Origin of the sequence: Amycolatopsis sp. NPDC051371, assembly GCF_040682155.1 — a bacterium.
In the GTDB taxonomy this organism is placed as follows: domain Bacteria; phylum Actinomycetota; class Actinomycetes; order Mycobacteriales; family Pseudonocardiaceae; genus Amycolatopsis.
Genome location: NZ_JBFBAG010000037.1, coordinates 57,672 through 113,554, shown reverse-complemented (window position 1 = coordinate 113,554; position 55,883 = coordinate 57,672). Strand labels below are relative to the sequence as shown.

At 71.1% G+C, this 55,883-nt stretch carries 54 protein-coding genes and 1 pseudogene (1 of these 55 only partly in view); 28 read left to right on the top strand and 27 right to left on the bottom strand.

Annotated elements, in window-relative coordinates; translation table 11 throughout:
• The first annotated feature begins 134 nt into the window (after positions 1-134).
• Both AB0M59_RS36980 and AB0M59_RS36975 read left to right on the top strand, forming a co-directional pair.
• Positions 135-4,448, top strand: a complete 4,314-nt coding sequence (locus AB0M59_RS36980) for a GH92 family glycosyl hydrolase (RefSeq protein ID WP_364624734.1) — start codon at positions 135-137, stop codon at positions 4,446-4,448.
• A gap of 69 nt (positions 4,449-4,517) precedes the next feature.
• On the top strand, positions 4,518-5,054 hold the full coding sequence (locus AB0M59_RS36975; protein WP_364624732.1) for a YciI family protein: 537 nt from the start codon (positions 4,518-4,520) through the stop codon (positions 5,052-5,054).
• Between the two features lie 111 nt (positions 5,055-5,165).
• Here AB0M59_RS36975 and AB0M59_RS36970 read toward each other — a convergent pair whose 3' ends face one another.
• Complete coding sequence (locus AB0M59_RS36970; protein WP_364624730.1) at positions 5,166-5,921, bottom strand: alpha/beta fold hydrolase; 756 nt, start codon at positions 5,919-5,921, stop codon at positions 5,166-5,168.
• A gap of 59 nt (positions 5,922-5,980) precedes the next feature.
• On the opposite strand from AB0M59_RS36970, the gene AB0M59_RS36965 reads away from it, so the two are divergent.
• Entirely contained in the window at positions 5,981-9,106 is a 3,126-nt protein-coding gene (locus tag AB0M59_RS36965) for a GH92 family glycosyl hydrolase (protein WP_364624728.1), read from the top strand.
• The gene (locus tag AB0M59_RS36960; RefSeq protein ID WP_364624748.1) at positions 9,103-11,187 is read left to right on the top strand and encodes an FUSC family protein; all 2,085 of its coding nucleotides are present in this window, start codon (positions 9,103-9,105) and stop codon (positions 11,185-11,187) included. Before AB0M59_RS36965 ends, AB0M59_RS36960 begins: the two co-directional genes overlap by 4 nt.
• A gap of 54 nt (positions 11,188-11,241) precedes the next feature.
• Here AB0M59_RS36960 and AB0M59_RS36955 read toward each other — a convergent pair whose 3' ends face one another.
• The 4 genes from AB0M59_RS36955 to AB0M59_RS36940 all read right to left on the bottom strand — a co-directional run bounded on the left by AB0M59_RS36955 (position 11,242) and on the right by AB0M59_RS36940 (position 13,768).
• A complete protein-coding gene (locus tag AB0M59_RS36955; protein WP_364624726.1) occupies positions 11,242-11,871 on the bottom strand; it encodes a DUF4360 domain-containing protein in 630 nt (209 codons plus the stop codon).
• Positions 11,872-12,147: 276 nt separating this feature from the next.
• On the bottom strand, positions 12,148-12,999 hold the full coding sequence (locus AB0M59_RS36950) for a TIGR03560 family F420-dependent LLM class oxidoreductase (protein ID WP_364624724.1): 852 nt from the start codon (positions 12,997-12,999) through the stop codon (positions 12,148-12,150).
• A 2-nt stretch (positions 13,000-13,001) separates the two neighbouring features.
• The gene (locus tag AB0M59_RS36945) at positions 13,002-13,367 is read right to left on the bottom strand and encodes a VOC family protein (protein ID WP_364624722.1); all 366 of its coding nucleotides are present in this window, start codon (positions 13,365-13,367) and stop codon (positions 13,002-13,004) included.
• Complete coding sequence (locus AB0M59_RS36940; RefSeq protein WP_364624720.1) at positions 13,364-13,768, bottom strand: nuclear transport factor 2 family protein; 405 nt, start codon at positions 13,766-13,768, stop codon at positions 13,364-13,366. Before AB0M59_RS36940 ends, AB0M59_RS36945 begins: the two co-directional genes overlap by 4 nt.
• A gap of 99 nt (positions 13,769-13,867) precedes the next feature.
• On the opposite strand from AB0M59_RS36940, the gene AB0M59_RS36935 reads away from it, so the two are divergent.
• Together AB0M59_RS36935 and AB0M59_RS36930 are read left to right on the top strand one after the other, a co-directional pair.
• Complete coding sequence (locus AB0M59_RS36935) at positions 13,868-14,299, top strand: MarR family winged helix-turn-helix transcriptional regulator (RefSeq protein WP_364624718.1); 432 nt, start codon at positions 13,868-13,870, stop codon at positions 14,297-14,299.
• 99 nt (positions 14,300-14,398) lie between these two features.
• On the top strand, positions 14,399-15,379 hold the full coding sequence (locus tag AB0M59_RS36930) for a malate dehydrogenase (protein WP_364624716.1): 981 nt from the start codon (positions 14,399-14,401) through the stop codon (positions 15,377-15,379).
• Between the two features lie 52 nt (positions 15,380-15,431).
• On the opposite strand, the gene AB0M59_RS36925 is transcribed toward AB0M59_RS36930, so the two are convergent.
• The 3 genes from AB0M59_RS36925 to AB0M59_RS36915 are packed head-to-tail and all read right to left on the bottom strand — an operon-like array spanning position 15,432 to position 16,825.
• Entirely contained in the window at positions 15,432-16,013 is a 582-nt protein-coding gene (locus tag AB0M59_RS36925; RefSeq protein ID WP_364624714.1) for a dihydrofolate reductase family protein, read from the bottom strand.
• Positions 16,010-16,480, bottom strand: coding sequence for an SRPBCC domain-containing protein (locus AB0M59_RS36920; protein ID WP_364624713.1), 471 nt, complete (start codon positions 16,478-16,480; stop codon positions 16,010-16,012). Before AB0M59_RS36920 ends, AB0M59_RS36925 begins: the two co-directional genes overlap by 4 nt.
• Before the next feature lie 3 nt (positions 16,481-16,483).
• Positions 16,484-16,825 carry a helix-turn-helix domain-containing protein gene (locus AB0M59_RS36915; protein ID WP_364624711.1) on the bottom strand — a complete coding sequence of 114 codons (342 nt, stop codon included), beginning with the start codon at positions 16,823-16,825 and terminating at the stop codon, positions 16,484-16,486.
• Between the two features lie 125 nt (positions 16,826-16,950).
• Here AB0M59_RS36915 and AB0M59_RS36910 point away from each other — a divergent pair, with 125 nt between their 5' ends.
• Positions 16,951-17,541, top strand: coding sequence for an ATP-dependent Clp protease proteolytic subunit (locus AB0M59_RS36910; protein ID WP_364624709.1), 591 nt, complete (start codon positions 16,951-16,953; stop codon positions 17,539-17,541).
• Positions 17,542-17,621: 80 nt separating this feature from the next.
• The gene (locus tag AB0M59_RS36905; protein WP_364624707.1) at positions 17,622-18,302 is read left to right on the top strand and encodes an SGNH/GDSL hydrolase family protein; all 681 of its coding nucleotides are present in this window, start codon (positions 17,622-17,624) and stop codon (positions 18,300-18,302) included.
• 88 nt (positions 18,303-18,390) lie between these two features.
• On the opposite strand, the gene AB0M59_RS36900 is transcribed toward AB0M59_RS36905, so the two are convergent.
• From AB0M59_RS36900 to AB0M59_RS36885, 4 genes are all read right to left on the bottom strand, one after another.
• A complete protein-coding gene (locus AB0M59_RS36900) occupies positions 18,391-20,445 on the bottom strand; it encodes a M3 family metallopeptidase (protein WP_364624705.1) in 2,055 nt (684 codons plus the stop codon).
• Between the two features lie 94 nt (positions 20,446-20,539).
• Positions 20,540-21,247 carry a histidine phosphatase family protein gene (locus tag AB0M59_RS36895; protein WP_364624703.1) on the bottom strand — a complete coding sequence of 236 codons (708 nt, stop codon included), beginning with the start codon at positions 21,245-21,247 and terminating at the stop codon, positions 20,540-20,542.
• Positions 21,248-21,296: 49 nt separating this feature from the next.
• A complete protein-coding gene (locus AB0M59_RS36890) occupies positions 21,297-22,139 on the bottom strand; it encodes an undecaprenyl-diphosphate phosphatase (RefSeq protein ID WP_364624701.1) in 843 nt (280 codons plus the stop codon).
• 1 nt (position 22,140) lies between these two features.
• Positions 22,141-23,178 (bottom strand): LLM class F420-dependent oxidoreductase, encoded by a 1,038-nt coding sequence (locus AB0M59_RS36885; RefSeq protein WP_364624699.1) that lies wholly within the window; start codon positions 23,176-23,178, stop codon positions 22,141-22,143.
• Between the two features lie 87 nt (positions 23,179-23,265).
• On the opposite strand from AB0M59_RS36885, the gene AB0M59_RS36880 reads away from it, so the two are divergent.
• The 3 genes from AB0M59_RS36880 (at position 23,266) to AB0M59_RS36870 (ending at position 25,560) form a co-directional block, all read left to right on the top strand.
• On the top strand, positions 23,266-24,234 hold the full coding sequence (locus AB0M59_RS36880; protein ID WP_364624697.1) for an aldo/keto reductase: 969 nt from the start codon (positions 23,266-23,268) through the stop codon (positions 24,232-24,234).
• Between the two features lie 91 nt (positions 24,235-24,325).
• On the top strand, positions 24,326-25,339 hold the full coding sequence (locus tag AB0M59_RS36875; RefSeq protein ID WP_364624695.1) for a hypothetical protein: 1,014 nt from the start codon (positions 24,326-24,328) through the stop codon (positions 25,337-25,339).
• Positions 25,336-25,560 carry a DUF5703 family protein gene (locus tag AB0M59_RS36870; RefSeq protein ID WP_086863416.1) on the top strand — a complete coding sequence of 75 codons (225 nt, stop codon included), beginning with the start codon at positions 25,336-25,338 and terminating at the stop codon, positions 25,558-25,560. The genes AB0M59_RS36875 and AB0M59_RS36870 overlap by 4 nt, the downstream gene beginning before the upstream one ends.
• A gap of 6 nt (positions 25,561-25,566) precedes the next feature.
• On the opposite strand, the gene AB0M59_RS36865 is transcribed toward AB0M59_RS36870, so the two are convergent.
• From AB0M59_RS36865 to AB0M59_RS36845, 5 genes are read right to left on the bottom strand one after another with little or no spacing between them, the layout of a single operon-like run.
• The gene (locus AB0M59_RS36865) at positions 25,567-26,313 is read right to left on the bottom strand and encodes an SRPBCC domain-containing protein (protein ID WP_364624693.1); all 747 of its coding nucleotides are present in this window, start codon (positions 26,311-26,313) and stop codon (positions 25,567-25,569) included.
• A complete protein-coding gene (locus AB0M59_RS36860) occupies positions 26,303-26,899 on the bottom strand; it encodes a helix-turn-helix domain-containing protein (protein ID WP_364624691.1) in 597 nt (198 codons plus the stop codon). Before AB0M59_RS36860 ends, AB0M59_RS36865 begins: the two co-directional genes overlap by 11 nt.
• 40 nt (positions 26,900-26,939) lie before the next feature.
• Positions 26,940-27,824 carry an alpha/beta hydrolase gene (locus AB0M59_RS36855; RefSeq protein ID WP_364624689.1) on the bottom strand — a complete coding sequence of 295 codons (885 nt, stop codon included), beginning with the start codon at positions 27,822-27,824 and terminating at the stop codon, positions 26,940-26,942.
• A complete protein-coding gene (locus AB0M59_RS36850) occupies positions 27,824-29,146 on the bottom strand; it encodes a M20/M25/M40 family metallo-hydrolase (RefSeq protein WP_364624687.1) in 1,323 nt (440 codons plus the stop codon). The genes AB0M59_RS36855 and AB0M59_RS36850 overlap by 1 nt, the downstream gene beginning before the upstream one ends.
• Before the next feature lie 55 nt (positions 29,147-29,201).
• Positions 29,202-29,855: a GntR family transcriptional regulator gene (locus AB0M59_RS36845; RefSeq protein ID WP_364624685.1), complete on the bottom strand. Its 654-nt coding sequence runs from the start codon at positions 29,853-29,855 to the stop codon at positions 29,202-29,204.
• 114 nt (positions 29,856-29,969) lie between these two features.
• Here AB0M59_RS36845 and AB0M59_RS36840 point away from each other — a divergent pair, with 114 nt between their 5' ends.
• The 12 genes from AB0M59_RS36840 to AB0M59_RS36785 all read left to right on the top strand — a co-directional run bounded on the left by AB0M59_RS36840 (position 29,970) and on the right by AB0M59_RS36785 (position 42,060).
• On the top strand, positions 29,970-30,737 hold the full coding sequence (locus tag AB0M59_RS36840; RefSeq protein WP_364624683.1) for an aldolase/citrate lyase family protein: 768 nt from the start codon (positions 29,970-29,972) through the stop codon (positions 30,735-30,737).
• A complete protein-coding gene (locus AB0M59_RS36835) occupies positions 30,734-32,056 on the top strand; it encodes an MFS transporter (RefSeq protein ID WP_364624681.1) in 1,323 nt (440 codons plus the stop codon). The genes AB0M59_RS36840 and AB0M59_RS36835 overlap by 4 nt, the downstream gene beginning before the upstream one ends.
• Entirely contained in the window at positions 32,053-32,847 is a 795-nt protein-coding gene (locus AB0M59_RS36830) for a carbon-nitrogen hydrolase family protein (protein WP_364624679.1), read from the top strand. The genes AB0M59_RS36835 and AB0M59_RS36830 overlap by 4 nt, the downstream gene beginning before the upstream one ends.
• Positions 32,848-32,950: 103 nt before the next feature.
• Positions 32,951-33,817 carry a TetR/AcrR family transcriptional regulator gene (locus AB0M59_RS36825; RefSeq protein WP_364624677.1) on the top strand — a complete coding sequence of 289 codons (867 nt, stop codon included), beginning with the start codon at positions 32,951-32,953 and terminating at the stop codon, positions 33,815-33,817.
• Positions 33,814-34,707 (top strand): 3-keto-5-aminohexanoate cleavage protein, encoded by an 894-nt coding sequence (locus AB0M59_RS36820; protein WP_364624675.1) that lies wholly within the window; start codon positions 33,814-33,816, stop codon positions 34,705-34,707. The genes AB0M59_RS36825 and AB0M59_RS36820 overlap by 4 nt, the downstream gene beginning before the upstream one ends.
• Positions 34,700-35,629 (top strand): 3-hydroxyacyl-CoA dehydrogenase NAD-binding domain-containing protein, encoded by a 930-nt coding sequence (locus AB0M59_RS36815; RefSeq protein ID WP_364624673.1) that lies wholly within the window; start codon positions 34,700-34,702, stop codon positions 35,627-35,629. The genes AB0M59_RS36820 and AB0M59_RS36815 overlap by 8 nt, the downstream gene beginning before the upstream one ends.
• The gene (locus AB0M59_RS36810) at positions 35,622-36,044 is read left to right on the top strand and encodes a thioesterase family protein (protein WP_364624671.1); all 423 of its coding nucleotides are present in this window, start codon (positions 35,622-35,624) and stop codon (positions 36,042-36,044) included. The genes AB0M59_RS36815 and AB0M59_RS36810 overlap by 8 nt, the downstream gene beginning before the upstream one ends.
• Before the next feature lie 33 nt (positions 36,045-36,077).
• Positions 36,078-37,637: an ABC transporter substrate-binding protein gene (locus tag AB0M59_RS36805; RefSeq protein WP_364624669.1), complete on the top strand. Its 1,560-nt coding sequence runs from the start codon at positions 36,078-36,080 to the stop codon at positions 37,635-37,637.
• Between the two features lies 1 nt (position 37,638).
• Positions 37,639-38,595, top strand: coding sequence for an ABC transporter permease (locus AB0M59_RS36800; RefSeq protein WP_364624667.1), 957 nt, complete (start codon positions 37,639-37,641; stop codon positions 38,593-38,595).
• Positions 38,592-39,485: an ABC transporter permease gene (locus tag AB0M59_RS36795; RefSeq protein WP_364624666.1), complete on the top strand. Its 894-nt coding sequence runs from the start codon at positions 38,592-38,594 to the stop codon at positions 39,483-39,485. The genes AB0M59_RS36800 and AB0M59_RS36795 overlap by 4 nt, the downstream gene beginning before the upstream one ends.
• Complete coding sequence (locus AB0M59_RS36790; RefSeq protein WP_364624664.1) at positions 39,482-41,029, top strand: ABC transporter ATP-binding protein; 1,548 nt, start codon at positions 39,482-39,484, stop codon at positions 41,027-41,029. Before AB0M59_RS36795 ends, AB0M59_RS36790 begins: the two co-directional genes overlap by 4 nt.
• A gap of 8 nt (positions 41,030-41,037) precedes the next feature.
• A complete protein-coding gene (locus AB0M59_RS36785) occupies positions 41,038-42,060 on the top strand; it encodes a serine hydrolase domain-containing protein (RefSeq protein ID WP_364624662.1) in 1,023 nt (340 codons plus the stop codon).
• A 122-nt stretch (positions 42,061-42,182) separates the two neighbouring features.
• On the opposite strand, the gene AB0M59_RS36780 is transcribed toward AB0M59_RS36785, so the two are convergent.
• The gene (locus AB0M59_RS36780) at positions 42,183-43,190 is read right to left on the bottom strand and encodes a LacI family DNA-binding transcriptional regulator (protein WP_364624660.1); all 1,008 of its coding nucleotides are present in this window, start codon (positions 43,188-43,190) and stop codon (positions 42,183-42,185) included.
• Positions 43,191-43,370: 180 nt separating this feature from the next.
• Between AB0M59_RS36780 and AB0M59_RS36775 the strand changes: the two genes are divergently transcribed.
• Together AB0M59_RS36775 and AB0M59_RS36770 are read left to right on the top strand one after the other, a co-directional pair.
• Positions 43,371-44,351, top strand: coding sequence for a hypothetical protein (locus tag AB0M59_RS36775; protein ID WP_364624658.1), 981 nt, complete (start codon positions 43,371-43,373; stop codon positions 44,349-44,351).
• Positions 44,352-44,372: 21 nt separating this feature from the next.
• Positions 44,373-45,548, top strand: a complete 1,176-nt coding sequence (locus AB0M59_RS36770; RefSeq protein WP_364624656.1) for a CaiB/BaiF CoA-transferase family protein — start codon at positions 44,373-44,375, stop codon at positions 45,546-45,548.
• Here AB0M59_RS36770 and AB0M59_RS36765 read toward each other — a convergent pair.
• Together AB0M59_RS36765 and AB0M59_RS36760 are read right to left on the bottom strand one after the other, a co-directional pair.
• On the bottom strand, positions 45,533-45,991 hold the full coding sequence (locus AB0M59_RS36765) for a GNAT family N-acetyltransferase (RefSeq protein WP_364624654.1): 459 nt from the start codon (positions 45,989-45,991) through the stop codon (positions 45,533-45,535). The genes AB0M59_RS36770 and AB0M59_RS36765 overlap by 16 nt on opposite strands.
• 2 nt (positions 45,992-45,993) lie before the next feature.
• Positions 45,994-46,749: a CoA ester lyase gene (locus AB0M59_RS36760; RefSeq protein ID WP_364624652.1), complete on the bottom strand. Its 756-nt coding sequence runs from the start codon at positions 46,747-46,749 to the stop codon at positions 45,994-45,996.
• Positions 46,750-46,863: 114 nt separating this feature from the next.
• Here AB0M59_RS36760 and AB0M59_RS36755 point away from each other — a divergent pair, with 114 nt between their 5' ends.
• Entirely contained in the window at positions 46,864-47,691 is an 828-nt protein-coding gene (locus tag AB0M59_RS36755) for an NAD-dependent epimerase/dehydratase family protein (protein ID WP_364624650.1), read from the top strand.
• 97 nt (positions 47,692-47,788) lie between these two features.
• Positions 47,789-47,974 carry a hypothetical protein gene (locus AB0M59_RS36750; RefSeq protein ID WP_364624648.1) on the top strand — a complete coding sequence of 62 codons (186 nt, stop codon included), beginning with the start codon at positions 47,789-47,791 and terminating at the stop codon, positions 47,972-47,974.
• A gap of 321 nt (positions 47,975-48,295) precedes the next feature.
• On the opposite strand, the gene AB0M59_RS36745 is transcribed toward AB0M59_RS36750, so the two are convergent.
• The 7 genes and pseudogenes from AB0M59_RS36745 to AB0M59_RS36715 all read right to left on the bottom strand — a co-directional run bounded on the left by AB0M59_RS36745 (position 48,296) and on the right by AB0M59_RS36715 (position 54,904).
• Positions 48,296-48,928, bottom strand: a complete 633-nt coding sequence (locus AB0M59_RS36745) for a GntR family transcriptional regulator (protein ID WP_364624646.1) — start codon at positions 48,926-48,928, stop codon at positions 48,296-48,298.
• Entirely contained in the window at positions 48,928-49,590 is a 663-nt protein-coding gene (locus tag AB0M59_RS36740) for an HAD family hydrolase (protein WP_364624644.1), read from the bottom strand. The genes AB0M59_RS36745 and AB0M59_RS36740 overlap by 1 nt, the downstream gene beginning before the upstream one ends.
• 20 nt (positions 49,591-49,610) lie before the next feature.
• Positions 49,611-50,462 carry a LysR substrate-binding domain-containing protein gene (locus AB0M59_RS36735; protein WP_364624642.1) on the bottom strand — a complete coding sequence of 284 codons (852 nt, stop codon included), beginning with the start codon at positions 50,460-50,462 and terminating at the stop codon, positions 49,611-49,613.
• Between the two features lie 27 nt (positions 50,463-50,489).
• Positions 50,490-51,245 (bottom strand): alpha/beta hydrolase, encoded by a 756-nt coding sequence (locus tag AB0M59_RS36730; RefSeq protein WP_364624640.1) that lies wholly within the window; start codon positions 51,243-51,245, stop codon positions 50,490-50,492.
• Positions 51,246-51,264: 19 nt separating this feature from the next.
• Positions 51,265-51,633 (bottom strand): DoxX family protein, encoded by a 369-nt coding sequence (locus AB0M59_RS36725; protein ID WP_364624638.1) that lies wholly within the window; start codon positions 51,631-51,633, stop codon positions 51,265-51,267.
• Positions 51,634-51,693: 60 nt separating this feature from the next.
• Positions 51,694-54,009 (bottom strand): glycoside hydrolase N-terminal domain-containing protein, encoded by a 2,316-nt coding sequence (locus AB0M59_RS36720; RefSeq protein WP_364624637.1) that lies wholly within the window; start codon positions 54,007-54,009, stop codon positions 51,694-51,696.
• Positions 54,010-54,122: 113 nt separating this feature from the next.
• A pseudogene (locus tag AB0M59_RS36715) lies at positions 54,123-54,904 on the bottom strand (lipase family protein).
• Between the two features lie 539 nt (positions 54,905-55,443).
• Here AB0M59_RS36715 and AB0M59_RS36710 point away from each other — a divergent pair.
• A protein-coding gene (locus tag AB0M59_RS36710) for a TetR family transcriptional regulator (RefSeq protein ID WP_364624636.1) crosses the window boundary here: on the top strand, positions 55,444-55,883 show its 5' portion. It continues 157 nt past the right edge of the window; the window shows 440 of its 597 coding nt (coding positions 1-440); its start codon is at positions 55,444-55,446; its stop codon lies beyond the right edge, outside the window.

Sequence of the window (55,883 nt, the reverse complement as noted above, 5' to 3'; positions counted from 1 at the left end):
CCCTCGGTTGTCCAGTTCTGGCCAGGTTTGCCGACCGGTCTTGACATCGATGTCACCCGCGCGTTTCGCTCTCTGGGCGCCGCCGGTCCCCCGTCCGTCGGTCCCCAGTTCACCCTCCAGAGCTTGGAGCAACGATGCCCCGAAGCGCCAGACCACCGGTCGCTTTCCTGGTGACCGCCGCCGTGGTCGCCGCCGGCCTGGTCGCCGCCCTCCCCGCGACGGCGTCCGCGGCCGAAGAAGCCTTGCCGGCCGACTTCTCGTCCTCCTTCGAGGCCGGTGACGTCCAGCCCACGTGGACCGACACCGTCGACACCGACGCGGCGGGCAAGCCGTGGGCGTTCGGCATCAACGGCGCCAACGGCACCGCGATCCCCGGCGACATCCGCGGCAAGGTCACCGAGAGCAGCGGCAGCAGCGAAAACACCGACGGCGGCGAAGTCGTCTCGAACCTCTTCGACGGCACCACGGACACGAAGTGGCTGTCCTGGGACCCGACGGCGTCGGCGCAGGTCACGCTGTCCGAGGCCACCTCGATCACGCACTACGCGATCTCCTCGGCCAACGACTTCGACGAGCGCGACCCGAAGGACTGGACGCTGCAGGGCTCCAACGACGCGAGCGCGTGGACCGACCTGGACAAGCAGTCCGGCCAGGCGTTCACCGCGCGGTTCCAGCAGAAGGACTACAAGCTGGCCGCGCCGACCGCGGCGTACAAGTACTACCGGCTGGACATCACGGCCAACAACGGCGGCCCGATCCTGCAGCTCTCGGAGCTGCTGCTGGCCAACGACGACCCGGCACCGCCGCCGCTGCCGAACATGCGCAGCTTCACCGACTCCGGCCCGACCAGCGGCTACACGAACAAGAACCGCGTCGGCTACACCGGCCTCAAGGCGTTCCGCTACTCCGGCAGCCAGACCGTCGCCGGCCACGGCTGGTCGTACAACAAGGTCTTCGACGTCGACGTGCCGGTGGTCGCCTCCACCGAGCTCTCCTACAAGGTCCAGCCGCAGTTCATCACCGGCGACCTGAAGTACCAGAGCACGAACGTCGCGATCGACCTGGCCTTCACCGACGGCACCTACCTGCGCAACCTCGGCGCGACCGACCAGTACGGCTTCCCGCTGACGCCGGACGGCCAGGGCAAGAGCAAGGTCCTCTACACCAACCAGTGGAACCTGGTGCGCTCGGCGATCGGCACGGTCGCCAAGGGCAAGACGATCGACCGGATCCTCGTCGGCTACGACAACCCGGACGGCCCCGGCTCGCTGCAAGGCTGGCTGGACGACGTGAAGATCTCGGCCACGCCGACACCGCCGTCGAGCACCCGCCCGAGCGACAACGTGCTCACCACGCGCGGCACGATGGCCAACAGCACGTTCTCCCGGGGCAACAACTTCCCGGCCACGGCCGTGCCGCACGGGTTCAACTTCTGGACCCCGGTGACCGACGCCGGGTCGAGCAGCTGGCTCTACAACTACAGCACCAACAACAACGCGCAGAACCTCCCGCAGCTGCAGGCGTTCAGCGTGAGCCACGAGCCGAGCCCGTGGATGGGTGACCGGGAGTCCTTCCAGGTGATGCCGTCCGCGGTCGCCGGGGTGCCCGACGCCAACCGCGCCAACCGGGCGCTGCCGTTCAAGCACGACAACGAAACCGCCCGCGCGCACTACTACGGCGTGCAGTTCGAGAACGGGATCAAGACCGAGATCGCGCCGACCGACCACGCGGCGATGATGAAGTTCTCCTTCCCGGGCGCGGACTCGAGCCTGATCTTCGACAGCGTCAACAACTCGGCCGGGCTGACGCTCGACCCGGCCACCGGCACGCTCTCGGGCTACACCGAGACCAACGTGTACGCCGGGGCGGGCCGGATGTTCGTCTACGCGACGTTCGACAAGCCGGTCACCGCGGGCGGCAAGCTCACCGGGCAGGGCCGCGACAACGTCACCGGCTACCTGCGGTTCAACGCCGGCGCCGACAAGACCGTGAACATGCGGATCGCGACGTCGCTGATCAGCCTCGACCAGGCGAAGAAGAACCTCGCGCAGGAGATCGCCCCGGCCGCGACGTTCGACTCCGTGCGCGACGCCGCGCAGAAGGCGTGGGACGACCAGCTGAAGGTGATCGAGGTCGAGGGCGCGTCGAAGGACCAGCTCACGACGCTCTACTCGAACCTGTACCGGCTGTTCCTGTACCCGAACTCCGCGTTCGAGAACACGGGCACCTCCGACAAGCCGGTCTACAAGTACGCGAGCCCGGTCTCGCCGAAGGTCGGCGCGGACACCGTCACCCAGACCGGGTCGAAGGTGGTCGACGGCCAGATCTACGTCAACAACGGGTTCTGGGACACCTACCGCACCACGTGGCCGGCGTACTCGCTGCTGACCCCGGACATGGCCGGGAAGATGATCGACGGCTTCGTCCAGCAGTACCGCGACGGCGGCTGGATCTCCCGGTGGTCGTCGCCGGGGTACGCGGACCTGATGACGGGCACCAGCGCGGACGTCGCGTTCGCCGACGCCTACCTCAAGGGCGTGAAGAACTTCGACGTCAAGTCGTTCTACGACGCGGCGCTGAAGGACGCGACGGTGACCCCGCCGAACAACGCCGTCGGCCGCAAGGGTCTCGACCAGGGCATCTTCCTCGGTTACGCCCCGAACACCTCGGAGCACGGGTTCTCCTGGTCGATCGAGGGTTACGTCAACGACTTCGGCATCGCGAACCTGTCGAAGAAGCTCTACGACGAAGCTCCCGCGAGCGACCCGCGCAAGCAGGAGTACCAGGCCAACTACGAGTACTTCACCAGCCGGGCCCAGCAGTACGTGAACGTGTTCGACCCGAGCGTCGGGTTCTTCCAGGGCCGCGACGCCGCCGGCAAGTTCGGCCGCACCCCCCAGGAATACGACCCGCGGGTGTGGGGCATCGACTACACCGAAACCGACGGCTGGGGCATGGCGTTCTCCGTGCCGCAGGACGGTCAGGGCCTGGCCAACCTCTACGGCGGCAAGGCAGGCCTGGCGAAGAAGCTGGACGGGTTCTTCGCCGACCAGGAGACCGCGAACTTCCCGGGCTCCTACGGTGGCGTGATCCACGAGATGCGGGAGGCGCGGGACGTGCGGATGGGCCAGCTCGGCCACTCCAACCAGGCCTCGCACCACACGCTCTACATGTACGACTACGCCGGTCAGCCGTCGAAGACGCAGGCGAAGGTCCGCGAGGCGCTCTCGCGGCTCTACACCGGCAGTGAGATCGGGCAGGGTTACGCGGGCGACGAGGACAACGGCGAGCAGTCGGCCTGGTGGACCTTCAGCGCGCTGGGCTTCTACCCGCTGCAGATGGGCAGCCCGAACTACGCGATCGGGTCGCCGCTGTTCAAGAAGGCCACGGTCCACCTGGCCGGCGGCAAGGACCTGGTGATCAACGCGCCGAAGAACAACGCGAAGAACGTCTACATCCAGGGCGTGAAGGTCAACGGCAAGGCGTACAGCTCCACGTCGCTGTCGCAGGACGTCATCGCGCGCGGTGGGGTCATCGACTTCGACATGGGCCCGAACCCCTCCAACTGGGGTACCGGTCCGAACGACGCACCGAAGTCGATCACCCAGGGCGACGCCGTCCCGGCGCCGCTGCACGACGAGACCGGGGCCGGCAAGGGCACCCTGTCCACTTCGGACGGTTCGAACGCGGGTGCGCTGCTCGACAACACCTCGCGCACCCAGGCCGCCGTCACCGGGGCCGTGCAGTACCAGCTGAACAACACCGACGAGGCCGTCACGGACTACACGCTGACGTCCCAGACCGGTGCGGGCGACCCGAAGAGCTGGACGCTGAAGGGCTCCTACGACGGCAAGACGTGGGCGGTGGCCGACCAGCAGACGAACCAGGCGTTCAGCTGGCGGCAGCAGACCCGCGCGTTCAAGGTGACCAACCCGGCGCACTACGCCTACTACAAGCTCGAAGTCACCGCGACCAGCACCGGCGCCCCGGCGCAGCTGGCCGAGTTCGAGCTGCTGGGCAAGCCGGACGCCGCCTGCACGCAGACGATCACCGGTGCTCGCAAGGGGCCGCTCACGGTCTCGTCCGGCACGGTGTGCCTGCAGGACGCGACGGTCTCGGGCCCGGTGACGGTCTCGCCCGGCGCGTCGCTGATCGTGCGGGGCGGGGAGATCAAGGGCCCGCTCGCCGCGACGGGCGCGGGTCAGGTCGTGCTCAACCGCACGAAGGTCGGCGGCCCGGTGGCGATCACCGGGGTGACCGGCCAGGTGTCGATCGAGCTGACGTCGGTGGGTGGCCCGGTCGCGCTGACCGGCAACCACGGGCCGGTGCTGACGTCGAGCACGATCGGCGGCCCGCTGGCCTGTGCGGCCAACTCGCCGGTCCCGACGGACTACGACCTCCCGAACACCGTCCGCGGCCCGTCCGCGGGGCAGTGCGCGAAGATCTAGTCCAGCGGTAGGTTCGGTGAAGGCCTCCCCGCCTCGGCGGGGAGGCCTTCACTCATTTCGGGAGATGACGTGGAGTTCTTCTGCTACCACCGGGACCGGCCCGGCTCGGCGACCCTGCGCGAGCAGCTGAGGGACGAGCACTGGTCCTACATGGACCGGTTCCCGGGCATGATCGCCCGCGGCCCGACGTTCGACGGCGACACCCCCACCGGCAGCGTGCACATCGTGGACCTGCCGGACCCGGCGGCGGCGCGGGCGTTCGCGTTCGACGAGCCGGGTTACCAGGCCGGGGCGTACCGGGACGTGCTGCTGCGCCGGTGGCGCAACGCGCTGGGGCGCACGATGTGGGAGTTCCCGGGTGGACGGACCGGCGGGGACCGGTACCTGGTCCTCGGGTTCGGCTCCGGCGAGCCGGTCGAGGTGGCGGGCCCGCGGGAGGAGCTGATCGCGTACGGGCCGCTGCTCTCGGACGACGGCGCGGCGTGGCTGGGCACGGCGGTACTGCTGCGGGCGCCGGATGCGGCCGCGGCGCGAGCCGTGCTGAGTCCGGGCCGGTACGACGGGGTCGAGGTCCACCGCTGGCAGTTCGGCGGCCGCCCGGGTTGAGCCGTGCGGGTTCCGGCGGACCGGGTGCGAAGGTCTTGAATGAGTCATTCAGGTCTTGGGAGGTCCTGAATGACTCATTCAAGACCTTTGAGGCGGCGCGTCTGGGGTCGGTCAGAGGCGGCGGAGCCTCGCCAACGTCGTGCACAGCGCCGGTGCGAAGGCGTCCACGTCGGACTCGAACCCCTGGTGCCCGCCGGGGAACCGCGCATACCGGCACGCCAGGTGCTCCGCCTGGATCCGCGCCGACTGCTCCAGGCACGTGTCGCGGCTGGTCTCCCCCGCCGCCGTGACCACCGGGATGCCCGTGCGGCGGACCGCGTCGAGGTCCGGGGTGTGCAGCACCACCGCCGGGAACTCACGCGCGAGGAACAGCTCCGCTGCCGCCGGATCCGGGAAGTCCGTCAAGCTCAGCCCGGCCAGGGCCAGCGCCGCGTCGAGGCCCTCGCTCTCGTGGGTGGCGCGGACCCGGCGGGCGATCGCCAGCCACTTCGGCGCGTCCGGCAGGAGGGTGATCGCCGGGGCTTCGTGGACCACCAGCTCCGTCACCGCGTCGGGGACCTGCGCGGCGAGCTCGAACGCGACCGAGCCGCCCGCGCCCTGGCCGAACACCGCCGCCCGGGGCCGCTCCGGACGGGCGGCTCGGATGACGGCGGCCGCGTCGCGGGCCTGCTGGCCCATGTCGAAGTCGGTGCCCGGGTCACGCCGGTCGTAGGTGAGCACCGCGTAGGTGCCGGCGAGCCGCTGCGCCAGCCCGGCGTACCGCGCGCTGTGGCCGCCGCGGCCGGCGATCAGCAGCAGGAGCGGCCCGTCGCCCCGCAGCTCGTAACGCAGCTCGGCACCCTCGTGCCGGACGGTGTCCGTGCTCACCGGCCCACCTCCCCCCGCGTCGAGCACACGCTACGCCGTTCGGCCGATACGGTGTGCGCATGTCCGACGCCGTGTTCTTCTCGTCTTTCGAAACCGGTGACCCGCAGCCGGTGGACCCCGCCCTGACGGTCGACAGCGGCCCGGACCGCTCCCCCACGGCCAAGACCGGCGTCGGCTTCACCGGCGCCAAGGCCCTGCGCTACACCGCCCGCCCGCGCAGCGTCCTGTTCGAACTCGACGTCCCGGTCACCGGGACCACCGAGCTGTCCTATGTAGTCTTCCCACGGTCCGACGGCGACATCCCGGCCTACCACGCCACCTGGGTCAGCCTCGACGTCGAGTTCGCCGACGGCACCGCCGCCGGGTTCGCCCCGGAGGACGACAAGACGCTGTGGGTGGACCAGTGGAACCTCGTCCGCCGCCCGCTCGGCGCGTTCGCGGGCCGCCGGATCAGCCGGATCGTGCTGCGCACAGCGTCACCGGACGACGAGATCACCGGCTGGGTCGACGACGTCCGCGTCGCCGAACGCCCCGAGCCGCCCCGCGACCCGGTCGACTGCGTCCGCACGACCCGCGGCACGCACTCCAGCGGCGACTACTCCCGCGGGAACAACTTCCCCGCGACGGCGGTGCCGCACGGGTTCAACTTCTGGACCCCGGTCACCGACGCCGGCGTCACCAACTGGATCTACTCCTACCACCGCCACAACAACGCCGAGAACCGGCCGGCGCTGCAAGCCCTGGCGCTGTCGCACCAGCCGAGCCCGTGGATGGGCGACCGGCACACCTTCCACGTCATGCCCGGCACCGGCCCGGTCGAGCGCGACCGCCGCAAGCGCGCGCTGGCGTTCTCCCACGACGACGAGACCGACTCGCCGCACCACTACGGCGTCCGGTTCGCCAACGGCATGACCGCCGACCTCGCGCCGACCTCTCACGCGGCGATCCTGCGGTTCACCTTCCCCGACAAGCACGGCTGGCTGCTGTTCGACAACGTCCGCAACCGCGGCCGGCTCCGCCTGAACGCCGACACCGGGGTGATCTCGGGGTACACGCGGGTCCGCAGCCGCCTGTCCGCCGGCGCGCGCCGGATGTTCGTCTACGGCGTGACCGACGCCCCGGCCACCCGCGGCGCGAAGGTCCGGCTTCCGCCGTGGCGGCGCGTCTCGGGCTACTTCGAGTTCGACGGTCCCGACGCGACGCTGCGGATCGCGACGTCGCTGATCAGCCTCGCGCAGGCCAAGCGCAACCTCGAGCAGGAGATCCCGGTCGGGACGACGTTCGGGCAGGTCCGCGACCAGGCGCGCGCGCTCTGGCAGGAGCAGCTCGGCCGCGTCGAGGTCGAAGGCGCCACCGAGGACCAGCGGACCACGCTCTACTCCAACCTCTACCGGCTGTTCCTCTACCCGAACGTCGCGCACGAGACCACCCCGCAGGGCATCCGGCACGCCAGCCCCGTGATCCGCCGGCGGTGGCCGAGCACCCGCCGGCGCACCGGCGCGAAGGTCGTGGACGGTGAGATGTACGTCAACAACGGCTTCTGGGACACCTACCGCACCACCTGGCCCGCCTACGCGCTGCTCACCCCGGAGCACTGCGGCCGGATGGTCGACGGGTTCGTCCAGCAGTACCGCGAAGGCGGCTGGATCTCCCGTTGGTCCTCACCCGGCTACGCGGACCTGATGACCGGCACCAGCTCCGACGTCGCCTTCGCCGACGCCTACCTCAAGGGCGTCCGCAACTTCGACGTCGAAGCCGCCTACGACGCCGCCCTCAAGAACGCCACCGTCACCCCGCCGCACCGCTCGGTCGGACGCAAGGGGCTCGACCAGTCGATCTTCCTCGGCTACACCCCGACGTCCGTCCACGAAGGACTGTCGTGGGCGCTGGAAGGCTGCATCAACGACTTCGGCCTCGCCAACCTCTCCGCGGAGCTTTCCCGTGAAAGTGACGGGCCGCGCGCCCGGATGTACGGCGACCACGCCGCCTACTTCCGCGAGCGCGCGAAGCACTACGTCCACCACTTCGACCCGAAGATCGGCTTCTTCCAGGGCCGCAAGCGCGACGGCAGCCGCAAGTTCGCCCCCGAAGGCTACGACCCGGCCGCGTGGGGCGGCGACTTCGTCGAGACCAACGCCTGGAACACGGCCTTCACCGCACCCCACGACGGCCCCGGCCTCGCGGCGCTGCACGGCGGCAACGCCGGCCTCGAAGCCAAGCTCGACGAGTTCTTCGCGACCCCGGAGACCGGGCAGCGTCCCGGCGCGTACGGCGGCCTGATCCACGAGATGACCGAGGCCCGCGACGTCCGCATGGGTCAGTACGGCCACTCCAACCAGCCTTCCCACCACATCCCCTACGTCTACAACCTCGCCGGCGCGCCCGCGAAGGCCCAGCGCGTCGTGCGCGAGGTCCTCCGCCGGCTCTACCTCGGCAGCGAGCTCGGGCAGGGCTACCCCGGCGACGAGGACAACGGCGAGATGTCCGCGTGGTGGGTGTTCAGTGCCCTGGGCTTCTACCCCTTGGCCGTCGGCAGCCCGCGCTACGCGATCGGCTCACCGCTGTTCGAAAAGGCCACTGTGCACCTGGGCGAGGGCAAGAAGCTCGTCGTCCGCGCGCCCGGCAACACCGGCGAAACCGTCTACGTCCGCGGCCTCACCGTCGACGGGGAACCGCACGACGCGACGACCATCGCCCACGCCACCCTCGCCGGCGGCGCCGAGCTGGTCTTCGACCTCACCACCGAACCGGCCGAGTGGGGCGCCCCGCCGCCACCCGCCGAACAACCGGACCCGGTCTCCGATCTCACCGGCACCGCCACCAGCGAGGACGCCAAGAGCCTCGACGCGCTCTTCGACGACACCACCCGCACCCAGGTCACCTTCCGCGGCGCCACCCCGGCGATCGAGTTCACCGTCACCGGCGAACCCCGCGAAGTCACGCTGTACACGCTCACCTCCGGCGGCCGCGGCGGCGACCCCAGCGCGTGGGTCCTGGAAGGCTCGGACGACGGCACGGACTGGACCACACTGGACGAACGCCAGGACGAGCTGTTCCGCTGGCGCCGCCAGACCCGTCCCTTCGCCCTCGCCACCCCGGCCGCCCACCCGCACTACCGGCTGCGGATCACCGCCACCCGCGGCCGGCGCGCCACCCTCGCCCAGTGGGAGCTGCTCGCCCGATGAACCACTTCCGCACCGCCGCCCTCGACCGGCTGGCGGCGGCCGACCCCGGCCTGGTCCGGCTGCGGCTGGCCGGGTCCGCGGTCCTCGGCATCGTCCTCGCCGTGGCCGCGCTGCTGCCCGCGCACGTCCCGCTCACCGTGATGCTGGTCGGCGCCATCGCCGCGATGATGACGGCGTTCACCGTCAACGACCCGACGCCCGGCGGGCAGGCCGTCACGCTCGTGCTGGCGTTCCTCGCCGGAGCCGCGTCCATCACGGTCGCGAGCCTCGGGTCGGCGCTGCCGCCGATGGACAGCATCGTGTTCGTCCTGCTGATCTTCGTCGCGGTCTACGCCCAGCGCTTCGGCGCCCGCGGTACCGCGCTCGGCTCGATCGGCTTCTTCCTGTTCTTCTTCCCGATGTTCCTGCAGGCCCACCTCGCGCAGGTCCCGCAGCTGCTGATGGCGCTCGCCGTCGGTGTGCTCGCCAACGCCGTCGTCCGGTTCGTCCTGTTGCGCCACAACGCCGAAGCCGAGTTCCTCCGCGTGCGCCGGGCTTTCCGCGCCCGCCTCGCCGCCGTCGTCCGTGCCACCGAAGCCCACCTCGCCGTCAACGGCAGCGAACGCACCCGCAAACAGCTCCGCAGCGCGCTCGCCCGGCTCCACGAGTGCGTCCTGCTCATCGAGGACGCCGCCCCCGACGTCGTCGACGCCCGCGCCGCCGACCGCCTGCGCCGCCGCGCCATCGAGGTCGAGCTCGCCGTCCAGTGGCTCACGATCACCGTCCAGCGCACCTGCTCCGACGAGCTCACCGCCGACGTCCGCGACGACCTCATCGCCCGGCTCGCCCGCTTCCGCGCCCTCATGGAACGCGACCCGCGCGAGCTGCCGCTGATCAGCCAGACCGGCGAGTACAGCCGCATGCTCGTCGAAGGCAGCCGCATCGACGAACACGCCGCCCCCGGCGACGGCGTCCGCAAGGCACTCGCCGAGCTCGCGCTGGCCGACGACCGCGCCCAGCGCGCCGCCGCACCCGAGTCCACTCCCGACCCCCTCGACGAGGACAACGACGAGCCGACCCCCGCGTTCGCCTACGACAACCGCACCCGCAGCGCCATCCAGGCCGTCGTCGGCGGCGGGCTCGCCGTGCTCGGCGGTGAACTCGTCTCCCACCAGCGCTGGTACTGGGCCGTCCTGACGGTCTTCGTCGTGTTCATCGGCGCCTCCAGCGCCGGCGCCACCTTCGTCAAGGGCGTCCGCCGCCTCGGCGGCACCCTCATCGGCATCGTCGGCGGCGTCCTGCTCGCCTTCCTGGTCGCCGGCAGCACCCCGGCCACGCTCGCGCTGATCCTGGTGTGCGTCTTCGGGATGGTCTACACCGCCCGCGTCTCCCAGGTCGTGATGGCCTTCTTCATCACCAGCATGCTCGGCCTGCTCTACAGCCTGCTCGGCACGTTCAGCCTCGAAGTCCTCTGGATCCGCGTCGCCGAAACCGCGGTCGGTGCCACCGCGGGCATCCTCGCCGCCGTCGTCATCGTCCCCGTCCGCACCCGCTCGGTCATGCTCGACGACATCTCCGCCGTGCTCGACGAGCTGGCCGAGTTCCTCGAGCACGCCCGCGACCTGCTCGCCGGCGAGGAGAACGTCAACATCATCGAGCTCTCCCGCGACCTCGACCGCGCCGTCGAGCAAGTCCGCACCACCATCGAACCGCTCACCCACCCGGTCAACCTCCGCAGCGCCCGCCGCGACTACGGCTGGCACGTGCTCACCACCCTGGAGACCATCGCCTTCCGCGCCCGCCACGTCGCCGCCCGCGCCCAGCCCGGGATGCTCGCCGGCCCCGACACCGATCGCCTGGGCCAGTTCACCGGCCGGCTGCTGGCCAACATCGACGTCCTGCGCAAAGCACTCGACGCGCCGGGTGGCCCCACAACCGGCACGCTCGTGCGCGACGACGGCACCCCGGTGTCCGACCGCGTCGAGCAGGCCGAAACCCGGGCCGTCCTCTCCAGCCTCAGCCACCTCGACGAGGGCCTCGTCTCGCTCGGCCGCGTCTTCGACGTCCAGGCCACCGATCCCCGCGCCCCCGCGAAGAAGTGACCGCCGGGACGGCGCGGTGCCAAGCCGCGCCGCCCCGTTTTCACGGTGCTCCGATCAGGGACAGGACAACCACGCGAAGTGGTACGTGGTCGTGATGCTGCCGTCGGTCGAGTCCATCGTCACGTAGCTCGTCGTCTTCTTCGGATCCGACGTCCCGGCCCCGGCCCGCAATTCCGTGTTGATGTTCAGATTGCGTTCCTCACCACACGGCTTGAACACGATCGCGCCGACTTCCGTCGAATCGGTGAAATGCCAGTCATCCTCGAACGGACCGGCCAGCGGGTGCTGCATGTAGGCCGTCGGAGAATTGCCCTGGAAATAGTAGTTGGCTCTTTCCAGGCCGGTCGCGCCCCGTTCCAGGTGGGCGAATCCGCGATAGTCCGCCTGCGCGATTCCGTAGGTGAACCCCTGCGGGACGTGCACCCGCAGGCCGATCTGGCAGTTCTTCCGGGCGTCCAGCGGACCGGCGCCGACCCCGATCAGCGCCGTGTAAGCGCTGTAGGTGACGGTGAACGCCGTGTTGTCCTGCGAGACGGCCACCGCGGACGTGTTCGGCGGACAGCCCGTGCCAATGGCGTTCACGACGTCGATGACGATTTTGTCGGGCGGCGGAGGAGTGTTCCACGAATGCGGGGTGACCACAGAGGACAGCGCCATTACGGCAGCAACGACCGCAGACAGCATCGGAATCCTTCCCAATACATTCGAATTGGGTACGGGGGCGCCGACCATGGTAGCGAATGGATCATGGTCCGAAACCCCGCTGAACGGAGCAACACGCAGTAGCAGTCCCGCCACGCGGTATACCGATAATTTCGAGCCGTCATTATAGTGAACACGAAGAAATACGACCGGAAAACGATTTCGCGCCCCCGGACCGCCGCCCGCCGTCCGCGATCACCCCGCGACGTCCGGGCTTGATCGTTTCACTCCGCCGGCAGACCCGCGACTCCGCACCCTTCAGGCCACCAGTTCGGCGACCCGCCCCAGTGTCGCGACCCCCGCCGACGACCACGGCCCGGCCGTGATCACGACCGCGTGCTCGATCCCCCACTCCGCGAACTCCCCGCACCGCCGCGCGAACGACTCCGCCGACTCGCCGGGCGAGAGCCGCGTGCTGATCGTCCTCTCGACCTCCCCGTACGGCCGCCCCACCTCGTCGCAGTGGCGCGCGAGCACGGACAGCTTGTGCCGCACCGTCTTCCCGCCGTCCGGGATGTCGAACACGTTGCACGCGTCGGCGTAGCGCGCGACCAGCCGCAGCGTCTTGCGCTCACCAGCGCCGCCGATCAGCACCTTCGGCCGGCGCACCGGCCGCGGAATCCCGATCGGACGGTCCAGGCGGTAGTGCTCGCCCTCGAACGCCGAGTCGTCCCCGGCCCACATCCGCAGCGCGAGCCGGATGGTCTCCTCCATCCGCTCGAACCGCTCGCCCACGGGCGGGAACGGCAGGCCCATCGCCCGCGCCTCGCCGTCGTGGTGCCCGGTGCCGATCCCGAACCGGGCGCGCCCGCCGGAGAGGACGTCGAGCGTCGTGACGGCCTTGATCAGCAGCGCGGGCGGCCGGAACGTCACCGCCGAGACCATCGTGCCCAGCCCGATCCGGCCGGTCCGCGCGGCCAGGAACCCCAGCGTCGTGTACGCCTCGAGCATCGCCGAGTCCGGCGTGCTGTGCGGGTCGGCCTGCAGCAGGTGGTCGGCCACCCACAGCGTGTCCAGCCCGGCGTCGTCGGCCGCCACGGCGATGCCCGCCAGTTCGTCGGTCAGCTTGTCCGGCCACGAGAAGTCCGTGACCCCGATGCTCACCCGCATGGCTACCCCCTCGTCAGCAGTTCCAGGTTGTGGCCGTCCGGGTCCTCGAAGTAGACCCCGCGGCCGCCGTTCAGGTCGTTGACCTCGCCGGCCCGCTCGTGGAACGGGTCCGCCCAATAGGTGATGCCGGCCCGCTCGATCCGCGCCAGCGCGGCGTCGAAGTCGTCGTCGCCGACCAGGAAGGCGTAGTGCTGGCTCGTCACGCGGTCCACCCGCAGGTAGTCGAGCGTGACGCCGTTCGCCAGCCGGATGGGCACGAACGGCCCGGATACCGGCTCGGTCCGCAGGCCGAGGATCCCGGCGAGGAACTCCGCCGACTTCTCCCGGTCGGTCACGCACACGATCGTGTGGTTCAGTTCGACGCTCATCGCGCGGCACCTCCGGGTGCGAACGGCGGCGGGCCGCCGATCGGGCTCAGGTGGATGCCGGCCAGGCGCCAGCGGTCTTCGTCGCGGACCAGGACGTGCGTGGCGCGGAACCGGCCGTCGACCGGGTTGCCCTGGTGCTTGGCGACCTGGGCGTGCACGCCGACGGCGATGGCGGTCGTGCCGAAGTCGCGGACCTCGACCTCGTCCCAGTCCAGCTTCTCGGTGACCAGCGCGCCGCCGCTGTAGCGCGCCAGCCACTGGTCGCGGTCCAGGACGAAGCCGAGCGGGCCGACCAGGCGGAAGCCGTCCGCGGCCAGACCGGCCAGGACCTCGGTGTCCCCACGCTCTTCCGCCGCGGCCCAGACCCGGCCGAACTCGCGGACCTGCTCTTCGGTGCTCATCGCGTTTCCCCTTCCGGTTCGATAAGCACCAACGTTAGATGTCTAACCATTAGATGTCAAACGCTTAGATCTCTCGGTATCTGCGGTAGGGTTCACCCCGTGCCAGCACCTGCCACCACCCCCATCGGCGTCGTCCTCGCCCGCACCGCCAAAACCGCCGGCCGCGCCTTCGACCAGGCCCTCGCCGCCGCCGGCGGCTCCCAGCCCGTCTGGCAGATCCTCATCTCCCTCAAGACCAGACCCGTCGCCAACCAACGCGAACTCGCCGACGCGGTCGGCATCCAGGGCGCCACCCTCACCCACCACCTCAACGGCATGGAAACGGCCGGTCTCGTCACCCGCCGTCGCGACCCCGACAACCGCCGGGTCCACCTCGTCACCCTCACCCCCGACGGCGAACAGCTCTTCCTCCGGCTCGCCTCCGCCGCCATCGCCCACGACGAACGCATGCGGAAAGGCCTGTCCGACACCGAGATCGCCCAGCTCGCCGACCTCCTCCACCGCCTCGCCGCCAACGTCACCGGTACCTGATCGATCCAGCGAGAGTGACTGGACGCACCCGACCCGCGACCACGAGGAGGGATAGGCTCCAGTGCACTAGCCAAAGTCGTCTCAAGCTGGAGAACCGCAATGACCCAAGCCCCTGTCAACGTGACCGTCACCGGCGCCGCCGGCCAGATCGGCTACGCGCTGCTCTTCCGCATCGCGTCCGGTCAGCTCCTCGGCCAGGACGTCCCGGTGAAGCTGCGGCTCCTCGAGATCCCGCAGGCGGTCAAGGCGGCCGAGGGCACCGCCATGGAGCTCGACGACGGCGCGTTCCCGCTCCTGGCCGGCACCGACATCTTCGACGACCCCAAGCAGGCCTTCGAAGGCACCAACATCGCCCTCCTCGTCGGCGCCCGCCCCCGCAGCAAGGGCATGGAGCGCGGCGACCTCCTCGAGGCCAACGGCGGCATCTTCAAGCCCCAGGGCGAAGCCATCAACGCCGGCGCCGCCGACGACATCAAGGTCCTCGTCGTCGGCAACCCCGCCAACACCAACGCCCTCATCGCCCGCTCGCACGCCCCCGACGTGCCGGCCGACCGCTTCACCGCGATGACCCGCCTCGACCACAACCGCGCGCTCGCCCAGCTCTCCAAGAAGCTCGGCGTCCCGGTCACCGAGCTCAAGAAGCTCGCCATCTGGGGCAACCACTCCGCCACCCAGTACCCCTCGGTCCAGCACGCCGAGGTCGGCGGCAAGAGCGTCGAGGTCGACCAGGCCTGGCTCGAGAGCGACTTCATCCCGACCGTCGCCAAGCGCGGCGCCGCCATCATCGAGGCCCGCGGCCTCTCTTCCGCCGCGTCGGCCGCCTCCGCGGCCATCGACCACGTCTACACCTGGGTCAACGGCACCCCGGCCGGCGACTGGACCTCCGCCGGCGTCGTCTCCGACGGCTCCTACGGCGTCGCCGAGGGCATCATCTCGTCCTTCCCGGTCACCGCCAAGGACGGCAAGTACGAAATCGTCCAGGGCCTCGAGATCGACGACTTCTCCCGCGCCCGCATCGACGCCTCCGTCGCCGAGCTCGTCGAGGAGCGCGACACCGTGCAGAAGCTCGGCCTCATCTGAGCCTGACCCACGAAGGGGCCACCGTCCACGCAGGACGGTGGCCCCTTTCTCGTCAGCTGGTCTTCAGCGGCCCGGCGACCTTGTAGGTGCTGAGCAGCACTCCGGACGGCGTCGGCGTCGTCCCGGCGAACTCGAACGTCTGCCCTGGGGTCCCCTCCGCGAAGAGCCGCTTGCCCGTGCCCACCAGCACCGGGTAGACGACCAGCACGACCTCGTCCGCGAGCCCGTGCTCCAGCAGCGCCGACGTCAGCGTGGAACTGCCCGTCACGACCAGCCCCGGCCCGTCCTCCGCCTTGATCCGCCGGACACCCTCGACGAGGTCCGGGCCGACCCCCTCGGCCGGCCCCCAGCCGAGATCGTCCGGACGGTGCGTCACGACGTACTTCTTCGCCGCGTTGAGGCGGTCCGCCATCGGCATGCCCGACACCGTCGGCCAGAACCCCGCGAAGATGTCGTACGTGCGCCGGCCGAGCAGCAGGTCGAACCGCTCACCGTGCGCCGACAGCATCATCTCCGCACCCGCCGGGGTCCGGTACGCCCCGGTCCAGTCGCTGTACGGGAAACCGTCCCCGTCGGCGGAGTTCTGGATCACACCGTCGAGCGACACATGCTCGATGATCTTGAGAGTTCTCATCCGGCCAGCACCTCGTCCAGTTGGGGCATCGCGGCGCGAAGGCCTTCTTCCATGCCCGGGGTCGTCTGTTCCATGGCTTCGACACTCGAAAATCGGGTGACGCTGATCATGCGCGACCCCGTCGGCGTCGCCTCGAAGGCGAACGTCATCGACATCGGCATGGCCTCGTCCTCGGCGTTGTCCTCACCGTCGTCCGCCACGAACGAGGCGATCGGGTCCACCGCCGTGAACTTCCAGGCGCCACTCCACTTCTCCCCGTCCGGCCCCGTCAGGAAGTACTCCGCACGACCACCGACCCGGAAGTCGTGGTGCGTGAAGGTCGCGGGCGCGGACGGCGGACCCCAGAAGCGCTCCAGCTGCCGCGGATCGGCCCAGGCGGCCCACAGGCGTTCTTGCGGAACCGGGAAGTCGGCCACCAGCGTCAGGGTGAGCGCTTCCGGATCTTTGGTCACCGAGGTGACGGGCATCGTTCAAACTTCTTTCGATAGCAGGACATCATCGAGCTGCGCCACTCGTTGACGCCAAACGGACTCGAAGGAGTCGAGGAGTTCACTGGCCCGCCGCAGCCGCGCACGGTCGGCCGCCACCCGCTGCTCGCGGCCGTTCGCGCGCTTGCGGATGAGACCCGCCCGCTCGAGCACGGCGACGTGCTTCTGCACGGCGGCGAAGCTCATCTCGTAGTGCGCGGCGAGCTCGGACACCGACGGCGTTTCGGTGATCGACCGCGCCAGGATGTCGCGGCGCGTGCCGTCGGCCAGGGCGCGGAAGAGCTGGTTGAGCGACTCCTCACTCTCTTCCTGAAGTACAACCATGTGGTTGTACGTTAGCCGACGCCGACCACCCTGGCAAGGCCGCCTTCACTCCGCTCCCCGCGAACACCGCACGCTCACAGCGAAACCACCACCGGACACCCATTCCCGCGCCCTACCGTCGGGCCATGACCACTCTCGCCGTACCCGACATGCAGGCACCGAGTCCCTCACCCGAAGACTCGGTCTACCAACAGCTCCTGCACGACCGCATCGTCTTCCTCGGCTCCGAGGTCAACGACGAGGTGGCCAACCGGCTCATCGCCCAGCTCCTCCTGCTCGCCGCCGACGACCCGGCGAAGGACATCACCTTCTACATCAACTCACCCGGCGGCTCGGTCACCGCCGGCATGGCCATCTACGACACCATGCAGCTCGTCAAACCGGACGTCTCGACCTACGGCCTCGGCTTCGTCGCCTCCATGGGCCAGTTCCTGCTCTCCTCCGGCACCCCCGGAAAGCGCTACCTGCTGCCCAACACGCGGATCGTCATGCACCAGCCCTCGGCCGGCATCGGCGGCGCCGCCACCGACATCGCCATCCAGGCCGAGGTCTTCGGCAAGATGAAACGCCGCATCGCGGAGATCACCGCGAGCCAGACCGGCCAGAGCGTCGAGCGGATCACCACGGACGCCGACCGGGACCGCTGGTTCGACGCGCAAGAAGCCCTCACCTACGGCTTCGTCGACCACATCGTCGCCAACGAGCACACCGCCTGACACGCACCTGGCGGGGAATGCCGGCCCGGTACCAGCCCGGTGTGCGTTCCCCGCCAGCCACGGCCACCAGGCTCGGCTCCATGACGATCACCCTCAAGCCCCACAGCACCGTGCTCTTCGCCGGCGACTCGATCACCGACCTCTGGCGCCCCGACGGCGAAGACCAGTGCGGCTACCCGGCACTCGCCGCGGGCCGATGGTGCTTCCGCTACCCCGACCGGCCCGTCACCTGGCTCAACGCCGGACACGCCGGCGACACGGTGCCCGACCTCGAAGCCCGCTGGTCCACCGACGTCCTCGACGCACACCCCGACGTCGTCTCCATCCTCGTCGGAGTCAACGACAACGGCCGGCACACGTTCGACCCGAACGCCCCGGCGGTCTCCGCCGACGAGTTCGCGGCCGGCTACGACCGCCTGCTCGCCCCGCTCGCCGAGACGGGCACCGAACTGATCCTCATCGAACCGTTCCTTTTGCCGGTCAACGGTGTCGTCGAAGCCGGAATCCACCGCGAAGAAGGCGAACAAGCCGTACTCATCAACGACGACGTGCGCCGGGAATGGCGCGCCGGGCTGAACCCGAAGATCCAGGTCGTACGGGACCTCGCCGCGCGGTTCGACGCGCACCTGCTCGCCGCCGACCGCATGTTCACCGACCTCGCCGCGGCGAGCGGACCGGAACGCTGGTCCGAAGACGGCGTGCACCCGACACCGGCCGGTCACGCCGCACTCGCGGACGCCTGGCTGGATCTGGTCTCTTAGTCGTTGCGGGCTTTGGTGCTACACAGCGCACTGCGGGCCGAGTTTGAAAAACTCGGCCCGCAGTATAGGTCGTTATACAGTTGAAGACTCAGACTCCGTTGAGCCCGCGGCGGGCCAGGAGCGGCTCGATCTCGGGGTCGCGGCCGCGGAAGGCCCGGAACGCGTCCATCGGGTCGATGCTGCCTCCCCTGCCGAGGAGGGTGCGGCGGAAGTGGTCGCCGTTCTCGCGGGTCAGTCCCCCGCTCTCCCGGAACCACTGGACGGTGTCGGCGTCGAGGACCTCGCTCCAGATGTAGGAGTAGTACCCGGCGCTGTAGCCGCCGCTGAACACGTGCGCGAAGTACGTCGTGCGGTAGCGCGGCGGGATGGCTTCGACGGCCACGCCCGCCTTGACGAGCGCGTCGGTCTCGAACCGCTGGACCTCTTCGACGCGGTCGTCGACGCCGAGGCGGTGCCAGGCCTGGTCGAGCAGCGACGCGGCCAGGTACTCGGTGGTCGAGAAGCCTTCGCCGTACTGCTGGGCGGCGAGGAGCTTGTCGACCTGCTCCTGGGGCAGCGCCTCCCCCGTCTCGTGGTGCTTGGCGTAGTTGGCCAGGACCTCCGGCCACAGCATCCACATCTCGTTGACCTGGGACGGGTATTCGACGAAGTCGCGGGGCACGTTGGTGCCGGAGAACGCCGGGTAGCGGACCGAGGAGACCAGGGCGTGCAGCGCGTGGCCGAACTCGTGGAACGCGGTGACGACCTCGTCGAAGGTGAGCAGGGTCGGCTCCCCCGCCGGCGGCTTGCCGACGTTGAGCACGTTGACCACGACCGTCTTGCGGTCCAGCAGCTCGGACTGGTCGACGAAGGTGTTCATCCACGCGCCGCCGCGCTTGGCGTCGCGGGTGTAGAGGTCGAGCAGGTACAGCCCGAGCGGGGTTCCGTCGGTGTCGAACACCTCGAAGGTCCGGACCTCCGGGTGGTACTTGGGGAGGTCGGTCCGTTCGGTGAAGGTGAGGCCGTAGAGCTTGGTGGCGGCGAAGAAGACGCCGTCGAGGTACACGCGGTCGGCTTCGAAGTACGGACGCAGGGCTTCGGTGTCGACGTCGAAGCGCTCGCGGCGGACCTGGGCGGCGTAGTACGGCCAGTCCGACGGGCGCAGCGTCGCGCCGGGAACGTCGGCTTCGAGCAGCTGCTGCAGCTCCGCGGCTTCGGTGCGGGCGTTCGCGACGGCGGCGGGCGCCAGGCGCTCGAGCAGCCCGGCCGCGGCTTCGGCGGTCTTCGCCGTCTCGTCGGCGATGACGTACGCCGCGTGGTTCGGGTAGCCGAGCAGCGCGGCGCGTTCGGCCCGCAGGTGCGCGATCTCGGCGACCAGGGCGTTGTTGTCGAACTCGTTGCCGCGGTTGCCTCGCGCCATCGACGCGGCGTGGATCCGCGCGCGGACGTCGCGGTCGCGCAGCGTCTCCAGCGGCGAGGCCTGGCTCGTCGGCAGGGTCAACGGGATGACGTACTTGCCGTCCTCGCCGCGGGCCGCCGCCGCTTCGGCCGCGGTGGCGATCGCGCCGTCGCCGAAGCCGGCCAGCTCGGCGCGGTCTTCGATCACGACGGCCAGGTCGTTGGTGTCCTTGAGCAGGTTCTGCTGGAACTTCGTCTGCAGGGTGGACAGCTGCCCGTTCAGCTCCCGCAGGCGGCCCTGCTCCGCTTCGCCGAGCCCGGCGCCCGCGCGGCTGAAGTCGAGGTGACGCCGTTCCAGCAGCCGCCGCGACTCCTCGTCCAGGCCGAGTTCCTCACGCCGCGCGTGGAGGGCGTCGATCCGGGCGAACAGCTTCGGGTTCAGGTGGAGGGCGTCGTGGTGGGCGGCCAGCTTCGGCGCGAACTCCGCCTGGATGGCCTGGATCTCGTCGGTGCTGTTGGAGCCGGACAGGTTGTAGAACACGCTCGCCACGCGGCCCAGCAGCTCGCCGGCGCGCTCGAGGGCCACGACGGTGTTCTCGAACGTCGGCTCGGCTTCCTGCGCGGCGATCTGCTCGATCTCCGCCGAGTGTTCGGCCAGGCCCGCCTCGAACGCGGGCCGGTAGTGCTCGTCGGCGATCCGGTCGAAGGGCGGCAGGGCGTAGGGCAGTTCGCTGGGTGCGGCGAACGGGTTGTCCGGCGAAATCATCGGGGCAGGCTCCTGGTGGGGGTACAACACTCGGTCTCGCCACCCTACGTGGTCCCCCGGTGCGGATGTCAGCGCTTTCCGGAGGTGGCCACGCTCACCGGCCGGTGGTACCGCCCACGACGGCGTCGCTGCTCCCGGCGGCCTTCTTGCCCCGCTTCGGCTTGGGCTCCGGCGGCACGATCCCGCGCAGGTCGTCGCTGTGGTCGTTGACCCGCATGACGAACGGCCGGGTCTCGGTGTAGCGCACGACCGAGATCGACGCGGGGTCGACGACGATCCGCTGGAACGCGTCGAGGTGCTGGCCGAGGGCGTCGGCGAGGATGGACTTGATCACGTCGCCGTGGCTGCACAGGAGCCAGACGGCGTGGTCGCCGTGCTCGGCGGTGATCCGGCGGTCGTGCGCGCGGACGGCGGCCACGGACCGGGCCTGCATCGCCGCGAGCCCTTCGCCGCCGGGGAAGACCGCGGCCGAGGCGTGCGCCTGCACGACCCGCCAGAGCGGTTCCTTGGCCAGGTTCTTGAGCTCCTTGCCGGTCCAGTCGCCATAGTCCACTTCGGACAGCCCGGGTTCGACTGTCTTCCCGAGCCCACGCGCGGCGGCCAGCGGGCCGACGGTCTGCTTGCACCGCAGCATGGGCGAAACGACCAGCTCCGCCAGCGGCACGCCGTCGAGGCGAGCGACCAGCTTGTCCGCCTGGGCGCGGCCGGTGTCGTCGAGGTTGACCTTCGGGGACCGCCCGGCCAGGACGCCGGAGCCGTTGGCCGTCGACTTGCCGTGCCTGACCAGAATGACCGTACTCACGAGGCCCACCCTACGTGGGGACCGATCATCGGGTCCCCACGCGGGCGGGTCAGTGGCTGACGGGGCCGGCGTTCGGGTCCAGGGCGCCGGTGAAGATCAGCACGAACAGCAGCACCCCGAGCACCAGCCGGTAGATCACGAACGGCACGAAGCTGCGCCTCTTGATGTAGGCCATCAGCCAGGCGATCACCGCGTAGCCGACGCCGAACGCGACCAGCGTCGCCAGGATCGTCGGGCCCCACTGGGCGGGCACGCCGCCCGAGCCGATGTCCTTGAGCTTGTACACACCCGACCCGAACACCGCCGGCAGCGCCAGCAGGAACGAGTACTCCGCCGCCTCGGCGCGGGTGTAGCCCAGCAGCAGGCCCGCACTCGTCGTGCCACCGGAGCGGGAGACGCCCGGGATCAGCGCCAGCGCCTGGGCGAACCCGAAGCCCAGGCCGTGCGGCACGGTCAGGTGGTCCAGCGTCCGCTCCTGCTTCCCGACGCGGTCGGCGTACAGCAGGATCAGGCCGAACACGATGAGCACGGTGGCGGTGATCCGCAGGTCGCGGAACGCGCTGTCGATCTGGTCCTGCAGCAGCAGCCCGAGCACCACGATCGGCAGCGAGCCGATGATGATCAGCCAGCCGAGGCGCGCGTCCGGGTCACGGCGCCAGTCCGGCTTGTACAGCGAGAAGAACCAGGCCTGCAGGATCCGGCCGATCTTCTTCCCGAAGTAGATGATCACCGCCAGCTCGGTGCCGATCTGGGTGACGGCGGTGAACGCCGCGCCCGGGTCGTCCCAGCCGACGAGCGCCGCGACGATCCGCAGGTGCGCGCTCGAGGAGATCGGGAGGAACTCCGTCAGGCCCTGGACCAGGCCCAGGACGAGTGCTTCGAACCAGCCCACGTCAGGCCACCCCCGCCAGCTCGAGCGCTTCGACGGCGGTGCGCAGCGCGGCCGCCGCGTCCTCCGTGTACGGCGACACCGACAGGGTCGTCACGCCGGCCTCGGCGTATTCGGTCATCTTCTCCGCTATCCGTTCCTTCGGGCCCAGCAGCGACGTCGCGTCGAGGAACTCCAGCGGCACCGCCGCCATCGCCCCCGCCCGGTCGCCGGCCAGGTACTTCTCCTGCACTTCGGCGGCTTCGGCTGCGAAGCCCATCCGGCACGCCAGCCGGTTGTAGAAGTTCTTCTCCTTGCTGCCCATCCCACCGAGGTAGAGCGCCGCGTAGCCGCGGACGGCGTCGGCGCAGGCCCGCCAGTCGTCGCCGGGTACGAGCGGCACGGTCGGGACGACGTCGAAGCCGTCCAGGGTGCGGCCGGCCCGTCCGGCGCCGGTCCGCAGCTGCGCCAGCTGCTCCCCCGCGTGCGCCGGCGAGAAGAACACCGGCAGCCAGCCGTCGGCGATCTCGCCCGTCAGCTCGAGGTTCTTCGGGCCGATCGCGGCCAGGTAGAGCGGGATGTGCTTGCGGGCGGGCCGGACGGTCAGCCGCAGCGCCTTGCCGGGCCCGTCCGGCAGCGGCAGCGTGAAGTGCTCACCGTCGTGGACGAGCCGCTCGCGCCGCAGCGCCTTCCGCACGATCTCGGCGTACTCGCGGGTGCGGCCCAGCGGCGAGGCGAACCGCACGCCGTGCCAGCCCTCGGACACCTGCGGCCCGGACACGCCGAGCCCCAGCCGGAAGCGGCCGCCCGAGAGCGTGTCGAGGGTCGCGGCGGTCATCGCGGTCATCGCCGGGGTCCGGGCCGGGATCTGCAGCACGGCGGCGCCGACGTCGATCCGCGACGTCCGCGCCGCGATCCAGGTCAGCACGGTGACGGCGTCCGAGCCGTACGCCTCCGCCGCCCACACGACGGCGTAGCCCAGTTCGTCCGCTTGTTTCGCCAGCGCCAGGTTCGAGGGGTCGTTCCCCGCTCCCCAGTAGCCGAGATTCAGTCCGAGTCGCACGGGGCCAGACCCTAACGGGGGCCCTTGTGGGCGACACGACTCACCTTGGTCAGGTTCGGGAGGGGCCGCCCACTAGGCTCGGCGGTCGTGGAAAAGCGACTGCTCGGCCGCTCGGGACTGCGCGTCTCGCGGATGGCGCTCGGCACCATGACCTGGGGTGGCGACACCGACGCGGAAGAGGCAGCCAGCCAGCTGGTCGCCTTCGTGGACGCCGGCGGCACCCTGGTGGACACGGCCGACATCTACGGCGAGGGCGAGAGCGAGCGGGTGCTCGGTTCCCTGCTCGGCGACCTCGTGCCCCGCGACGACGTCGTCCTCGCGACCAAGGCGGTCGCCCGGCGCGACGACGGCCCGTTCGGCGGCGGCGCCTCGCGCGGCGCCCTGCTCACCGCGCTCGACGGCTCGCTCAAGCGGCTCGGCACCGACCACGTCGACCTGTGGCAGCTGCACGCCTGGGACACCTGCGTGCCGATCGCCGAGACCCTCGCCGCCCTCGAGTACGCCGTGACCAGCGGCAAGGCTCGCTACGTCGGCGTCTCGAACTACGCCGGCTGGCAGCTGGCGACGGCCGCCGCCGGCGCTGCGGCGGTCGCGCCGATCGTCTCCACGCAGGTCGAGTATTCACTGCTGGAACGCGGGGTGGACCGCGAGGTCGTCCCGGCCGCCGAGCACCACGGCGTCGGGCTGCTGCCCTGGGCGCCGCTGGGCCGCGGCGTGCTGACCGGCAAGTACCGCACCGGCACGCCCGCCGACTCGCGCGGCGCGAACAGCGCGTACGCCGGTTACGTCGAGCACCACCGCACCGACCGGGCCGCCCGGATCGTGCAGGCGGTGGCCACCGCGGCGGACGGGCTGGGCACGTCACCGCTGGCCGTCGCGCTGGCCTGGGTCCGCGACCGGCCCGGCGTCGTGGCCCCGGTCGTGGGCGCCCGGGACACCGGTCAGCTCACCGGCTCACTGGCGGCGGAGGACATCACCCTCCCGCCGGCGATCCGCTCGGCACTCGACGACGTCAGCGCGATCGAGGCCAGCTACCCGGAGCGGTGGCCGCGGTAGGTGTCTGTTGGGTGACATGCACGTGACGGCAAGACGATCGTGGAGGATGCTGATGGAGACCGCCCGTCGAGGGACATCTGGAGGCAGCAACGTGCGTCGGTTCGCCGCCGTGTCGTGGGTCGCGATCCCGCTCGCCGGTGTCCTGGTGCTCTCGGGCTGCTCGTCGGCCAAGTCCGACGGCGACGACCTGCAGATCGTCGCGAACCCCGTGGCGGCGAAGCCGGCGGTCTCCCCCGCCGTGACCGTGCAGCCGGCCGGTCAGGTGCTCGCCACCGCAGCGGTGTCGGCCGTCGCCGTCGACGCGCGGACCTCGACCCTCGTCCTCGCGCTTTCCGAGCCGCCGTCGCTGCGGCTGTACGACCTGAACGCGCTCGCGTCACCCCCGGTGAATATGCCGTTATACGGCAAGGCGGAGAAGCTGACGGTGGCGCCGGGGCGGGTCGAGATCGCGGAGCCGGCTCAGGGTGTGGTGCAGCAGCTGACGTTGCCGGACCGGAAGCTGACCGAGACGAGGACGGGCGGGCAGCCGGCGTCGAGCATCGCCTACGGCGCCGATCGGCTGGTCGCGATGGGTACGGCGAAGGACATTCAGCTGCTGCCCGCGAATGGTCCGGCGCGGACGATCGGCGGGCAGCTCTACAGCGCCGACGACGTCGTCGACACCGGGAAGGGTGTCGTGGTGCTGGATCGGCTGCGCACGGCCGTGTTCTCGGTCGACGTCGCCGCCGGGAAGGTCAACGAGGGCCTGCGCGCGGGTGACGGTGCCGCGAACGCCGTGGCGGACTCCTACGGGCGGGTGCTGGTGACGGACGCGCGGGCGGGCGCGTTGATCGCGTTCTCGGCGTCGCCGCTGATCATGCGGCAGCGGTACCCGGTGCCGGGTGGTGCGTACGGGATCGCCTACGACGCGAAGCGGAGCCTGGCCTGGGTGACGCTGACCGGACGCAACGAGGTGGTCGGGTTCGACATCCGCGGGGGCGAGCCCGTCGAGAAGTTCAGGTTCCCCACCGTGCGCCAGCCGGACTCGGTCGGGGTGGACGAAACCAGTGGCCGGGTGATCATCGGCTCGGCCGCCGGAGAAGGGACCCAGGTGATCCAGCCATGACGACGGTCAGCGAGGCGGTGGTCGAAGGGGATTGGGAGTATCGCCGCCTGCACCTCCCCCCGGGTGTGTCCCGGCGTGCGGCGGCGATCCAGCTCTCCATCCACGCGGAGTTCGCGGGCTGGGAACTGCGCACCGTGCGGCTCTACGCCGACGGCACGCGCCGGGTCTGGCTGCGCCGCAAGAAGACGGCGCAGAGCCTTCCCGGCGCGCTGCCGACCTGACGGCGCTCAGCCGAACACGCGGTCGAGCCACTCGCTCCAGGCCTTCTCCTCGACTTCGGAGTCGGCGCCCGGGGTGAAGACGTGGTGCGCGGCGATCATCGGGCCGTGGAAGCCGCGCAGGAACCGGATCATCGCGTCCGCGGTCCGGACCCCGGCGTTCTGGTCGTTCACGGCGTAGACGACACCTTCCTGCGGCGCCCGGCCGGGCAGCTCGACCCGCACCCGGTCGCCCTCGGCGGGCCGCGCCGGCAGCCCGAGCGCGGTGCCGAGCCGGGCCCACGCGGCGGGCCAGTCCCCCACCGGCGGGCCGAACGCGGTGACCGGCACCGCCGCGCGCCCGGCGAAGTGTGTGACGTACTCGACCAGGGTGCGGAAGAACATCGCGCCGCCGCCGGTCATCGCCTCGAACTCGTCCTCCCAGTCGTCGCCGGGCAGGAACCCGGTCGTGACGCAGCGGACCACCGAGCTGCCGCCGTCGCGGCCCTCGACGAGGAACTCGTAGGCGATCTTCCGCCCGTCGGGCCCGGGTTCGTTGCCGTAGACGAGCTTCTCGAGCGGGTTCCACTCGCGGATCCGGTACTCGGGCTCGTACCCGCCGAACGCACCGCGGATGACGCCGCCGGTGCCGCCCTCGACCTCGTTGCGGCCCATGAACCACGAGTCGATGCCCGGCCCGGTGGCGATGGCCGCCCACACCTGTTCCGGCGTCGCCTCGACCTCGGCGACGTCGGTCAGCTCGAACTCATGCCCCACGGGAGTCCTCCGGGATGCTCGGGTGGACGGCGACGACCACCCGGTGCGGGCGGCCCTTCTCGGCCGTTTCGTCGTGGTACTTGCCGACCAGGCCGGTGACCGCGGTCGCGAGCTCTTCGGCGAACGCGGCCCGGTCGGCCGCGGAGGCGAACCGGATCTCACCGTCGATCGCGAAGGTCGCGACGCGCTGCTTCGCTTTCTCCCCGCCGGTGATCAGCAGGCCGACGTCGCGCACGAGCCGGCCGGCGACGGCGAGCAGCCAGCGGGCCGAAAGCCGGTCCGGCGACTGGGCCGGGTCGGGCTGGACGGCGGCCAGCGCGGCCGGCGAGATGACGTACGACGACGCCGTCGCGCGCATCATCCGTTCGGTGACGTTGCCCTTCCGCCGCTCCTCGACCAGCTCGACCAGGCCGTGCGCCTCGAGCGTCCGCAGGTGGTAGTTGACCTTCTGGCGCGGGAGGCCGACCCGCGCGGCCAGCATGGTCGCCGACGCCGGCTCGGCCAGTTCGGCCAGCAGCCGGGCGCGGACCGGGTCCAGCGACACCTCGGCCGCCGACGCGTCTTCGATCACCGCCACGGAGAACATGGGACCAGCGTCGTACCGAACAGAGAAGTTGTCAAGAACCCTAGTCTTGTCGGTGACTGGCGTTGACCACGGCGACGACCCGCGGCAGGACCTGCGCCGCGGCCTCCAGCGGCACGACGTGCCCGACGCCGGGCAGCACCACCACCGTCCCGTCGTCGAGGCCGCCGGCCCACTGCTCGACGTCGGACGCGCGGACGATCCGGTCCCGCTCCCCCACGATCGCCGTCACCGGCAGGCCGCTGACCTGCGCCAAGGCCGAGTCACGGGCATAGGCGTCCAGTGCCGGGCGGAACAGCGACACCGTGTGCGGCCAGTTGCCGCGGATCATCTTCACGGTCAGCTCGACCAGCTCCGGGTCCGGGTCGTCGCCGAACAGCCACCACCGCAGGCCTGCGCTCACCGCGCGGCTCGTGTGCTCCCGGACCACGCCGAAGACCTTCGAGCCGAGCACCGCTTCGAGGTCGCGGGCCAGCTTGCCCAGCGCGTTCGGCCAGGCCGCCGACACCTCGGTCGCCAGGGTTCCGGACGCCGTCGCGAGCAGCACGAGCCCCGACACGCGCGCGGCGAACAGCTCCGGGTGCCGCTGGGACAGCGACATGATGGCCAGGCCGCCCATGTCGTGCCCCACCAGCACCACCCGGCCTTCGGGAACTTCGCGCTCGACCAGCTCGGCGAGGTCGTCGCCGAGCTGCGCCATCGTCGCCGTGCCGCGCCGCGCCCGCCCGGACCCGCCGTGGCCGCGCTGGTCGTAGGTCAGCACGGCCACCGGACCGTCGGCCGCGTCCGGCACCAGCGGCGCGATCCGGCCCCAGCTGCGCTGGTCGAGCGCGTAGCCGTGGACGAACACCACGGTCACCGGCGCGGCCGGGTCGCCCCTGCGGACCACCTGCAGGGACGTCCCGTCGGCGAGCGCGAACGCGGTCATCAGGACGTGCGCAGGAACCGGTCCAGCACGCGGGTGCCGAACTTCAGCGCCTCGACCGGGACGCGCTCGTCGACGCCGTGGAAGAGCGCCGAGAAGTCCAGGTCGGCCGGCAGCTTGAGCGGCGCGAAGCCGAAGTTGCGGATCCCGAGGTCCTGGAACGACTTCGCGTCGGTGCCGCCGGAAAGCATGTACGGCAACGTCTTCGCGCCCGGGTCCTCGGCCAGCACGGCGGCGGTCATGGCGTCGACGAGGGCGCCGTCGAACGTCGTCTCGACCGGCGGGAGCTCCATCCACTCCTTCTCGATGTCCGGCCCGAGCAGCTCTTCGAGCTCGCGGTCGAACGCCTCCAGGCGGCCCGGCAGGATCCGGCAGTCCACCGCGGCCTCGGCGACCGACGGGATGACGTTCGACTTGTACCCGGCGGTGAGCATGGTCGGGTTGGCGGTGTCGCGGAGGGTAGCGCCGATCATCCGGGAGATGTTGCCCAGCTTGGCGACCGAGCCTTCGAGGTCGTCCTCGGGGAAGTCCCAGCCGGTGATCTCGGTGACGCCGGCGAGGAACTCCCTGACGGAGTCGGTCAGCACGAGCGGGAAGCGGTGGTTGCCGAGCTTCGCGACGGCTTCGGCCAGCTTCGTCACCGCGTTGTCGCGGTGGATCATCGAGCCGTGCCCGGCGGTGCCGCGCACGCGCAGCTTCATCCAGCGGATGCCCTTCTCCGCCGTCTCGATCAGGTACGCGCGGACGTCGTCCTTGAGCGTGATCGAGAAGCCGCCGACCTCGCTGATCGCCTCGGTGACGCCTTCGAACAGCTCCGGCCGGTTCTCGACGAGCCACTGGGCGCCGTACTTGCCGCCCGCCTCCTCGTCGGCGAGGAAGGCGAAGACGAGGTCGCGCGGGGGCACGACGTTGTTCATCTTGTAGTGCCGGGCCAGCGCGAGCGCCATCCCGCACATGTCCTTCATGTCGACCGCGCCGCGGCCCCAGACGTAGTCGTCCTGGATCGCGCCCGAGAAGGGGTGGACCGACCATTCGGACGGGTCGGCGGGGACGGCGTCGAGGTGGCCGTGGATGAGCAGGCCGCCCCGCTCGCGATCGGCCCCTTCGAGCCGGACGATCACGTTGTGCCGGTTCTTCCCGCCCGACTCGACGTAGGTGATCTCGTAGCCGGCGTCGGTCAGCTTCTCCGCGACGTACTCGGCCGCGGCCCGCTCGCCGACCAGCGTGTCGGGGTCGCCGGTGTTGGTCGTGTCGATGCGGATGAGCTCGCTGGTCAGCGTGACGGCCTCGGCCGCGGCGACTTCGATCAGGTTCGGTTCGGTCACCGGCCATTCCTATCACCCGCGCGGCCGGTGCCGCTGGTCGCCGACGCGGGTGGGATCAGCCGCGGTCCAGGGCCGAGACCACTTCGGACACCGGGCGCAGGTGCTGGTTCAGCACCCGCGACGCCTCGTCGGCGTCGTGGGCGTCCAGCGCCGCCACCAGCGCGCGGTGCTCGGCGTCGATGACCGGCAGCCGTTCCGGCCGGGCCTCGAGCGCCCGCACCGCGACCCGCTGCTGCCGCGACCGCAGTGTGTCGTACAACTCCGTCAGCACGCTGTTGCCCGCCGCGTTGACGATGGCGCGGTGGAAGGAGCGGTCCAGGCCGGACACCGCGAACCAGTCGCGGGCCTTCCCCGCGCGGTCCATCTCCTCGATCAGGCCGGCCATCTCCGCGGGCGCTCCCGCGCGGGCCGCGCAGACCTCCGCGATCGCGTGCCCCTCGATCAGCCGGCGGCTCTGGTAGACCTCCGCCAGTTCGCGCGCGGTCACCGTGCGGACCTGGGCGCCCTTGCGCGGGAGCAGGCTGATGAAGCGCTCGGCCTCCAGGCGGTGGAACGCCTCGCGGACCGGCGTCCGGGACACCCCGACCACGCCCGAGACCCACTGCTCGTCCAGGAACCGGCCGCCTTCGAGCTCGCCCGCGATGATCCCGTCCCGCAGCCAGGCGTACACGCGGTCCCGCGCCGGCCCGGCCGGTGCGCTGGTGGTCATGCCACTCCCCTCGTCCGGCCGTCAGCTTAGCGTCTGGACCCATGAATATCCATCGTGTATACACGGTGCACACAACGACCGGAGCTACCGTCGTCCGTGCGCAGGAGGTTTCCGTTGGCTTCAGCACAGTCCCCAGTCCCCGCCGACCGGCGCTACGCCGTCTGGCTCTCGGACCCGTCGTTCGCGACCGCCGAGATCGCCCGCGGGATCGGCTACGGCGCCGCCGTCCTCGACATCGAGCACGGCGCCTTCGACCTGGCCGACCTCGAGCGGTTCGTCCCGTTCCTGCGCACACTCGGGCTGGAGGTGCTCGCCAAGGTCCTCGGCCCCGAGCGCGGCCCGATCCAGCAGGCGCTCGACTTCGGCGCCGACGCGGTCGTCATCCCGCACGTCGAGAACGCGCCGCACGCCAAGGCCGTCACGGCGTTCGCGAAGTTCCCGCCCCTGGGTGACCGCAGCTTCGCGGGCGGGCGCACCACCGGCTACCGCGGCTTCACCGACGAGTGGGTCGCCGAGCAGGACCGCGGCACCCGCTGCCTGCCGATGATCGAGGACGCCGGCGCGCTCGAGGACATCGCCGAAATCCTCGCACTGGACACTGTGGACGGTGTCTTCGTCGGGCCGTCGGACCTGTCCCTGCGCCGCGAACGCGGCGCGTACACCCGTGACCCCGGGGACTTCGCCGACCTGAAGCGCGTCGCCGACGCCGCCCGCGCGGCCGGCAAGCCGTGGGTCCTGCCCGCGTGGAGCCGGGAGGAGAAGGAGTTCGCCCTCGCCCACGGCGCCGGGCAGCTCGCGCTGACCATGCAGCACGGCGCACTCGCCGCCGGCCTGACCGCGGCCTTCGACGAGACCACGTCGCTCGCGAAGGAGGCGCGATGACGACCACGGAGCGGACCAAGTCCCGCATCGCGGGCCGCACGCGCTGGACGATCGCCGGCGTGCTCGGCGTCGGCTCGTTCGTCAACTACGTCGACCGCGTCAACCTGTCCATCGCCGGGCCGGAGATGATGCGCGAGTTCCACCTGAGCGCGGCCCAGCTCGGCGTCGTCGCCTCGGCGTTCCTCTGGACGTACGCGGTGCTGCAGCTGCCGATCGGCGCGATCATCGACCGGATCGGTGTCCGCTGGGTCAACCGCGCGGCCGCCATCCTGTGGGCGATCGCGTCGTTCCTGACGGCGTCGGCGGGCGGGCTCGGCCTGCTGCTGTTCTCGCGGCTGGTGCTCGGGTTCGGCGAGGCGCCCACCATCCCGGCGGGCTGGAAGGCGATCGGGCAGTGGTTCCCGCGCAGTGAACGCGGCCGCGCCACCGCGATCTTCGACGGCTGCGCCAAGATCTCCAACGTCCTCGGCATCCCGGTGATGGCCTTCCTCGTGACGGTGTTCAGCTGGCACGCGGCGTTCCTCTTCACCGGCGTCCTCAGCCTCGGCTACCTGCTGGTGTGGTGGCTGCTGTACCTGACGCCGAAGCAGGCCCTCGCCCGCGGCCGGCTGTCTCCCGAGGAGTTCGCGTACCTGCGCGAGGGCGGCGCCGACGACGAAGACGCGCCGGCACCCCCTTCGCTGACCGGGCTCGGTCACCTGCTGCGCCGCCGCAAGACCTGGGGCCTCGCGCTCGGCTACGCGTCCTACACCTACGCGTACTACGTGCTGCTGACCTGGCTGCCGGGTTACCTCGAGAAGCAGTTCGGCGTGAAGCTCCTCGCCGGCGGCTTCTACACGATGATCCCGTGGCTGGTCGCCGTGCTCGCGCAGTTCCTCGTCGGTGGGATCGTGCTGGACCGCCTGATCGCCCGCACCGGCAACGAAACGAAGGCGCGGCGGATCGTGCTGGTGACGAGCATGCTGGTCTCGCTGTCCGTCGCCGGTGCCGCGTACGCCGGTTCGGTCGCCACGGCGCTGGTGTTCCTGTCGGTCGGCGCCGCCGGGCTCGCCGTGTCGGTGCCGGCCGGGTCCAGCATCGTCGCCGTCATCGCGCCGGAAGGCTGCTCCGGCACCCTCGGCGGGCTGGTCAACTTCGTCGCGAACATGATCGGCATCGCCGCACCGATCGTGACCGGCGCCGTCGTGGACGTGACGGGCTCGTTCGCCGGCGCGTTCCTCGTCACCGGCGTGGTGCTGCTCGCCGGGATCTTCTGCTACACGGTCGTGCTCGGCAAGCTCGACCGCATGCCCGCCGCCCCCAGGAAGGAAACCGCATGACGCACGTGGCTCTCGCGCAGTTCGCGCCCGGTGACGACAAGCCCGCCAACCTCGCGCTGATCACGAAGCTGGTGGGCGACGCGGCCGACCGGGGCGCCCGGGTGGTGGTGCTGCCCGAGTACGCGATGTTCACCGTCCCCGCGATGGACCACCGGTTCGTCGACGCCGCCGAGGACCTCGACGGCGAGTTCGTCACCGGTCTCCGCGATCTGGCGCAGGAGCGCGGCGTCGCGATCGTGGGAGGGATGAACGAACGCCTCGACGGCTCGCGGATCTCCAACACCCTCGTCGCGGCCGGCCCGGACGGGTCCGTGGCGGCGCTCTACCGGAAGATCCACCTGTACGACGCCTTCGGCTTCCGCGAGTCCGACGTCGTCCGCGCCGGGGAGATCACCGAGCCGGAGACGTTCGAGGTCGACGGCGTCCGCTTCGGCCTCCAGACCTGCTACGACCTGCGCTTCCCCGAGGTGACCCGGCGGCTGGCCGACGCGGGTGCGCAGGTCGTGCTGCTGCCGGCGGAATGGGTGCCCGGGCCGCTGAAGGAGTACCACTGGAGCACGCTCGTCCGTGCCCGCGCGATCGAGAACACGCTCTACGTCGCCGCGGCGGGTCAGGCGGCGCCGACCGGGTCGGGCACCAGCATGCTCGTCGACCCGATGGGCGTGGTCGTCACCTCCCTCGGCGAGCAGACCGGAGTGGCCGTCGGCGAGGTCTCCGCCGAACGGATCGCCGAGGTGCGGGCGAAGAACCCGGCTCTCGAGTTGCGGCGGTTCACGGTGGCACCCCGCTGACCGACTGACTCATCAGTCAAAGAGCCATCGCAACTCCCGTCAACCACAACGTTTCCGACTCGGATATTGCGATTATCGCAACGCGGGGTTACCGTCTCCTGGCATGGACGAAACCGCCGAGCTGCGGGACCGGGTCCGCGGTCTGGTCAAGACCATGCCGGGGGCCCAGCGGGAGTTCGCCGCCGCGATCGGGCTCGACGAGACGAAGCTGTCCAAGGCGCTGAACGGCACCCGCCGGTTCTCGCCGCACGAACTGGTCCGCGTCGCCGAGCACTGCGGCGTCACGGTCAACTGGCTGCTCAACGGCAGCGACGACGCGGTCACCGTCACGGCGGTGCCCGCGCCGGCCGCCCGCCTGGCGAGCGACGATCCCGACCACCTCGCCCAGTCCGAGCCGCGCCGCCGCATCCTGGAGACGGCCTGGGCGCTGATCGCCGAACGCGGCTACCACAAGGTGCGCATCGCCGACATCGCCGAGGCGTGCGGCACCAGCACCGCGACCATCCACTACCACTTCCCGAGCAAGACCGAGGTCCTCAACGAAGCGTTGCGGCGCAACGTGAAGCTCGCGTTCGACCGCCAAGTCGCCGAACTGCACTCCATCGAGGACGCGCACGAACGGCTGCACCGCCTGGTCGAGCTGCAACTGCCGACCGACGGCGTCCTGCGCGCCGAGTGGTCGGTGTGGCTGCAGGTGTGGAACGAGGTCTCGCTCGACCCGTCCTTCCGTTCGCTGTACCACGATTCGATCGGCCGCTGGGAACGCACGATCGCGATGACCATCCGCTCCGGGTGCGAGCAGGGTGTCTTCGCGGTGACCGACCCGGTCGCCGCGACCACCCGGCTCACGGCACTGATCGACGGCCTCGGCATCCAGGTGCTGACCGGCCGTCCGGGCAGCACCGCGGAAAGCATGCGCGAACACCTGCACGACTTCATCGAAAGCTCGATCGTCAAGGGAGCATCGTGAACCACGAGGTCATCGTCACCTGCGCCCTCACCGGCGCCGGGGACACCGTCGGCCGGAGCCCGCACGTGCCCGTCACGCCCGCCCAGATCGCCGCGAGCGCCGTCGAGGCCGCGAACGCCGGGGCCGCCGTCGTGCACATCCACGTCCGCGATCCCGAAACCGGGTCGCCGTCCCGGGACGTCGCGCTCTACCGCGAGGTCGTGCGGCTGGTGAAAGAGTCCGATGTGGACGTCGTGATCAACCTGACCGCCGGCATGGGTGGTGACCTCGTCATCGACCGGGAGGACCCGCTCAAGCCGGTCGACGGTACCGATCTCGTCAACGCGATGGACCGGCTGCCGCACGTCGAAGAGCTGCTCCCGGACATCTGCACTCTCGACTGCGGCTCGCTCAACTTCGGCGAAGGCAGCCAGCTCTACGTGTCCACTCCGGACATGCTGCGCGCGGGCGCCCGGCGGATCCAGGAGCTGGGCGTCAAGCCCGAGCTGGAGATCTTCGACACCGGGCACCTGTGGTTCGCGTCCAAGATGGTCGAAGAAGGCCTGATCGACGCTCCCCCGCTGTTCCAGCTCTGCATGGGCATCCCGTACGGCGCCCCCGTGGACCCCGGCCTGCTGCAGGCCATGGTGAAGCTGCTGCCGGAGGGCGCGCAGTGGGCGTCGTTCGCCATCGGCCGGGACCAGATGCCGTGGGTGGCGCAGTCCGTGCTGCTCGGCGGCCACGTCCGGGTCGGCCTGGAGGACAACCTCTACCTCGCGAAGGGCGTCAAGGCGACCAACGGGCAGCTCGTCGAACGCGCCGCCGGGATCGTCCAGGACCTCGGCGCCACCGTGGTAAGCGCTTCCCGCGCCCGCGAGATCCTCGGCCTGAAGGAGCGCGTCCATGTCTGAGACGGTCGCGTGCGTCGGCGCCGGCGTGATCGGCGGCGGCTGGGTCGCGCACTTCCTTGCCCGCGGCTTCCGGGTCCACGCCTGGGACCCGGCGCCGGACGCCGAAGCGAAACTCCGGCGGCTCGTCGACGCCGCTTGGCCGGCCCTGACGTCGCTCGGCCTGGCCGACGGCGCGAGCCGGGACAACCTGGTCGTCGCCGCTACCCTCGCCGAGGCGGTCGCCGACGCGACGTTCGTCCAGGAGAGCGCCCCCGAGGACCTCCCCCTCAAGCAGAAGCTGCTGGCCGAGATCGACGCCGTGACCCCGGCCGGGATCGTCATCGCCTCCTCGACCTCGGGCTACGGCATGACCGAGATGCAGGCCGACGCCGCGACCCCGGGACGTCTCGTCGTCGGGCACCCGTTCAACCCGCCCTACCTCATCCCCCTGGTCGAGGTCGTCGGCGGCGAACGCACCGAGGCGTGGGCCGTCGAGCGGGCCGCGGACTTCTACCGGCGCGTCGGCAAGTCCGTGATCACCATGGACCGCGAGGTCCCCGGCTTCATCGCCAACCGCCTGCAGGAAGCGCTGTGGCGCGAGGCCCTGCACATGGTCGCCCACGGCGAGGCCACGGTCGAGCAGATCGACACCGCCATCACCGACGGCCCCGGCCTGCGCTGGCCGGTCCAGGGCCCCATGCTCACCTTCCACCTCGCGGGCGGCGAGGGCGGCATGGCGCACATGCTCGACCACTTCGGGCCGTCGTTGAAGTCACCGTGGACCCGTCTCGATGCCCCGGAGCTGACCACCGAACTCCGCGACGCCGTCGTCGCAGGCTGCGAAGCCGAAGCCGGGGAACGCACCATCGCGGACCTCGTCGCCGAGCGCGACCGGGCGATCATCGCCATCCAGCGCGCGGTCGGGGAGGCGCGGAATGGCTGAGCTGTCCTACGACGACCGCGTCCGTCCGGAGTGGATCGACTACAACGGCCACCTCTCCGAGCCGTACTACGTCCTGGTCTTCGGGGACGCGACGACGCACCTGATGCACACCGTCGGCCTCGGCCCGGAGCGCAGCGGTTCCTCGCTGTACACCGTCGAAGCGCACGTCCGCTACCTGCGGGAAGTCGGCCCGGACGCCGATCTCGAGGTCACGACGAGCGTGCTCGACGTCGGCGGGAAGAAGGTCCGGCTCTGCCACGAAATGCGCGTCGCCGGGAACCTCGTCGCGACCGAGGAGATCCTGGCCGTCCACGTCACCGGGAGCAGAGCTTCCCCGCTCCCCGCCGAGGTCGCGGAGCGGCTGCGCGGCTACCTCAACCCGGTCCCGGACTACGCGGGGCGCGCCATCGCCTGACCCGAACGTCCGCTCCCACCGGAAGTCCCCACCATGGAAGAGCGATGCAGTCCTCTCACCCGGCGCCGGTTCCTGGCCGCCACCGGGGTCGCGGTGCTGGCCGCCGGTTGCGGCGCGACGTACGCCGCCCCGGTGCCGACCGGGCCGCCCCGCTCCGGCGGCCGGCTGCGCGTCGGCGTCACCGGCGGCGGCGCGTCCGACACCCTCGACCCGCACATCCCGGCGACCAACCCGGACATCGCGCGGGTCATCAACCTCTACGAGCCGCTCCTGAACCGCGACCACGACTACAAGCTGGAGTTGCTGGTCGCGCAGTCGCTGACGGCGTCGCCGGACGCCCGGACGTGGACCGCCGTCCTGCGCGACGGCGTCAAGTTCCACGACGGCCGCCCGGTGACGCCGGCCGACGTCGTCGCCACCTTCAAGCGGATCATGGACCCGAAGGACCCCAAGAGCGGCGCGGCCGGGCTGACCATGCTGGCCGAGGTGGCGCCGAGCGGCGACCGGGCCGTCGAGTTCCGGCTGAGCACGCCGAACGCGGGCTTCGACGACCTGCTCGGCCAGTATTCGCTGGGCATCGTCCCGGCGGACTTCGACCTGAAGCGCCCGATCGGCACCGGCCCGTTCAAGGCCGGCTCGTTCACGGTCGGGCAGCAGAGCACCTTCACCCGCAACGAGCACTACTGGCGGCCCGGGCAGCCCTACCTCGACGAACTGGTGCTGATCAACTTCGCCGACGACGACGCCCGCATCAACGCGCTGCTCTCGTCCCAGGTGGACGCGATCGACCAGGTGCCGGTGGCCCTGGTCGACGTCCTGCGCAGCGACCCGCGGATCGAGGTCCTCGCCGCCGAGACCGGCACGTGGCTGCCGTTCACCATGCGCGTCGACCGGCCGCCGTTCGACGACGTCCGGGTGCGCCAGGCCATGCGCCTGGTCGTCGACCGCGAGCAGATGATCAACCAGGTCCTCAGCGGACAGGGCAGGCTCGGCAACGACCTCTACGCGCCCTTCGACCCGGCTTACGCCAAGGAACTCCCGCAGCGCAAGCAGGACATCGAGCAGGCCAAGCGGCTGCTCGCCGAGGCCGGCCACGCCACGTTGACCGTCGAGCTGGTCACCGCGCCGATCCAGGCGGGCGCGGTCGAGGCGGCGCAGGTGTTCCAGCAGCAGGCGAAGGCGGCGGGCATCACCGTCAAGATCCGCAAGCTCGACACCACGACGTTCTACGGCGAGAACTACCTGTCCTGGGATTTCGCGCAGGACTTCTGGTACACCCGCAACTACCTCCCCCAGGTCGCCAACGGCTCGCTGCCGAAGTCGCCGTACAACGAGACGCACTGGCAGGACCCGGAGTTCATCGACCTCGTCACCCGCGCCGGGTCCACAGTGGACCCTAAAGTCCGGGGGGACCTGCTGGAACGGGCGCAGAAGATCGAGTACGAACGCGGCGGGCTGATCGTCTGGGGTTTCGTCAACCAGGTCGACGCCCACCAGAAGTACGTCGCCGGGCTCGTCCCGGACCGCACCGGGATCTCGCTGAGCGGCTACCGGTTCCGCACCGCCTGGCTCGGCACGAGCGGGGAGGCGTGAGATGACCGGACTGATCCTGCGCCGCCTGCTCGTCAGCGTGCTCGTGCTCTGGGTGGTGTCCCTGCTGGTCTTCGTCGCGACGCTGCTGCTTCCCGGCGACCCGGCGCGAGCCATCCTCGGCCAGCAGGCCACCCCCGAGCGCATCGCCGCCCTCCAGCACCAGCTGCACCTCGACCTGCCGGTGTGGCAGCGCTACCTCGACTGGCTCGGCGGGCTGTTCACCGGCGACCTCGGCACGTCGACGTCCACCCAGGGCCCGGTCACGGCCCTGATCGGCGACCGGATCTCGGCGTCGCTGGTGCTGCTGGTGGTCGCCGCGGTGCTCGCCACCCCGCTCGGGCTCGGCCTCGGCACGTGGAGCTCGATCCGCCGCGACCGCGCCACCGACCAGGCGATCTCCGGGGTGAGCCTGGTCATCGCCGCGCTGCCGGAGTTCGTCATCGGCGTCGCGTTGGTCGTGCTGCTCTCCACGACGGTGTTCAAGATCTTCCCGTCGGTGACGATCACCCCGCCCGGCGAGGCGGTGTGGCGCCAGCCCGCTCAGCTCGTGCTGCCGGTGCTCACGCTCGTGCTGGTCGTGACGCCGTACATCACGCGCATGATGCGGGCGACCATGAACGAGGTCCTCGACAGCGGGTACGTCGAGATGGCCCGGCTCAAAGGCGTGCGCGAACGGACCGTGCTGGTCCGGCACGCGCTGCCGCACGCGATCGGACCGGTCGCGCAGGTCGTCGCGCTGCAGCTGGCGTGGCTCGCGGGCGGCGTCGTGGTCGTCGAGTTCCTGTTCCGCTACCCCGGCATCGGCCAGGCGCTGATCGACGCGGTCGGCAAGCGGGACGTCGCCGTCGTCCAGGCGATCACGCTGCTCATCGCGGGCGTCTACATCGTGGTGAACCTCCTCGCGGATGTCGTCGGCATCCTCGCCGACCCGAAACTGCGCACGGAGGCAGGCCGATGACCGCCGTCGAACTCCCCCGCACCGCCACCCCGGACGCCCCGCCGGCCCGCCCGGGCGGGCTCTTCCGCACCGCGTGGACGTTCCCGCAGGCCAAGATCGGGACGGCGCTCACCCTCGTCGTGGTGCTGATCGCCGTGCTCGGGCCGTGGCTCGGGCCGGTGCTGACCGGGCACACCACGACCGACTTCGCCGGGAAGCCGTTCAAGCACGACGGCGTCTTCGGCACCGACGGCCTCGGCCGCGACGTCCTGACGCGGTTCCTCGCCGGCGGGACGACGTTGCTGCTCTACGCCGTGCTCGCGACCGTGCTCGGGATCGTCGTGGGCGCGCTGCTCGGCATGGTCGCCGGGTACGGCGGCGGCCGGCTCGACGGCCTGCTGATGCGAGGCAACGACGTCCTGCTGTCCTTCCCGCAGCTGGTGATCGCGCTGCTCGCGATCGCGGTGATCGGGCCGGAAGGCTGGCTGCTCGTGCTGCTCATCGGCCTGACGCACGCGCCGCGGACAGCGCGAGTGGCCCGGCAGGCGACCGTCGCGGTGGCGGGGCACGACTACATCCGCGCCGCCGAGATGTACGCCGTGCCGCGGTCGCAGATCCTGCTGCGCGAGATCCTGCCGAACATCACCGGCCCGCTGATGGTCGAGATCGGGCTGCGCCTGACCTACTCGATCGGGTACATCGCGTCGCTGTCCTTCCTCGGCCTGGGCATCCAGCCACCGTCGGCCGACTGGGGCCTGATGATCAACGAGAACCGGATCGCGCTGGTCGTCCAACCCTGGGGCGTGCTGCTCCCGGTGCTGGCGATCGCCGCGCTGACCGTGGGAACCAACCTGGTGGCCGACGCGCTCGCATCGGCCGCCGCCGGACGGAAGCGGGAGGCCCGCGCATGAACGCCGCTCTCGAGGTCACCGGGCTCGCGGTGTCCACAGTGGCCGGTTCACCGGTTCTCTCCGATGTTTCCTTCGCGGTCGCGCCCGGCGAGGTGCTGGCGCTGGTCGGTGAGTCCGGGTCCGGCAAGACGACCGCCGGGCTCGCCGCGCTCGGGCACTTCCGGCGCGGGCTCGCGGTGTCCGGCGGGCAGGTCACCGTGGGCGGCGTCGACGTTCTCTCGCTGGACATCGGCGGCCGGCGACGACTGCGCGGCAGCACCGTCGCCTACATCCCGCAGGACCCGGCTCTCTCGCTGAACCCGGCGTTGCGGATCGGGCTGCAGATCGCCGAGGTCGTGGAGACCCACGGCTACGAAGGTTCGGTCGACGACCGCGTCGGCGAGGTCCTGGAAGAGGTCGGGCTGCCGTCGGATGCGCGGTACCGGCGCCGGTACCCGCACCAGCTCTCCGGCGGGCAGCAGCAGCGCGTCGGGATCGCGATGGCGTTCGCGTGCCGGCCGGCCGTCGTGGTCCTGGACGAGCCGACGACCGGGCTGGACGTCGTCACCCAGGCTCTGGTGTTGAAGACCGTCCGGGCGCTGACCGCGGAGCACGGTGTCGCCGCCCTCTACATCACCCACGACCTCGCGGTGGTCGCCGAGATCGCCGACCGCGTCGCGGTGATGTACCACGGGGAGATCGTCGAGTGCGGCCCGGCGGTGTCGGTGCTGCGGTCGCCGTCGCACGCCTACACGCGGCGACTCTTGGACGCGGTGCCCGATCCGGGCGCCACCTCCGTGCCGCCGCCGCCCGAGGATCCGCTCCTCGCGGCGACGGGCGTGTCCGTCTCCTATGGACAGAACGTGGTGCTGCGCGGGGTGGACGTCTCGGTCGCGCGCGGCGAATGCCTGCTGTTGCTCGGCGAGTCCGGGTCCGGCAAGACGACGCTGTCGCAGTGCATCGCGGGGCTGACGCACTCCTACAGCGGGACGGTTTCGCTGGCCGGCACCGGTCTGGCGGCCGCCACGCGGCACCGGACCGACGAGCAGCGGCGCCGGATCCAGTACGTGTTCCAGAGCCCGTTCTCCTCGCTCAACCCCCGCAAGACCGTCGCCCAGTCGATCGAGGTGCCGCTGACGCAGCTGACTTCGATGTCGCGGTCCGAACGCCGCGCGCGGGTCGGTGAGGTGCTCGACCGCGTCCGGCTCGGCCGGGCGCTGGCCGACCGGCTGCCGGACCAGCTCAGCGGCGGCGAGCGGCAACGGGCCGCCATCGCCCGGGCGCTGGTGACCACGCCGGACGTGCTGGTGTGCGACGAGGTGACGTCCGCTTTGGACGTTTCGGTGCAGGCGACGATCGTCGAGCTGCTGGGCGAGCTGCGCCGGGAACTGGGGATGGCGATGCTGTTCGTGACGCACAACATCGCGCTGGCCGGTGAGGTCGCGGACCGGATCGCGGTCCTGCAGGGCGGCTCGATCGTCGAGGAGGGTCCGGTCCGGACGGTGCTGGACTCGCCGTCGCACGCTTACACGCGGGAGCTGCTGGCCGCGACGCCGCGCCTGTGAAGGGTGCGGTGGCGCCGGGGTTCGAGCCGGTGCGCGACGCGTTCGCCACCGTGCTGGGTCGGACGTCCGGCGGGGCGGCGTTCAGCGTCGTGCGCCGGGGCGAGGTGCTCGTCGAGCTGTGGGGCGGGCCGGGCTGGACGCGGGACACGCTCGTGGTGCTGTTCTCCGGCACCAAGGGCGTGGTGGCCACGGTGATGGCGTTGCTGGGATTCGACCCTTCGTCACCGGTGTCGCGGTACTGGCCGGAATTCTCCTCAGGGGATGTTTCGCACGTGCTGTCCCACACCGTGGGGCTGCCGTACGTCGAGGCGGACGTGTCCTTTCTGGACAATCAGGCGAACGCGCTGGCCCTGGCATCGCAACGTCCGTTGTGGACGCCCGGCGCGCGGGTCGCCTACCACGCGGCGACCTACGGCTACCTGTGCACGGAGCTGATCCGGCGGGTCACCGGCACTTCCGCCAGAGCTGTCGTGCGCTCCCTCCTGGGTGACTTCGATGTCCACCTCGGCACGCCGGCGTCGGAGGACCACCGCGTCGCGCGGGTGACGCGGTCGCCGGACTACCGGATCAGCACGTTCCTGCACGACCCGGCCCGGCGCCGCGTCGTGGACAAGATGTACCGCGGGCTGCTGGAGCCGGACACGATCAACTCGGCGGCGTACCGGCGGGCCGAGCTGGCCGCGGGCGGCGCGACCGGCACGGCGGCGGCGATGGCGCGGCTCTACGACCAAGTCTGCGCCGGACTGGTGCCCGCGCCGGTCCTGGCGACCGCGACCCGCACGTGGTCGTCGGGGACGGACGCGATCAACGATCGCCCGGTCCGCTTCGGCCTCGGCTACGAGCTGGCCGACTCCCTGGGGACGTACGGCCCGGCGACGGAGGCGTTCGGCCACTCGGGCGCGGGCGGCGGCCGGCACGGGGCGTGGCCGGAGGAGGGTCTCGGGTTTTCGTTCACGACGAGCGAACTGCAGTCCGAGGACACCGACCGGCGGGGCTCGCTGCTCCTGGAAACCCTGGCCGACTGTCTCTGAGCCCGGCCCGCCTTCCTGCGCCCCAATGTGGCCTTCGGTGCGTTCAACGCACCCAAGGCGGCCTTCGGTGCGTTGAACGCAACCAAGGTGGCCTTGGGGCGCTCGGGAACCGGCACTGGCGGTCAGGCGACCGTCGCGATCGTCTCCCCCGCCACCGGTGGGCACGTCAGCAACCGGTGCGGCGACGGCTCGCCCGACCCCGGCTCGACCAGCGACGCCAGCAGCCGCACCGCGGCCCGGCCCAGCGCCCGGCGCGGGACCTCGAACCCGCTGATCACCGGGCCCGCCGTCCCGGCCGGCGGCCGGCCCAGGACCGCCAGGGAGACGTCGCCGGGCACCGAGACTCCGGCCTCGTGCAGGGCCCGCCACGTCGCCTGGAACACCGCGCCCGTGTCGGTCTCCTCCACCACCAGCGCCGTCACGCCGTCGGCGAGCCAGCGCGCGATCGTCGCCGCGTCGAGCTCCGGGCCCGGCGTGCGGGTCACCGCGACCGACAGCCCCGCGCCGGCCGCCGCCGCGCGCACCCCGCGTTCGCGGTCCCCCGACGACGGTGCGTCGTCCGGCTCGCGCAGGTACCGCACGCGCGTGTGGCCCGCCCGCGCCAGCCGCGTGATCACCTCCGCCGACGCCGACACGTAGTCCGCGCCGACGTGCGGGATGCGGCCGCCCAGCTCGGTACGGCGTCCGATGTGGACGATCGGGAACGCCGCCGCCAGCAGGTCGGCGATCGCGTCCACCGGGACGTGCCGGCCGAGGAACAGGCAGCCGTCGGCCAGCCGGGTGCGGCGGATCCGGTCCGGTGCCGCACTCGACGCCGTGAACATGATCAGGTCCTTGCCGAGCGCCGCCGCCTCCGCCTCGACTCCGGCCAGGATCGGGTAGTACACGTCCGCGATGTCGGGGAACGCCGGCGTGAACGTGTACACGCCCAGCAGATTGTTGCGCGTGGCCGCCAGCCGGGAGGACACCGGATCGGGCACGTACCCCAGCCGCTCGGCCGCCTCCAGCACCCGCAGCTTCGTCTGTTCCGACAGCCGGACACCGGTGCGGTTGCCGCCCAGCACCACCGACACCGTCGCCTGCGAAACCCCGGCCACGCGGGCGATGTCGGCCTGCCGGACCTTGCCCATCGCCACCTCGCTCGGAGTCAGCTGATCCGATTCAGAGTGCAAGCCCGCGAAGGGGTCGTCAACCGTTTTGCCCGAAACTCCAGCAAACCTGTCCCGACCATACTAATACGTATTACTCCATTGACCTCGCCTTCGGACGCGTGCCACCGTCGCCGGACACGAGACCTCGAAGGAGCGGTCATGACCCTCACCCGACGCGGCCTGCTGGCCGGCGCCGCCGCGCTCGGCGCGGGCGCGATGATCCCGGCCGTCGCCACCGCCGCGCCCGCCGGCTTCCCCGACTACCGGTACCAGCGGCTCGCCCTCGTCAAGAGCAAGCTGCGCTACAACCCGACCGGCGAGCTGATCTTCCCCTGCATCCGCGGCACCAAGGGCCGCATCCCGAACGCGCTCGGCGCGTACTACCTCTACTACGCGCCGCACGACGCGCCGGGCGGGATTTGCCTGGCCTACGCGAACTCCCTCGACGAGGAGTTCACCGAGTACGCGGGCAACCCGATCATCAAGAACTCCTGGCCCGGCGAGTACTCCGTCAGCCACGTCTCGTCACCGCACGCGTTGTGGAACGACGACGTCAACCGGATCTACCTGTACTTCCACGGCGAAAACACCGTCACGCGCCTCGCCAGCTCCGCCGACGGCATCCACTTCACCTACGAGAAGGAGGTCCTCTCGACCCGGCTTCAGCCCGCGGGCACCACGGAGACGTCGTACGCACGGGTCTTCCGCCAGGACCTGCCGGCCAAGAACGCCCGCTACGTCATGGTGTTCATGCTCAACAACACCACGAACCACCGCGACATCGGCTGGGGCTGGTCGCCCGACGCGCTGAACTGGACGTTCTCCCAGACGCCGCTCGTGCGCCACACCGACGTCGGCGCGAACGACATCGGCGGCCCGCACCTGCTGTACCGCAACAACAGCACCTACGTCGTCTACAACACCGACATCGCGCACGGTGGCAAGCTGATGATCACCGAGGTCGGCAACGACTTCTCGAAGCGCACCCACCTCGGGACGTTCCACGCGCCGCTCGCCGGCGCCCCGGACAACGGCCGGTCCGCCGCGCCCAGCTTCGGCACCTACCAGGGCCGTGAATACATGATCTACGAGGCCGGCGAGCGGCTGGCCGGGAACATCGCCATCGCCCGCGCGGTCTGACCCGGGTGGCAGGATGCGGCCATGATCTCCCTGCCCCTCGACGGCGTCATGGTCGTGTCCTGCGAACAGGCGGTCGCCGCGCCGCTGGCCACCCGGCACCTGGCCGACCTCGGGGCCCGCGTGCTCAAGATCGAACGGCCGGGCAGCGGCGACTTCGCCCGCGCGTACGACGAGACCGTGCACGGCCAGTCCAGCCACTTCGTCTGGCTGAACCGGTCCAAGGAGAGCGTCACGCTCGACCTCAAGAGCGAGGCCGCGGGCCCGGTCATGGCGGCGTTGCTCGACCGGGCCGACGTGTTCGTGCAGAACTTCGCGCCGGGCGTCGCCGAGCGGCTCGGGCTCGGAGCGGCTTCACTGCGCGCCACGCGGCCGCGGCTGATCACGTGTTCGGTGTCGGGCTACGGCTCGAGCGGGCCCTACCGCGACGCGAAGGCGTACGACCTGCTGATCCAGTCGGAAGCCGGCCTGGTCTCGGTGACGGGGTCCGAGACCGAGCCGGCCAAGAGCGGCATCCCGGCTGCGGACATCGGCGCCGGCATGTACGCGTTTTCCGGCATCCTCTCCGCGCTCTACGACCGCGAGCGCACCGGGCACGGCACCGAACTGGAGGTCAGCCTGTTCGACTCGCTCGTCGAGTGGATGGGGTTCCCGCTCTACTACGCCGGCTACGGCGGCACGCCCCCGCCGCGGACCGGCACGAGCCACCCGGCGATCGCGCCCTACGGCACCTTCGCCGCGGGCGACGGGACCGAGCTGGTGCTGGCGGTGCAGAACGAGCGCGAGTGGGCGGCGTTCTGCGAGCACGCCGTCGAGCGGCCGGAGTGGGTCACCGACGAGCGCTTCGCGACCGGCAGCGCTCGCGTCGCGTATCGGCCGGCCCTGGAACGCGAGATCGACGCGATCTTCGCGCGGTTGACCGGGGACGAGCTGGAGGCGCGGCTTCGCCAGGGCCGGATCGCGCACGCGCGCCGCCGGGAGCTGCCCGACGTCCTGGCGCACCCCCAGCTGACGGCGCGCGACCGCTTCGCCGACGTCGCGACGCCGGGCGGGCCGATCCGGGCCACGCTGCCGCCGATCACGGTGCCCGGCCGCGCGCCGCGGATGGACCCGGTGCCGGCGCTCGGCGAGCACACCGACGCGGTGCTGGCGGAGTTCGGCTTCGACGCGGCGGCGGTGCGAGGTCAGGGCGGCGGGTAGCGCAGGGCGATCTTGTGTTCCCGCGGACGGCCGGTCTCGACGAAGCCGATCCGTTCGTAGAAGATCTTCGCACGCTTGTTGACGTCGAGGATTTCGAGCACGACGGCTTGGCCGCGCGACGCCGCTTCGGTCACCAGGCTCAGGACGACGTGCCCGCCGAAGCCGCGGCCCTGGTACACCGGATCCAGCTCGATCCGGCCGAGGACGACGTCGGACCCGGTGTCTTCGACGGTCAGCACGCCGGCGTCGTGGCCGTCGACGGTGATGATCTGCGTGTGCTCCGCGTCGAAGTTCTTCTCGTGGTGCTCGCGTTGCGCCGACTCGTCCCAGCCCCAGATCGCCTCGACGTATTCGCCGAGCGCGCTGCGGTGCAGCTGGAAGCAGAACTCGTCGTCACCGGACCGCAGCCTGCGCAGCGCGACCTTGTGCGTCTTGCGGCGCATGCTCACTCCCCCAGGATCCGCCGGGCCCGGTCCAGCACCGGCTTGTCCAACATCCGGCCGTCCACAGTGGACGCCGATTCCCCCGCCGTCAGCACTCTACGCGCCCACTCCCGCTCGGCTTCCGTCGGCGCGAAGCCGGCGCGGACCGGCTCGATCTGGCGCGGGTGGATGCACAGTTTCCCACCGAAGCCCATGCGGCGCGCGTAGCGGACGTCGGCCTCGAGCGTTTCGTCGTCGCGCAGGTCCGTGGTGACGCCGTCCACCGGCGGCGCCAGCCCGGCCGGCGCCGAGGCGATCACCAGCCGCGAGCGCGCGTAGGCGAACGGCTCCGGGTCTTCCGGCGCGACGCCGAGCTCCGCGGCCAGGTCGACGCTGCCGAACGCCAGCCGCCTCACCGACGGGACGGCGGCCAGCTCCCCGGCGCGTTCGACGCCTCGCGCGGTCTCGACGAGGGCCACGACTTCGCGGAACCCGGCGAGCACCCCGGGCGTCTCGGCCTTCGGCACGACCACCGGGATTCCGCGGGCGGTCACGAGGGCGGCGTCGGCCTCGAACCAGGGCGTGCCCGGGGCGTTGATCCGCACCATGGCTTCGTTGCCCTCGAGCCAGCTTTCGACGTGGGTGCGCGCGGCGTCCTTGTCCGCCGGGGCGACGGCGTCTTCGAGGTCCAGGATCACGACGTCCGCGCCGCTGTCGGCGGCCTTGCCGAAGCGGTCGGGGCGGTCGCCGGGCACGAACAGGAACGTCGTCGCGGGCACGGGCCCAGAGTAATGCCCTGCGGGTATCACAGCGAGCGGAAAGGGTCTTGGACGCGAGGGCCCCGCAGCGCCGAGAGTCGGAAGGGAACCACCACGACCACGAAAGGTCCCACGATGAAGGTCTTCCTGACGGGCGGCTCCGGGTACGTCGGCCGTCCGACGGTCCGCGCGCTCATCCGGCACGGTCACGAGGTGAGCGCCCTGGCGCGCAGCGAGGCTTCGGCGCGGGTGCTCGCCGAGCTGGGCGCGTCTCCGGTCCGCGGCGACCTGACCGCCACCGACGTCCTCCGCTCAGCCGCCGCGGCCGCCGACGGGGTGATCCACCTCGGCCAGCACTACGGCGACGACACGGCGGAGGTCGACCTCGCGGCGGCGAAGGCGCTGCAGTCCGGCCTCGGCGACCGCGGGCCGTACGTGCACACCGGCGGGGTCTGGGTGTACGGCGACACGGACGGTGTCGTGGACGAGGACGCGCCGCAGAACCCGCCGCCGATCACGGCGTGGCGCCGCGCCAACGAAGAGCGCGTCCTGTCCCACGGCGGGCACCCGGTGCTGGTGATGCCCGGCCTGGTCTACGGCCTCGGCGGCGGGCTCATCGAGACGTTCTTCGGCGCCCCGGTGCCCCTGATCGGCGACGGCGCCAACCACTGGGCGCTCGTCCACGTCGAGGACCTCGCCGAGCTGTACGTGCTGGCGTTGCGGGCGCCGGCCAAGTCGGTCTATGCGGGGGTGAGCGGGCAGAACGTGCGACTCGCGGACATCGTCTCGGTCCTCGCTGCCGGGAATCCGATCGCTCGCCTCACCCTCGCCGAAGCGGTCGAGCGGATGGGCCCGATCGCGGAGGCGTTCGCGCTGGATCAGCAGCTGACGCCCGCCCGGGCGCGCCGCGAGCTGGGCTGGACGCCCCGGCACCTGGACGCGCTGGCGGAGCTGCGCGGGTAAGGGATCGCGGAGCGCGGAGTGCGCGTTCACCCGATGCGGCGGCGGTCCCCTCAGGATGAAAGTGGGGTTCCTCGGAAGGACTAGGTGAGGAACGACCATGCGAGGCGACTGGATCTACGACTGGGTGCGGGTGGAGATGGAGTACCGGGCGGGGCCGCCGCCGGCGGTCCGGCGGCCGCGTGAGGTGCGTCCGGCACCGCGCCATTGGGCGGCGCTGTGGGCGGGGTTGTTCTCGAGCCACCGGGCCGAGGTCGGACCCGAGAGTTCCGCGGCAGGCTGCTGACGGCCGGCCGGGTAGTCGACGAGTTCGCCGGTGCAGCCGATGTCGAACCCGCTGTCGACGCCCCGCGGTCTGAAGCGGCCGGCGGCGCGGCGCCCGGTACCAGGGCAGCTGGCCAGGGTTCCGGCATGGTCGAGTGGCCGGACCGGATGACGGTTCGGTGGCACTGGCGCGGCCCCGTTGTCTTGAATGAGTCATTCAAGACCTCCGAAGACCTGAATGACTCATTCAAGACATCGGCGAAGCCGCCGCCAGGCAAGCCACCGCGACTTCGCCGGAGGCCTTGGGCAGCTCGCGGGGACCCGGCCGGCCGGCGAGCCCGGCTCAGAGGTCGAGCAACCCCGAGCGGGCGCGCTCCAAGTGATCGCGCATCTCCGCCTCCGCACTCGCCGGGTTCCCCGAGCCGATCGCCTCCAGCAACCGCCGGTGCTCGACCGCCAGCGCACCCGGATCCGGGTACGACCCCCGCAACCGGGCCAGGCACAGCTGCATCTCCTCCTGCAGCGGCGGGTAAATCCGGCTCAGCCGCACACTTCCCGCCGCGTCGACGAGGGCCAGGTGGAACGCCGTGTGCGCCTCCACCCGCTCGCTCCAGCCCGCCTCCGGCGGCAGCGCCTCCAGCGCCGACAACGCCGCCGACACCCCGTCCAGCGGACGCCGCTGCCCGACGATCAGCCGCGCCGCCGTCAGCTCCAGGGGCAGGCGGACCGTGAACAAGTCCCGCACGTCGGAGTCCGTCAGGACCGGCACCCGCAGCGACCGGCCGTCGGACCGCTCCACCAGGTGCCGGGCGACCAGCTCCTGCAACGCCGACCGCACCGTCGGGCGCGCCACGCCGAACGTCGTCGCCAAGCCCTGCTCCGTCAGCGGCGTCCCCGGGGGAAGCTCGCCGCTGAGGATCCGGCGGCGCACCTCCGCCACCAGCGCGTCGCGGGTGTTCGTCGTCTGCAGCACCATCAGGACGCGTGCACCCGCTCCACCGTCGCGACCAGGTCCGCCAGATCGGGCAGCACGGCATCGGCGATCGACGGATCGTGGGCCTCGGCGTGCCGGTTGATCCAGACGCGCCGGATGTCGAGCGCCTGCGCCGGCACCATGTCGTGGAAGTGGCTCTGCGCGATGTGGACCCAGTTGTCCCGCGTGGCATCGAAAGAAGCGGCGAAACGCGAGAAGTGCGCATAGCCGGGCTTGTACGAACCGACGTCCTCGGCGGTCACGATCGCGTCGATCGGCACGACGAGCCGCCGCTGGGTCTCGCCGATGAGGTCCCGGTCGCAGTTCGTCAGCAGCGCGAGGCGCCAGCCCGCTTCGCGCAACGCGGTCAGCGCCGGCCGGACGTCGGGGAACACCGGCCAGTACGGCAGCCCGGTCCCGAGCACGGACGCGTCGTCGGGCACCAGCTCGACACCCGCTTCGGCCGCGGTCCGCCGCAGCGACTCCGCGAGCACCTCCCGGTACCGCCGCACCGGCTGTTCGGCCTGCACCCGCGGTTCGATCCGGTTGTAGACCTCCAGCAGCTCCGCGCCCCGCCCGGGGAACAGCAGCTCGATCCCGGTCGCGATGCCGTGACGCCAGTCCACCAGCGTGCCGAAGCAGTCGAACGTAGCCCATCGAGTCATACTGTCAGTCTGATATACGGTTATACCGAACGCAAGATCTCCGCGAACGCATGGACGAGCGGCGACCGCCGTGCCGCGACCCACGCCAGGCACACCTCGTTCGGCGGCAGGTCCTCGATCGGCACGTGGGCGACGTCGGGACGCGTGTAGTACTCCGACGTCGACCGCGGGATCACCGCGATCCCCCGCCCGGCGGCCACGTGCTCCAGCTTCTCCTCGACGCTCCGGAACCCCCGCCACCGCGGCGCCGTCCCGTCGCGCAGTTCGACCGCGACATCGCGCCACTCCGGCACCGCGTCCGGGTCGTTGAGCAGGTGCTCGTCGGCCAGATCGCCGACGAGCACGGACTCCTTGCCGGCCAGCCGGTGGTCCGCCCGCACGACCGCCACCCGCGGCTCGGCGAACAGCGGCCGCAGACTCAGCCCCTGCCGGTCCACCGGCAGGCGGACCACGCTCACGTCGGCGCGGCCGTCGTGGAGCACCTCGGTCTGGTCGTCCCACGTCGTGCGCAGCAGCTCCACCGACACGTCCGGGTACCGCGAGGAAAACGAGCGGACCGCGTCGGTGACGGTGATGCCGGGCATGAACGCCACGGTGAACGTCCCGCGCGCGGCCGTGGCGACCCGCCGCTGCAGCGCCGACGCCGAGGCCAGCAGCGGACGCGCGTCCTCCAGCAGCTGACGGCCCGCTTCGGTCAGCGAGGTGGACCGCTTGTCCCGCACGAACAACTGCGCCCGCAGCTCGCCTTCGAGGACCCGGATCTGCCGCGACAGCACCGGCTGCGCGATGTGCAGCCGGGCGGCGGCGCGCCCGAAGTGCAGTTCTTCGGCGACCGCGACGAAGTACCGCAGCTTGCGCAGATCGACGTCCACTCCGGCCTCCCTGAGACCTCCAGGGTATTACGCGTGCGCGGCGAGGAACTTCGCCAGCGCCGGGTTCACCTCGTCCGGGTGGGTGTAGCTGAGGAAGTGCGCGCCACCCTCGACGACGACCAGGGGCTCGGCCGCGGGCAGCGCGTCCACCAGCTCGGACGCCCGCTCGACCGGGTACGCGAGGTCCGCCGAGCCGTGCAGGACCAGGACCGGACACGCGATCTCGCCGACGCGCGAGAGCACCGAGTCCCGGTCGACGAGCGCCCCCATGGTCAGCTTCAGCTGATCAGGCGCGACCGACGTCCACCGCTCCTTCCACTCGTCCACCGGGAAGCCGCCGAAGCAGATCTGCGCGACACCGTCGAGCACTTCGGCCGGCGCGCCACCGCTCACCCACGCGTCCAGCACCGCCCGGTAGCCGGCAGCGACCGCGGGGTCCTCCGCGGCCGCCGATGTCCCGAGCACCGCGAGCGCCGTGACCCGCGAAGGGGCCAGCAGCGCCATCCGCAGCGCGACGAACCCACCCTGGCTGGTCCCGACGACCGCCGCGCGCGAGACGCCGAGCTCGTCCAGCACCGCCAGGACGTCCCGGGCGACGTCCCAGTAGTCGAACGGCCCGGTGGCGGGCGTGCCGCCGTGGCCGCGCTCGTCGACCGTGACGCACCGGAAGCCGTCGAACGCCGCGACCTGCGGGGCGAACATGCGGCCGTCCATCAGGAAGCTGTGCAGCAGCACGACAACCGGGCCGTCGCCGCCGTGGTCGGTGTAACCGGGAAGCGTCATCGATCCTCCGAACGAGCTGTCAGCCGGCGAACCGGCCCACCGCGACGAACACCGCCAGCACCAGCAGCACGACGTTCATCGGCAGCGCCTTGGTCTCCTTGCGCCGCCCGTGGACGATGATCGCACCGATCTGGATGATCGCCAGTCCGGTCGCGGCCAGCGGGGTCAGCACCGGCGCGATGTCGAGCGCCCACGGCAGGACCAGGCCGATCGCCGCGAGGATCTCGATCCCGCCGATCGCCTTGACCGCCGGCCCGGAGAAGTCCGCCGTCCACCCCATGTTGGGGTTCTCCAGCAGCTTCTCCCGCGGGGTGGCGAGCTTCATGCCCCCGGCGAAGACGTACAGCACGGCTTGCAGGCCGGCGGCGATCCACAGGGCGAGGTCCACGGTTACTCCTGAGGTCCGGAAAGGTGGTTGAACACCACATCAGTTTCCGGAGGTTACACCTCAACTTGGCTGGACGGTGACCGACTGCCCGGGCCGCAGGCTGATCGTCCGGCGCCAGCCACCGGCGCGCACCTCCGTCCGGGTCCCGCCGACGCTCCGGACGACCGCCCGCTTCACCTTCCCGTCGCGCCAGGACAGATCGACCTCGAAGCCGCCGCGCGCGCCGATACCGGTCACCCGGCCCGACCGGGCCCACGCCGAGGGCAGCGCCGGCAACAGTTCCAGGACCCCCGGGCGCGAGTAGACGAGCATCTCCACCATCGCCGCCGGGGCGCCGAGGTTCGCGTCGATCTGGAAGATCGTGTAGCTGCCCTGGCTGTACATGTCGAAGAAGTTCGGCGCGGTCCCGTTCCCGTTGGCGACCGACGGGCGCAGCACCGTGAGCAGCAGCTGGTACGCCTTGTCGGCGTCCTTGAGCCGCGCCCAGCACGCCGACCGCCACGCACACGCCCAGCCGTAGCTGTCCATCCCGCGCGCGACCAGCAGCGCGCGGACGCCGTCGAGCAGCTCCGGGGACGCGGTGTCGGTGGCGATCCGGTCGCCCGGGAAGAAGCCGATCAGCGGGGAGAGGTGCCGATGGGTCGTCTCGCCGAGGTTGTCCGGCGACATCCACTCCTCGAGCCAACCCGTCGTCGGGCTCACCTTCGGCAGGTACAGCTTCTTCTGCAGCCCGGCGATCCGGTCGCCGGACGCGCGATCCCGGCCGAGGACCGCGACGGCTTCGCGGTAGTGGGCGAACAGGTCCCAGACGATCTCCTGCGAGTACGTGTTCCCCAGCGTGTCCTGCGGGCCGTGCTCGGGCGACCAGTCGTGGTCGTCGACGAGCACCTCGCGTCCGTCGACCGTCATCGGGACCAGCCGCGCCTCCCAGAACTCGGCCGCGCCCTTGAGCAGCGGGTAGATCCGCGCGAGGTACGCCTTGTCCTGGGTGAACGCGTAGTGGTCCCACAGCGAGTTGCACAGCCACGCGTTGCCGGCGGGATGCCACCACCAGCCCGAGCCGCCGTAGATGTTGGTCGAGAACGCGATCGCCCAGCCGCCGATCTTGCCGCTGGTGTTCCGGAACCTGTTGCGCGGGTCGTTGAACAGGCGTTTCGTGCTGTCCGTCCACACGGGAAGCTGCGCGAGGCAGTAGTCGGCCAGGGCAGTGAAGCTCCCGGGCAGCGCCGCGCGGTCGGCCAGCCAGTAGTTCATCTGCAGGTTGATGTCGGTGTGGTAGTCGCTCATCCAGTCGGGCGTGTTGGTGTTCTGCCACAGCCCCTGCAGGCCCATCGGCAGCCCGTCGCGCGAGCCGGTGATCGTCAGGTACCGCCCGAACTGCAGGTAGCTCGCCTCCAGCTCTGGGTCGGGCGTCGCCGGGTCGTCGTGGCGGGCCAGCAGCCGCGACCACGAATCGAGCGCCCGCCTCGCCGCGGGCGACTGTCCCAGGTCGACGGTCATCCGGTCGTAGAGCCGCCGGTAGTCGGCGACGTGCGTGGTCAGCAGCGCCCCTCCCCCGGCGCGCAGGGCCTTCGACGCCTTGTGCTTTGCGAGCGCCAGGGGGTCGAGCGACGCGTCGAGGAACTTCCGGGCGGCGTCGGGCACGTAGTTCGTGCCGCCGCTGAGGACGATGACGACTTCGCGGTCACCGCTGAACTTCACGCCGCCGGACGCGTCGACCGTGCACGCGTACTTCAGGCCGTTGTCGAACGTGCCGGTGAACGCCGCCGCGCCGGACGGGGTCTCGCCGCGCGTGGGCTCCAGCGACACCGATCCGGTGACGGGCCCGCCGCTGAGCCGGATCACCACGACGTCGTCGGGGTGGCTCGCGAAGTACTCGCGGCGGTACCGCACCCCGTTGTGCCGGTAGGTGATCAGGACGACGCCGTTGCTCAGGTCGAGCGTGCGGCGGTAGTCCGTGACGCCGGTGTGCTGCGGTACCGAGATCCGCACCTTGGCCAGCAGGCCGAGGGTGCCGAACTTCTCGCGCTCGTAGGGGAACTGGCCGTCGTCCTCGAGGACGTCGTTGGCGCCGCCGGTCCACAGTGACGCGTCGGCCAGGTAGAGGAAGTCGGCGGCCGGGTCGCCACCGACCAGCGCACCGATCCGACCATTGCCGATCGGCAGGCCCTGCTCGATGATCTTGTCCTCGGCGGCGGGAGCCGGGTACCACAGCGTCGTCGCCCGGCTGTCGGGAACGAGCTCCGCGTCAGCCGGGCGGACGACGTCCGCGCTTGCGGCGAAAGGACGAACGCCACTGAGGGCAATCCCGGCGCCGACCGCGCCGCCGAGCTTGAGGAAGGTGCGGCGCGAGGGCGGGACGGAAGGGTTCGACATGTCGGATCCGTTCGGCGTTGAAGGCGGGGACCGGCGTGAAGCCCGCCAAACATATGACCTATCCGGATCCGAGGTCAAGATTCTTCGTAATTAATCCGATTACATACGAGACATCAGCAGGTGCGCGGTGCAGGCTTCCCGGCCAGCCGGTCGTGGATGTAAGCCAGCGCTCCCGGCGCGCCCTGGACCGCGACCGTCACGTGGTCGCCGATCGGAATCCGGTCGTACCGCATGGTCACGCCCTCCGCGCAGTACTTCCGCACCAGCGCGTCCACCGGCGGCGTGAGCGCCAGCTCGTCGAAGATGCCCTGGTAGAAGTACGTCGGCGAGCCCGGCTTCCGAGTGCCCATGACGTTCTGCGCGATCACCTGACGCACCGCGGGCACGTCCAGCAGCTGCGGCACGGTCGTGTAGTCCGCCATCCGCCGGAACGCCTGCGTGACGCTGAACTGGCTGATGCACTGCTTCCCGGCCTCGGCGAAGGCCCGCTTCCCGCGGTCGTTCAGCAGCGTGTCCGTGTCGATCTCCGGATAGGCACGGCTGAGCCCGACGGCGGCGCCGATGTAGATCCCCGACAACGGCCCGCGTCGATCCGGCGCGCGACGTACTCGATGTCGGCCGGCACGCCACCCGCGGCGACCCCGGCGAACTTCAGCTCCGGCGCGTACGACGGCTGCACCTCGTTCGCCCACTGGCTGGCCGGCGCGCCGCCCGAGTAGCCCATCAACGCGGTCGGCGTCGATGCCCCGGACAGCCCGGCGGGCGCGAAGGACTGCGCCGCGCGGATCCCGTCGATGACCCCGTGCGCGGTGTTCAGCCCGGCGGTCCACTCGGAGTCCGGGCCGTCGTAATCAGCCGTCACGACGGTGTGGCCCGCGGCGAGCAGCGGCACCATGAGCGCCAGCTCTTCGGCGGGCAGCGCGGTCCCGGTGGCCAGCACGTACGACGGTGCGCAGTCGAGGCTCAGCCCGTCCTGCGCGGTCTGGTACGAGACCAGGGTCCGCGGCCCGGCGGGCGGCGACAGCGGCTGCATGATCGTCGCGACGTCGGCGATCGCGGCGCCGCGGGTGTCCGACGAGCGGTACTTGACCTGCCAGGCCCGGATCGGCACCGGCAGGGTGGGCGCCCGGATCGTGATCGGGCGCGAGTCGAGGACCGTGCCCGGCGCGACGTCCGGGAACGGTGCGGGCTGCGCGTAGAAGGGATCGACGGCGGGGTTCGGCGGCAGCTCCGCGGCGGAAGCGGCCGGAGCGGTGAGAGCCGCGGCGGCCAGCACGAGGGCGGCGAAGAGGGTTCGGCGTGTGTCGGCGTTGACAGTGAGCACGGGACCTCCCGGTGTCGATACCAACCGGTATCGAGTGAAGGAATTACACGTGACGCCGATCACGGTCAACGAGACAGCTCCGCGCGGGCGAGGTTGTACCGTTGCGCCCCATGACCGGCCCGCAGCGCCGCCGCCCGAGCCGCGCCGAGACCCGGCGGCGGATCATCGACGCCGCCACCGCGGTGTTCGCCCGGCAGGGCATCGCCGCGACGTCGCTCAACGACATCGCGGCCGAAGCGGGGCTGACCAAGGGTGCCGTCTACTCGAACTTCGCCGGCCGCGACGACCTCGTGCTGACGATCATGGAAGAGCACATCGTCGTGCGGATGGAACGCGCGACGACGGTGTTCGCCGAGCTGGCCGACCTCGACGAGGCCACCGCCGAAGCCGGCGCGCGGCTCCTGGAGGGGATCGACTCCGACGCCACGTGGCACCGGCTACTGCTCGAGTACTGGGGCTTGGCGATGCGCAACCCGACCGTCCACAGCGGACTCGCCGAGCGCCGCGCCCGGCTGCGGAAAGCCGTCACCGCGGCGATCAGCAAGGCCGC

Bases quoted from the DNA above. Each gene is read 5' to 3' on its own strand.
- AB0M59_RS36980 (WP_364624734.1), top strand. From the start codon at position 135: ATGCCCCGAAGCGCCAGACCACCGGTCGCTTTCCTGGTGACCGCCGCC.
- AB0M59_RS36770 (WP_364624656.1), top strand. From the start codon at position 44,373: ATGATCTCCCTGCCCCTCGACGGCGTCATGGTCGTGTCCTGCGAACAG.
- AB0M59_RS36775 (WP_364624658.1), top strand. From the start codon at position 43,371: ATGACCCTCACCCGACGCGGCCTGCTGGCCGGCGCCGCCGCGCTCGGC.
- AB0M59_RS36955 (WP_364624726.1), bottom strand. From the start codon at position 11,871: ATGCTGTCTGCGGTCGTTGCTGCCGTAATGGCGCTGTCCTCTGTGGTC.
- AB0M59_RS36930 (WP_364624716.1), top strand. From the start codon at position 14,399: ATGACCCAAGCCCCTGTCAACGTGACCGTCACCGGCGCCGCCGGCCAG.
- AB0M59_RS36830 (WP_364624679.1), top strand. From the start codon at position 32,053: ATGACGCACGTGGCTCTCGCGCAGTTCGCGCCCGGTGACGACAAGCCC.
- AB0M59_RS36950 (WP_364624724.1), bottom strand. From the start codon at position 12,999: ATGCGGGTGAGCATCGGGGTCACGGACTTCTCGTGGCCGGACAAGCTG.
- AB0M59_RS36925 (WP_364624714.1), bottom strand. From the start codon at position 16,013: ATGAGAACTCTCAAGATCATCGAGCATGTGTCGCTCGACGGTGTGATC.
- AB0M59_RS36750 (WP_364624648.1), top strand. From the start codon at position 47,789: ATGCGAGGCGACTGGATCTACGACTGGGTGCGGGTGGAGATGGAGTAC.
- AB0M59_RS36860 (WP_364624691.1), bottom strand. From the start codon at position 26,899: ATGTTCTCCGTGGCGGTGATCGAAGACGCGTCGGCGGCCGAGGTGTCG.
- AB0M59_RS36945 (WP_364624722.1), bottom strand. From the start codon at position 13,367: ATGAGCGTCGAACTGAACCACACGATCGTGTGCGTGACCGACCGGGAG.
- AB0M59_RS36745 (WP_364624646.1), bottom strand. From the start codon at position 48,928: ATGGTGCTGCAGACGACGAACACCCGCGACGCGCTGGTGGCGGAGGTG.
- AB0M59_RS36920 (WP_364624713.1), bottom strand. From the start codon at position 16,480: ATGCCCGTCACCTCGGTGACCAAAGATCCGGAAGCGCTCACCCTGACG.
- AB0M59_RS36800 (WP_364624667.1), top strand. From the start codon at position 37,639: ATGACCGGACTGATCCTGCGCCGCCTGCTCGTCAGCGTGCTCGTGCTC.
- AB0M59_RS36720 (WP_364624637.1), bottom strand. From the start codon at position 54,009: ATGTCGAACCCTTCCGTCCCGCCCTCGCGCCGCACCTTCCTCAAGCTC.
- AB0M59_RS36825 (WP_364624677.1), top strand. From the start codon at position 32,951: ATGGACGAAACCGCCGAGCTGCGGGACCGGGTCCGCGGTCTGGTCAAG.
- AB0M59_RS36795 (WP_364624666.1), top strand. From the start codon at position 38,592: ATGACCGCCGTCGAACTCCCCCGCACCGCCACCCCGGACGCCCCGCCG.
- AB0M59_RS36755 (WP_364624650.1), top strand. From the start codon at position 46,864: ATGAAGGTCTTCCTGACGGGCGGCTCCGGGTACGTCGGCCGTCCGACG.
- AB0M59_RS36780 (WP_364624660.1), bottom strand. From the start codon at position 43,190: ATGGGCAAGGTCCGGCAGGCCGACATCGCCCGCGTGGCCGGGGTTTCG.
- AB0M59_RS36740 (WP_364624644.1), bottom strand. From the start codon at position 49,590: ATGACTCGATGGGCTACGTTCGACTGCTTCGGCACGCTGGTGGACTGG.
- AB0M59_RS36810 (WP_364624671.1), top strand. From the start codon at position 35,622: ATGGCTGAGCTGTCCTACGACGACCGCGTCCGTCCGGAGTGGATCGAC.
- AB0M59_RS36965 (WP_364624728.1), top strand. From the start codon at position 5,981: ATGTCCGACGCCGTGTTCTTCTCGTCTTTCGAAACCGGTGACCCGCAG.
- AB0M59_RS36845 (WP_364624685.1), bottom strand. From the start codon at position 29,855: ATGACCACCAGCGCACCGGCCGGGCCGGCGCGGGACCGCGTGTACGCC.
- AB0M59_RS36835 (WP_364624681.1), top strand. From the start codon at position 30,734: ATGACGACCACGGAGCGGACCAAGTCCCGCATCGCGGGCCGCACGCGC.
- AB0M59_RS36765 (WP_364624654.1), bottom strand. From the start codon at position 45,991: ATGCGCCGCAAGACGCACAAGGTCGCGCTGCGCAGGCTGCGGTCCGGT.
- AB0M59_RS36730 (WP_364624640.1), bottom strand. From the start codon at position 51,245: ATGACGCTTCCCGGTTACACCGACCACGGCGGCGACGGCCCGGTTGTC.
- AB0M59_RS36855 (WP_364624689.1), bottom strand. From the start codon at position 27,824: ATGACCGCGTTCGCGCTCGCCGACGGGACGTCCCTGCAGGTGGTCCGC.
- AB0M59_RS36790 (WP_364624664.1), top strand. From the start codon at position 39,482: ATGAACGCCGCTCTCGAGGTCACCGGGCTCGCGGTGTCCACAGTGGCC.
- AB0M59_RS36940 (WP_364624720.1), bottom strand. From the start codon at position 13,768: ATGAGCACCGAAGAGCAGGTCCGCGAGTTCGGCCGGGTCTGGGCCGCG.
- AB0M59_RS36910 (WP_364624709.1), top strand. From the start codon at position 16,951: ATGACCACTCTCGCCGTACCCGACATGCAGGCACCGAGTCCCTCACCC.
- AB0M59_RS36870 (WP_086863416.1), top strand. From the start codon at position 25,336: ATGACGACGGTCAGCGAGGCGGTGGTCGAAGGGGATTGGGAGTATCGC.
- AB0M59_RS36900 (WP_364624705.1), bottom strand. From the start codon at position 20,445: ATGATTTCGCCGGACAACCCGTTCGCCGCACCCAGCGAACTGCCCTAC.
- AB0M59_RS36960 (WP_364624748.1), top strand. From the start codon at position 9,103: ATGAACCACTTCCGCACCGCCGCCCTCGACCGGCTGGCGGCGGCCGAC.
- AB0M59_RS36905 (WP_364624707.1), top strand. From the start codon at position 17,622: ATGACGATCACCCTCAAGCCCCACAGCACCGTGCTCTTCGCCGGCGAC.
- AB0M59_RS36915 (WP_364624711.1), bottom strand. From the start codon at position 16,825: ATGGTTGTACTTCAGGAAGAGAGTGAGGAGTCGCTCAACCAGCTCTTC.
- AB0M59_RS36805 (WP_364624669.1), top strand. From the start codon at position 36,078: ATGGAAGAGCGATGCAGTCCTCTCACCCGGCGCCGGTTCCTGGCCGCC.
- AB0M59_RS36815 (WP_364624673.1), top strand. From the start codon at position 34,700: ATGTCTGAGACGGTCGCGTGCGTCGGCGCCGGCGTGATCGGCGGCGGC.